This is a genomic window from Homoserinibacter sp. YIM 151385, from assembly GCF_027912415.1.
In the GTDB taxonomy this organism is placed as follows: domain Bacteria; phylum Actinomycetota; class Actinomycetes; order Actinomycetales; family Microbacteriaceae; genus Schumannella.
This window is the reverse complement of sequence record NZ_CP115175.1, coordinates 1074208-1129519: the sequence shown is the minus strand read 5'-3', so window position 1 is coordinate 1129519 and position 55312 is coordinate 1074208. Positions and strand designations below refer to the sequence as shown.

The 55312-nt window shown below is 74.0% G+C and carries 54 protein-coding genes and 3 tRNA genes (2 of these 57 running past the window's edge); 31 read left to right on the top strand and 26 right to left on the bottom strand.

The window, feature by feature from the left end:
• Window positions 1-645 carry the 3' end of a D-alanyl-D-alanine carboxypeptidase family protein gene (locus OF852_RS05450; RefSeq protein ID WP_271120788.1) on the top strand. It extends 978 nt beyond the left edge of the window, so 645 of the gene's 1623 nt are visible here — the last part of the coding sequence; its start codon lies beyond the left edge, outside the window; the stop codon is at window positions 643-645.
• A 20-nt stretch (window positions 646-665) separates the two neighbouring features.
• Here the strand turns inward: OF852_RS05450 and OF852_RS05445 are convergent.
• Window positions 666-739, bottom strand: a tRNA-Gly gene (locus tag OF852_RS05445).
• 308 nt (window positions 740-1047) lie between these two features.
• On the opposite strand from OF852_RS05445, the gene OF852_RS05440 reads away from it, so the two are divergent.
• From OF852_RS05440 to OF852_RS05430, 3 genes are all read left to right on the top strand, one after another.
• Window positions 1048-1122 (top strand) — tRNA-Pro (locus OF852_RS05440).
• A gap of 66 nt (window positions 1123-1188) precedes the next feature.
• Window positions 1189-2556 carry a trigger factor gene (tig, locus tag OF852_RS05435; protein WP_271120787.1) on the top strand — a complete coding sequence of 456 codons (1368 nt, stop codon included), beginning with the start codon at window positions 1189-1191 and terminating at the stop codon, window positions 2554-2556.
• A gap of 11 nt (window positions 2557-2567) precedes the next feature.
• Complete coding sequence (locus tag OF852_RS05430; RefSeq protein WP_271120786.1) at window positions 2568-3092, top strand: DUF1697 domain-containing protein; 525 nt, start codon at window positions 2568-2570, stop codon at window positions 3090-3092.
• A 30-nt stretch (window positions 3093-3122) separates the two neighbouring features.
• Here OF852_RS05430 and OF852_RS05425 read toward each other — a convergent pair whose 3' ends face one another.
• Window positions 3123-3584, bottom strand: a complete 462-nt coding sequence (locus tag OF852_RS05425) for a hypothetical protein (RefSeq protein WP_271120785.1) — start codon at window positions 3582-3584, stop codon at window positions 3123-3125.
• Between the two features lie 117 nt (window positions 3585-3701).
• Between OF852_RS05425 and OF852_RS05420 the strand changes: the two genes are divergently transcribed.
• Both OF852_RS05420 and OF852_RS05415 read left to right on the top strand, forming a co-directional pair.
• On the top strand, window positions 3702-4289 hold the full coding sequence (locus OF852_RS05420; RefSeq protein ID WP_271120784.1) for an ATP-dependent Clp protease proteolytic subunit: 588 nt from the start codon (window positions 3702-3704) through the stop codon (window positions 4287-4289).
• A gap of 30 nt (window positions 4290-4319) precedes the next feature.
• Window positions 4320-5000, top strand: coding sequence for an ATP-dependent Clp protease proteolytic subunit (locus OF852_RS05415; RefSeq protein ID WP_271120783.1), 681 nt, complete (start codon window positions 4320-4322; stop codon window positions 4998-5000).
• Window positions 5001-5060: 60 nt separating this feature from the next.
• Here OF852_RS05415 and OF852_RS05410 read toward each other — a convergent pair whose 3' ends face one another.
• From OF852_RS05410 to OF852_RS05400, 3 genes are all read right to left on the bottom strand, one after another.
• Window positions 5061-5705 carry a copper resistance CopC family protein gene (locus OF852_RS05410; RefSeq protein ID WP_271120782.1) on the bottom strand — a complete coding sequence of 215 codons (645 nt, stop codon included), beginning with the start codon at window positions 5703-5705 and terminating at the stop codon, window positions 5061-5063.
• Window positions 5702-6442, bottom strand: a complete 741-nt coding sequence (locus OF852_RS05405) for a YcnI family copper-binding membrane protein (protein WP_271120781.1) — start codon at window positions 6440-6442, stop codon at window positions 5702-5704. Before OF852_RS05405 ends, OF852_RS05410 begins: the two co-directional genes overlap by 4 nt.
• 88 nt (window positions 6443-6530) lie before the next feature.
• Entirely contained in the window at window positions 6531-7130 is a 600-nt protein-coding gene (locus OF852_RS05400) for a hypothetical protein (protein ID WP_271120780.1), read from the bottom strand.
• Between the two features lie 144 nt (window positions 7131-7274).
• On the opposite strand from OF852_RS05400, the gene clpX reads away from it, so the two are divergent.
• Window positions 7275-8552, top strand: coding sequence for an ATP-dependent Clp protease ATP-binding subunit ClpX (gene clpX / locus OF852_RS05395; RefSeq protein WP_271120779.1), 1278 nt, complete (start codon window positions 7275-7277; stop codon window positions 8550-8552).
• On the opposite strand, the gene OF852_RS05390 is transcribed toward clpX, so the two are convergent.
• The 7 genes from OF852_RS05390 to OF852_RS05360 form a co-directional block, all read right to left on the bottom strand.
• Entirely contained in the window at window positions 8549-9304 is a 756-nt protein-coding gene (locus OF852_RS05390) for an ABC transporter ATP-binding protein (RefSeq protein ID WP_271120778.1), read from the bottom strand. The genes clpX and OF852_RS05390 overlap by 4 nt on opposite strands.
• Complete coding sequence (locus OF852_RS05385; RefSeq protein ID WP_271120777.1) at window positions 9301-10197, bottom strand: ABC transporter ATP-binding protein; 897 nt, start codon at window positions 10195-10197, stop codon at window positions 9301-9303. Before OF852_RS05385 ends, OF852_RS05390 begins: the two co-directional genes overlap by 4 nt.
• On the bottom strand, window positions 10194-12869 hold the full coding sequence (locus OF852_RS05380; protein ID WP_271120776.1) for an FtsX-like permease family protein: 2676 nt from the start codon (window positions 12867-12869) through the stop codon (window positions 10194-10196). Before OF852_RS05380 ends, OF852_RS05385 begins: the two co-directional genes overlap by 4 nt.
• A complete protein-coding gene (locus OF852_RS05375) occupies window positions 12866-15934 on the bottom strand; it encodes a hypothetical protein (protein WP_271120775.1) in 3069 nt (1022 codons plus the stop codon). The genes OF852_RS05380 and OF852_RS05375 overlap by 4 nt, the downstream gene beginning before the upstream one ends.
• Window positions 15935-15965: 31 nt before the next feature.
• Window positions 15966-16898: a DMT family transporter gene (locus OF852_RS05370; RefSeq protein WP_271120774.1), complete on the bottom strand. Its 933-nt coding sequence runs from the start codon at window positions 16896-16898 to the stop codon at window positions 15966-15968.
• The gene (locus OF852_RS05365) at window positions 16895-17905 is read right to left on the bottom strand and encodes a 1-aminocyclopropane-1-carboxylate deaminase (RefSeq protein ID WP_271120773.1); all 1011 of its coding nucleotides are present in this window, start codon (window positions 17903-17905) and stop codon (window positions 16895-16897) included. The genes OF852_RS05370 and OF852_RS05365 overlap by 4 nt, the downstream gene beginning before the upstream one ends.
• A 108-nt stretch (window positions 17906-18013) precedes the next feature.
• A complete protein-coding gene (locus OF852_RS05360) occupies window positions 18014-18679 on the bottom strand; it encodes a GntR family transcriptional regulator (protein WP_271120772.1) in 666 nt (221 codons plus the stop codon).
• 93 nt (window positions 18680-18772) lie between these two features.
• On the opposite strand from OF852_RS05360, the gene OF852_RS05355 reads away from it, so the two are divergent.
• A complete protein-coding gene (locus tag OF852_RS05355) occupies window positions 18773-19783 on the top strand; it encodes an LLM class flavin-dependent oxidoreductase (protein WP_271120771.1) in 1011 nt (336 codons plus the stop codon).
• A 4-nt stretch (window positions 19784-19787) separates the two neighbouring features.
• On the opposite strand, the gene OF852_RS05350 is transcribed toward OF852_RS05355, so the two are convergent.
• A complete protein-coding gene (locus OF852_RS05350; RefSeq protein ID WP_271120770.1) occupies window positions 19788-21812 on the bottom strand; it encodes a M3 family metallopeptidase in 2025 nt (674 codons plus the stop codon).
• Between the two features lie 107 nt (window positions 21813-21919).
• Here OF852_RS05350 and OF852_RS05345 point away from each other — a divergent pair, with 107 nt between their 5' ends.
• On the top strand, window positions 21920-22549 hold the full coding sequence (locus OF852_RS05345) for a winged helix-turn-helix domain-containing protein (RefSeq protein WP_271120769.1): 630 nt from the start codon (window positions 21920-21922) through the stop codon (window positions 22547-22549).
• Window positions 22550-22631: 82 nt separating this feature from the next.
• Entirely contained in the window at window positions 22632-22871 is a 240-nt protein-coding gene (locus OF852_RS05340) for a hypothetical protein (protein WP_271120768.1), read from the top strand.
• 123 nt (window positions 22872-22994) lie between these two features.
• Here OF852_RS05340 and OF852_RS05335 read toward each other — a convergent pair whose 3' ends face one another.
• The 3 genes from OF852_RS05335 to valS are packed head-to-tail and all read right to left on the bottom strand — an operon-like array spanning window position 22995 to window position 26400.
• Window positions 22995-23231: a hypothetical protein gene (locus tag OF852_RS05335; RefSeq protein ID WP_271120767.1), complete on the bottom strand. Its 237-nt coding sequence runs from the start codon at window positions 23229-23231 to the stop codon at window positions 22995-22997.
• Window positions 23231-23815 (bottom strand): hypothetical protein, encoded by a 585-nt coding sequence (locus OF852_RS05330; RefSeq protein ID WP_271120766.1) that lies wholly within the window; start codon window positions 23813-23815, stop codon window positions 23231-23233. Before OF852_RS05330 ends, OF852_RS05335 begins: the two co-directional genes overlap by 1 nt.
• The gene (gene valS, locus OF852_RS05325; RefSeq protein WP_271120765.1) at window positions 23812-26400 is read right to left on the bottom strand and encodes a valine--tRNA ligase; all 2589 of its coding nucleotides are present in this window, start codon (window positions 26398-26400) and stop codon (window positions 23812-23814) included. Before valS ends, OF852_RS05330 begins: the two co-directional genes overlap by 4 nt.
• 664 nt (window positions 26401-27064) lie before the next feature.
• On the opposite strand from valS, the gene OF852_RS05320 reads away from it, so the two are divergent.
• Window positions 27065-27892, top strand: a complete 828-nt coding sequence (locus OF852_RS05320) for a DUF1206 domain-containing protein (protein WP_271120764.1) — start codon at window positions 27065-27067, stop codon at window positions 27890-27892.
• 16 nt (window positions 27893-27908) lie between these two features.
• On the opposite strand, the gene OF852_RS05315 is transcribed toward OF852_RS05320, so the two are convergent.
• Together OF852_RS05315 and OF852_RS05310 are read right to left on the bottom strand one after the other, a co-directional pair.
• On the bottom strand, window positions 27909-28529 hold the full coding sequence (locus OF852_RS05315; RefSeq protein ID WP_271120763.1) for a hypothetical protein: 621 nt from the start codon (window positions 28527-28529) through the stop codon (window positions 27909-27911).
• Between the two features lie 10 nt (window positions 28530-28539).
• Entirely contained in the window at window positions 28540-29865 is a 1326-nt protein-coding gene (locus tag OF852_RS05310) for an MFS transporter (protein ID WP_271120762.1), read from the bottom strand.
• 159 nt (window positions 29866-30024) lie between these two features.
• Between OF852_RS05310 and OF852_RS05305 the strand changes: the two genes are divergently transcribed.
• Together OF852_RS05305 and OF852_RS05300 are read left to right on the top strand one after the other, a co-directional pair.
• Entirely contained in the window at window positions 30025-31509 is a 1485-nt protein-coding gene (locus OF852_RS05305) for a sensor histidine kinase (RefSeq protein WP_271120761.1), read from the top strand.
• Window positions 31506-32162, top strand: a complete 657-nt coding sequence (locus tag OF852_RS05300) for a response regulator transcription factor (protein WP_271120760.1) — start codon at window positions 31506-31508, stop codon at window positions 32160-32162. The genes OF852_RS05305 and OF852_RS05300 overlap by 4 nt, the downstream gene beginning before the upstream one ends.
• 121 nt (window positions 32163-32283) lie before the next feature.
• Here the strand turns inward: OF852_RS05300 and OF852_RS05295 are convergent, their stop codons facing one another.
• The 3 genes from OF852_RS05295 to OF852_RS05285 form a co-directional block, all read right to left on the bottom strand.
• The gene (locus OF852_RS05295) at window positions 32284-32682 is read right to left on the bottom strand and encodes a hypothetical protein (RefSeq protein ID WP_271120759.1); all 399 of its coding nucleotides are present in this window, start codon (window positions 32680-32682) and stop codon (window positions 32284-32286) included.
• A 230-nt stretch (window positions 32683-32912) separates the two neighbouring features.
• Entirely contained in the window at window positions 32913-34127 is a 1215-nt protein-coding gene (locus tag OF852_RS05290) for a phosphotransferase (protein WP_271120758.1), read from the bottom strand.
• The gene (locus OF852_RS05285) at window positions 34075-34392 is read right to left on the bottom strand and encodes a hypothetical protein (RefSeq protein WP_271120757.1); all 318 of its coding nucleotides are present in this window, start codon (window positions 34390-34392) and stop codon (window positions 34075-34077) included. Before OF852_RS05285 ends, OF852_RS05290 begins: the two co-directional genes overlap by 53 nt.
• 285 nt (window positions 34393-34677) lie before the next feature.
• On the opposite strand from OF852_RS05285, the gene ileS reads away from it, so the two are divergent.
• Genes ileS through ndk form a run of 4 tightly spaced genes read left to right on the top strand, consistent with a single transcriptional unit; the run spans window position 34678 to window position 40188 of the window.
• The gene (gene ileS / locus OF852_RS05280) at window positions 34678-37917 is read left to right on the top strand and encodes an isoleucine--tRNA ligase (protein WP_271120756.1); all 3240 of its coding nucleotides are present in this window, start codon (window positions 34678-34680) and stop codon (window positions 37915-37917) included.
• Window positions 37914-39272 carry a bifunctional folylpolyglutamate synthase/dihydrofolate synthase gene (locus tag OF852_RS05275; RefSeq protein WP_271120755.1) on the top strand — a complete coding sequence of 453 codons (1359 nt, stop codon included), beginning with the start codon at window positions 37914-37916 and terminating at the stop codon, window positions 39270-39272. The genes ileS and OF852_RS05275 overlap by 4 nt, the downstream gene beginning before the upstream one ends.
• The gene (locus tag OF852_RS05270) at window positions 39269-39736 is read left to right on the top strand and encodes a DUF4233 domain-containing protein (RefSeq protein WP_271120754.1); all 468 of its coding nucleotides are present in this window, start codon (window positions 39269-39271) and stop codon (window positions 39734-39736) included. The genes OF852_RS05275 and OF852_RS05270 overlap by 4 nt, the downstream gene beginning before the upstream one ends.
• A gap of 35 nt (window positions 39737-39771) precedes the next feature.
• Window positions 39772-40188, top strand: coding sequence for a nucleoside-diphosphate kinase (gene ndk / locus OF852_RS05265; RefSeq protein ID WP_271120753.1), 417 nt, complete (start codon window positions 39772-39774; stop codon window positions 40186-40188).
• 314 nt (window positions 40189-40502) lie between these two features.
• Here the strand turns inward: ndk and OF852_RS05260 are convergent, their stop codons facing one another.
• Together OF852_RS05260 and OF852_RS05255 are read right to left on the bottom strand one after the other, a co-directional pair.
• Window positions 40503-41318, bottom strand: a complete 816-nt coding sequence (locus tag OF852_RS05260) for a DsbA family protein (RefSeq protein WP_271120752.1) — start codon at window positions 41316-41318, stop codon at window positions 40503-40505.
• A gap of 62 nt (window positions 41319-41380) precedes the next feature.
• Window positions 41381-41974, bottom strand: a complete 594-nt coding sequence (locus tag OF852_RS05255) for a vitamin K epoxide reductase family protein (protein ID WP_271120751.1) — start codon at window positions 41972-41974, stop codon at window positions 41381-41383.
• Window positions 41975-42287: 313 nt separating this feature from the next.
• Between OF852_RS05255 and OF852_RS05250 the strand changes: the two genes are divergently transcribed.
• Window positions 42288-44951, top strand: a complete 2664-nt coding sequence (locus tag OF852_RS05250; protein WP_271120750.1) for an Rne/Rng family ribonuclease — start codon at window positions 42288-42290, stop codon at window positions 44949-44951.
• Window positions 44952-44987: 36 nt separating this feature from the next.
• Here OF852_RS05250 and OF852_RS05245 read toward each other — a convergent pair whose 3' ends face one another.
• On the bottom strand, window positions 44988-45281 hold the full coding sequence (locus OF852_RS05245) for a DUF4287 domain-containing protein (RefSeq protein WP_271120749.1): 294 nt from the start codon (window positions 45279-45281) through the stop codon (window positions 44988-44990).
• Window positions 45282-45307: 26 nt separating this feature from the next.
• Window positions 45308-45592, bottom strand: a complete 285-nt coding sequence (locus OF852_RS05240; RefSeq protein ID WP_271121118.1) for a DUF4031 domain-containing protein — start codon at window positions 45590-45592, stop codon at window positions 45308-45310.
• Between the two features lie 109 nt (window positions 45593-45701).
• On the opposite strand from OF852_RS05240, the gene OF852_RS05235 reads away from it, so the two are divergent.
• The 11 genes from OF852_RS05235 to OF852_RS05185 all read left to right on the top strand — a co-directional run bounded on the left by OF852_RS05235 (window position 45702) and on the right by OF852_RS05185 (window position 54388).
• A complete protein-coding gene (locus OF852_RS05235) occupies window positions 45702-46286 on the top strand; it encodes a hypothetical protein (protein ID WP_271120748.1) in 585 nt (194 codons plus the stop codon).
• A gap of 114 nt (window positions 46287-46400) precedes the next feature.
• Window positions 46401-46709, top strand: a complete 309-nt coding sequence (gene rplU / locus OF852_RS05230; RefSeq protein WP_271120747.1) for a 50S ribosomal protein L21 — start codon at window positions 46401-46403, stop codon at window positions 46707-46709.
• Window positions 46710-46718: 9 nt separating this feature from the next.
• A complete protein-coding gene (gene rpmA / locus OF852_RS05225; protein WP_271120746.1) occupies window positions 46719-46970 on the top strand; it encodes a 50S ribosomal protein L27 in 252 nt (83 codons plus the stop codon).
• Between the two features lie 76 nt (window positions 46971-47046).
• Window positions 47047-48570 carry a GTPase ObgE gene (obgE, locus tag OF852_RS05220; RefSeq protein ID WP_271120745.1) on the top strand — a complete coding sequence of 508 codons (1524 nt, stop codon included), beginning with the start codon at window positions 47047-47049 and terminating at the stop codon, window positions 48568-48570.
• The gene (proB, locus tag OF852_RS05215) at window positions 48567-49352 is read left to right on the top strand and encodes a glutamate 5-kinase (protein WP_271120744.1); all 786 of its coding nucleotides are present in this window, start codon (window positions 48567-48569) and stop codon (window positions 49350-49352) included. The genes obgE and proB overlap by 4 nt, the downstream gene beginning before the upstream one ends.
• 42 nt (window positions 49353-49394) lie before the next feature.
• The gene (locus OF852_RS05210; protein WP_271120743.1) at window positions 49395-50672 is read left to right on the top strand and encodes a glutamate-5-semialdehyde dehydrogenase; all 1278 of its coding nucleotides are present in this window, start codon (window positions 49395-49397) and stop codon (window positions 50670-50672) included.
• 41 nt (window positions 50673-50713) lie between these two features.
• Window positions 50714-50914, top strand: coding sequence for a hypothetical protein (locus OF852_RS05205; RefSeq protein WP_271120742.1), 201 nt, complete (start codon window positions 50714-50716; stop codon window positions 50912-50914).
• 49 nt (window positions 50915-50963) lie between these two features.
• Window positions 50964-51527 carry a nicotinate-nucleotide adenylyltransferase gene (nadD, locus tag OF852_RS05200; RefSeq protein ID WP_271120741.1) on the top strand — a complete coding sequence of 188 codons (564 nt, stop codon included), beginning with the start codon at window positions 50964-50966 and terminating at the stop codon, window positions 51525-51527.
• Complete coding sequence (locus tag OF852_RS05195; RefSeq protein ID WP_271120740.1) at window positions 51524-53554, top strand: hypothetical protein; 2031 nt, start codon at window positions 51524-51526, stop codon at window positions 53552-53554. Before nadD ends, OF852_RS05195 begins: the two co-directional genes overlap by 4 nt.
• Window positions 53555-53584: 30 nt before the next feature.
• On the top strand, window positions 53585-53965 hold the full coding sequence (gene rsfS / locus OF852_RS05190; protein ID WP_271120739.1) for a ribosome silencing factor: 381 nt from the start codon (window positions 53585-53587) through the stop codon (window positions 53963-53965).
• Window positions 53966-54040: 75 nt separating this feature from the next.
• Window positions 54041-54388: a TFIIB-type zinc ribbon-containing protein gene (locus OF852_RS05185; RefSeq protein WP_271120738.1), complete on the top strand. Its 348-nt coding sequence runs from the start codon at window positions 54041-54043 to the stop codon at window positions 54386-54388.
• A 9-nt stretch (window positions 54389-54397) separates the two neighbouring features.
• Here the strand turns inward: OF852_RS05185 and OF852_RS05180 are convergent, their stop codons facing one another.
• A complete protein-coding gene (locus OF852_RS05180) occupies window positions 54398-54955 on the bottom strand; it encodes an antibiotic biosynthesis monooxygenase (protein ID WP_271120737.1) in 558 nt (185 codons plus the stop codon).
• A 99-nt stretch (window positions 54956-55054) separates the two neighbouring features.
• Between OF852_RS05180 and OF852_RS05175 the strand changes: the two genes are divergently transcribed.
• A tRNA-Ala gene (locus OF852_RS05175) sits at window positions 55055-55130 on the top strand.
• A gap of 98 nt (window positions 55131-55228) precedes the next feature.
• Window positions 55229-55312, top strand: the beginning of a protein-coding gene (locus OF852_RS05170) for a squalene cyclase (protein ID WP_271120736.1). Its footprint extends 933 nt past the window's final position; only the first 84 of its 1017 coding nucleotides appear in the window; it begins with the start codon at window positions 55229-55231; its stop codon lies off the right edge, out of view.

Here is a 55312-nt window from a genome sequence, read left to right as displayed (position 1 = left end):
CTCGGCACGCCCGGCGTCATCCGCGGACTCGTCGGGTCGCTCGAGGCGTGCCGCAGCATCCGCGACGCCTCGAGCAGCTGGCTCCTCGTCAACAAGCGCAACCGCCTCTCGCCCGCGTCGTATGTGCCGAGCGGGCTCCGCGTCCCCTCGATCGCATCCAACGGCGGTCAGCGGCTGCGGTCGGGTGCGGCGACCGCGCTCGAGCGGCTCGTCGCGTCGGCGAAGGCGCAGGGGGCCGGGCGCATCGGACTCGCGAGCGGCTACCGCTCATATGCGACCCAGAAGGCGCTCTACGCCCGCTACGTCCGCGAGCGCGGGCAGGCCTGGGCCGACAGCCAGTCGGCGCGCGCCGGCCACAGCGAGCACCAGACGGGCCTCGCCGCCGACCTCGTGGCCTGCGGGTCCGGCGGCTGCGGCTCGATCTACGGCTTCGGCGGCACGGCGCAGGGCCGATGGGTCGCGAAGAACGCCTGGCGCCACGGCTTCATCGTCCGCTACGAGGCGGGTCGCATCTCCACCACCGGCTACACGGCGGAACCCTGGCACCTGCGCTACGTCGGGCCGGAGCTCGCCGCGGACTACCGCGCGGGCGGGTTCCACACGCTCGAGGACTACCTCGGGGCGAAGCGGGCGCCGCGGTACTGAGCGCGGCGAGCGGGAGGTCGTGGAGGGGATGACGGGAATCGAACCCGCGTAATCAGTTTGGAAGACTGAGGCTCTACCATTGAGCTACATCCCCGCGATGCGCGGCGCAGAGCGCCGGAACCGCGGATCACTCTACTGCACCTCGCGTGTGGGCCCGGCCCCCGCATCCCGTGCGTGCCGCACGCGCTCAGGCGGCCTCGACCGTGCCCGAACAGCCTCGAGTGCCCCCGCAGGTCCGGGCGCGCTCGAGGCTGTTCGGGCACTCTCGGAGGGCGAACAGCCGCGGAGCCCGGCTGCAGCCGCGTGCGGCTAGACTTGCCGGGGCCGTTTTCGGGCGCACGCGCGCGGATGCGAGCCGGCCCGCGGCGGCGGGTGCGAGATCGCGAGATCGGGCACCGCCGACGGGGCGTAGCTCAGCTTGGCTAGAGCACCCGCTTTGGGAGCGGGAGGCCGCAGGTTCGAATCCTGTCGCCCCGACGAGATCCCAGCACGCAGACCGCAGACCCGCACCACGCACGACCACGACTCAGGAGACACCCCCTTATGGTCCAGACGACCGTCGAGAAGCTCAGCCCGACCCGGGTCAAGCTCAACATCTCGGTGACGCCCGAGGAGCTCAAGCCGTCGATCACGCACGCGTACGAGCACATCGCGGAGCAGGTGACGATCCCGGGCTTCCGCAAGGGCAAGGTGCCGCCGCCCATCATCGACCAGCGCGTCGGCCGCGCCGAGGTCCTCAACCACGCCGTGAGCGAGAGCCTCGACCGCTTCTACCGCGCCGCCGCGCAGGAGAACGAGGTCCGCGCCGTGGGCCGCCCCGAGGCCGACATCGCCAAGTGGCCGGACGAGAAGACCTTCGAGGGCGACCTCGAGATCGTCGTCGAGGTGGACGTCCGCCCCGAGTTCGACCTCCCTGCCTACGAGGGCCTCAAGCTCGAGGTCACGACGGCCGAGGTGAGCGACGAGGAGGTCGCGACCGAGCTCGAGAACCTCCGCGGCCGCTTCGGCACGCTCGTCACCGTCGACCGCCCCGCGAAGACCGGCGACTTCCTCCAGATCGACCTCACCGCCGAGATCGCGGGCAACACCGTCGACACCGCCTCGAACATCTCCTACGAGCTCGGCTCGGGCGAGCTCATCGACGGCATCGACGAGGCGCTCGAGACGCTCACCGCCGGCGAGTCGACGAACTTCTCCTCGAAGCTGCTCGGCGGCGACCACGAGGGCGAGGACGCGCAGATCGCCGTCACCGTCAACGCCGTGAAGGAGCGCGAGCTCCCCGAGGCCGACGACGACTTCGCCCAGATCGCGAGCCAGTTCGACACGCTCGACGAGCTCAAGGCCGACCTCCGCACGCAGCTCGGCACCTCGAAGGTCTTCGGCCAGGGCGCCGAGGCGCGCGACAAGATCGTCGACACGCTCCTCGAGCAGGTCGAGATCCCCGTCCCCGCGAAGCTCGTCGAGGACGAGGTGCACCGCCACCTCGAGCAGGAGAACCGCCTCGAGGACGACGAGCACCGCGCCGAGGTCACCGAGTCGAGCGAGAAGACCTTCCGCTCGCAGGTCCTCCTCGACGCGATCGCCGAGAAGGAGGAGATCAAGGTCTCCCAGAACGAGCTCACCACCTACCTCGTGCAGGGCGCCGCCCAGTACGGCATGGAGCCGGGCCAGTTCATCCAGGCGCTCGACCAGAACGGCCAGATCCCGGCGATGGTCGCCGAGGTCGCCCGCTCGAAGGTCCTCGCGACCATCCTGTCGAAGGCGGAGATCGTCGACGGCGAGGGCGCGGCGGTCGACGTCGAGGCCTTCACCTCCGGCATCCTCGGCGACGGCTCGGACGACTCCGAGACGATCGACATCACCGACCGCCCCTCCGCGGACGACGACGAGCACGCCGGCCACAACCACTGACGCGTGATCGCATGACCCGCTTCGCCGTGCTGCTGCGCGGCGTCAACGTCGGCGGGGTCGCCATGAAGATGGCCGACCTCGCCGACGTCCTGCGTTCACGCGGGTACGGCGACGTGCGCACGGTCCTCGCCTCCGGCAACGTCCTCCTCGATGCGGACGCGGATGCGGATGCCGTGAAGGTCGACATCGAGCGCGCCCTGGGCGAGCGCTTCGGCTACGAGGCCTGGGTGCATGTGCTCGAGCTCGACCGGCTGCGCGAGCTCGTCGAGTCCTACCCCTTCGAGCGCGGCCGGGACGGCCACCACGACTACGCGGTCGTCGTCGTCGACGAGGCGACCCGCGCGGAGCTCCTGGCGCTCCTGCCGGAGCTCGACCCGACGCTCGAGCGCGCGGTCGCCGGGGACGGCGTCATCTACTGGACGGTCGAGAAGGGGCGGACCCTCGACAGCCTGCTCGGCGCGGCCCAGGGCCGGGCGAAGTACAAGCGCTGGCTCACGACGCGCAACCTCAACACCCTCGACCGGCTGCTGGGCTGAGCCGGGCGGCGAGCGCGCGCATCCATCCCCTCAGCCGTGCACGCCCGAGGCGGCCTCGCGGGGCGGCGCGGGGCGCCGCAGCGCGAGCACCCCGATCGCCACCAGGCACGCGATGATGCCGACCAGGCCCTGGAAGAGCGCCCGCCCCGTCAGCGCGGGCTCCACCGCGCCGATGCCGCCGACGCCGAAGGCGAACCAGGCGCCGGAGAGCGCCAGCAGCGCCGTGCACCACGCCTGCGCGAGCCCGAGCATGCGCTCGCGCTCGCCGCGGCGCAGCCAGCCGACCCGGATGAGGCGGCGCACGGCCAGCATCCCGAGCAGGACGACCGCGGCGATGCCGAGGGCCTGCGTCCGCATCGAGCCCGCTGCGGCATCCCCGCCGAGCAGCTCGGCGTCCGTCCAGAAGGCGGCGGCGACCGCCGCGAGCGGCACGGCGGGGACGAGCACGTCGAAGAGCAGCGTCGCCCCGCGGCGGAACCGCACCCACCTCATGGCCCCACGCTACGCCGTGCGGCGCGACGCCCGATCTGCCCACGGCGAACAGGCCGGATCGGCTCGCGGCGCTTCGCTAGATTCGAGGGCGAACCGACAAGAACGGGAGCTCCTCACATGGCAGAACCGGCATTCACGCCGAGCGTCTTCGACCGCCTCCTCAAGGACCGCATCATCTGGCTCGGCTCCGAGGTGCGCGACGACAACGCGAACGAGATCGCGGCCAAGCTGCTGCTGCTCGCCGCCGAGGACCCCGAGAAGGACATCTACCTCTACATCAACTCGCCGGGCGGCTCGATCACCGCCGGCATGGCGATCTACGACACGATGCAGTTCGTGCCGAACGACATCGTCACCGTCGGCATCGGCATGGCCGCCTCGATGGGGCAGCTGCTGCTCACGGCCGGCACGAAGGGCAAGCGGTACATCACGCCGAACGCCCGCGTGCTGCTGCACCAGCCGCACGGCGGCTTCGGGGGCACCTCCTCCGACATCCAGACCCAGGCGGCGCTCATCCTCGACATGAAGAAGCGCCTCGCCGAGATCACCGCCGACCAGACCGGCAAGTCGGTCGAGCAGGTCAACGCCGACGGCGACCGGGACCGCTGGTTCACGGCCGAGGAGGCCCTCGAGTACGGCTTCGTCGACCACATCCGCGAGTCGGCGGCCGACGTCGTCGGCGGCGGCGGCACGAGCGAGCAGTAGCGAGAGAAGACAGGACAAGGACACCGAATCATGGAGACCCCCACCTTCCAGTCCGCCGGCGGCTTCGCCTCCGGTGCCGGGATGATGCCGTCGTCGCGCTACATCCTGCCCAGCTTCGAGGAGCGCACGGCCTACGGCTTCAAGCGCCAGGACCCGTACGCGAAGCTCTTCGAGGATCGCGTCATCTTCCTCGGCGTGCAGGTCGACGACGCCTCGGCGGACGACATCATGGCCCAGCTCCTCGTGCTCGAGAGCATGGACCCGGACCGCGACATCATCCTGTACATCAACTCGCCCGGCGGCTCCTTCACCGCCATGACCGCGATCTACGACACGATGCAGTACATCCGCCCGCAGGTCATGACGGTCGTGCTCGGCCAGGCGGCCTCCGCGGCGGCGGTGCTCGCGGCCGCGGGCACGCCGGGCAAGCGCCTCGCCCTGCCGAACGCCCGGATCCTCATCCACCAGCCGGCGACGGGGGATGCCGGCCGCGGCCAGGCCTCCGACATCGAGATCCAGGCGCGAGAGGTGCTGCGCATGCGCACCTGGCTCGAGCAGACGCTCTCCGACCACTCGAAGAAGTCGGTCGCCGAGGTGAACGAGGACATCGAGCGCGACAAGATCCTCTCCGCCGCCGAGGCGCTCGAGTACGGGCTCATCGACCAGGTGCTCACGAGCCGCAAGAACACCCCGGCCGCGCTCGTCAAGTAGCGCGGGCGGCACGAGCGAGGCCCCGGGGAGCGATCCCCGGGGCCTCGTCCGTTCCTGCCGCTACCCGGCGGGCGGCGCCGGCTTCCGCCGGCTGAGCACCAGCAGCGTGACGCCGGCGGCCACGAGGACCGCGAGCACGGCGCCGCCGATCCAGAGGATGTCGCCGAGCGCGACGTCCGGGCTCCCGTCGGCCTCGCCGGCATCCCCCGACTCCCCGCCGGAGCCCTCATCGGCGCCGGGCGCCTCGCCGCCGGCGGTGCCGCCGCAGTCGGGTGCCGTGGGAGAGCCCTCCGAGGGCGTCCACTCGCCGTCGGGCTGGAAGGCGAAGGCGTACTCGCCGCTCACCGTGTGGCCGTCGGCGGAGACGAACTGGTACAGCAGCTCGTAGTCCCCCGCCTCGCCGAGCGCGGCCGGGGTCGACATGCCCGTGCCCTGGACGGCGATGCAGCCGTCGCCGTAGTACGAGCCCTCCGCGTCCCGGATCTGGATCGCGAATCCCGCACCCGTGCCGCTGACATCGAGCAGGCCCTCGTTCGTCGTGATCGCGAAGCGCTCGGGCAGCTCGGTGAGGGTGCCGTCCTCCGCCGGGGTCGACTCGACGATGTAGTTGTGCGCCTGCGCGGCCCCTGCGGGGAGGAGCACCGACGCCGCGACGAGCGCCGCCGCGGCGACGGCGGCACCCGGACGGCCGAGCCGGGGGGTCACGAGCGCGCCGAGCGGCGGCTCGCCACCGCGACGACGATGCCGACGGCGCCGATCGCGAGGCCCGCGATGCCGAGCACACGGGCGAGCACGTCCTCGCCCCCCGTCGCGGAGGCGGCCGAGGCGTCGTCGCGGCCGTCCTCCTGCTCCTCCTCGGAGGCGGCTCCGTGTCCGTGGCCGGCGCCCTCCGCTGCGGCCGTGACGGCGAGCGTCGGCGCGGGCGCGTCGGCCTCGGGGTCGGCGTCGGCCCAGTCGGTCTCGCCGACCGTGCAGGTCTGGAGCGCCGGGAAGGCGAGCGTCTCGCCCTCGGCGTCGGCCGGGAGCTGGAGGCTCAGCGCGAAGGTCGTGCGGTAGCCGTCCTCGAGCGGGGTGTCGGCGGTGTACACGACCTGCGAGACGCGCTCCGTGGCGGTCTCGCCGTGCGCATCCTCGCTCGGCTCCTCGACGGGCGCCATCACCTTCTCGATCTGCCAGCCGGGCGTGATCGTCGGCGTCACGGCCGCGATCGGCTCGGGGATCGTGATCGCGACCGACTCGGTCGGCGAGCCCTCGCAGCCGTGTCCGACCGAGAAGGTGAGGACGGCGTAGGAGCCGGCGGCGGTCGTGTCGGGCGTGACGGTCACGTGCGCGCTCGCGGCGAGCGGTGCGCCGAGGGCGAGCCCGGTGCCGAGCGCGATCGCGCCCGCGCCGAGGAGGGCCGGCCGGATGCGGGCGGGGCGGGAGTTCTGGGTGCGGTTCATGGGGTTCCTTGCGTTCTGGCGCGCGTGCGCGCACGGGTTCTCGGCCGCGATCGCGGCTCGACCGCCGACGGTGGGGCGGCCGGTGGTGTCAGGAGAACGCGAGGAGGGGAGGACCGCGCCGCCGCAGCGCCGTCGCGCGCTCGAGTCGGCGCGGGCCGGCCGGCGCGGGGGAGGCGGCTGCCGCGGCCGGGCGGGCCGGGAGCGCGGGTGTCACGAGGCCGAGCGGCAGGAGCGTGCGTGCCAGGAGGCGACCGGCGGTGACGAGGAGCGCCCAGGCGCCCGCCTCGGCGTGGCGGAGGAGGAGCGCGCTCGCGACGGCCGCGACCGCGTGGGCCGTCCACATCCCGAGCGCCGCGGACTCCCGCCCGTCGCCGACGCCGAGCACGTCGATCGCGACGAGGTGGTGGTGGCCGTGCATCGTGGTGCCGATCGCGGCCGAGGTGCCGAGGAGCACGAAGACGAGGTGGAAGGCGACCTGGCTCACGCCGACGAGGGCGAGCATCCGCCACCAGGAGGGGCGGCGGGCGGTGAGCGCGGTGCCGAGCAGGACGCCGAAGACGAGCCCGGCGCCGATCGCGAGGGCCGACGGGGCCTCGCCGCCGGCGGCCTGATGCGAGAGCGCCGCCGCGAGGACGGAGGTGCCGCCCGCGAGCGTGCCGCGCACGAGGCGGGCGGCGCGGGTCTGCATGCCGCCGAGTCTACGGCGAGCCGGCGAGGCGGGGCGACGCCCGGCGGGGCCCGGCGACGCGGCACGACACGTCATCCCCTCCGGTGCCGCGCCGTGTCGCGGGTTCGGGTTAGGCTCGTCGCACACGTTGGGGAGGAGACCCGCATGGCTCGCATCGGTGAGAGCGCCGACCTGCTCAAGTGCTCCTTCTGCGGAAAGAGCCAGAAGCAGGTCCAGCAGCTCATCGCAGGTCCCGGCGTCTACATCTGCGACGAGTGCGTCGAGCTCTGCAACGAGATCATCGAGGAGCGCCTCGCGGAGGCGGGCGAGGAGGCCTCGAGCGAGTTCGAGCTCCCGAAGCCGAAGGAGATCTTCTCCTTCCTCGAGGAGTACGTCATCGGCCAGGAGCCCGCGAAGCGCGCGCTCTCCGTCGCCGTCTACAACCACTACAAGCGCATCCGCGCGCGCCAGACGATCACCTCCGCGGATGCCGTCATCGACGACATCGAGATCGCGAAGAGCAACATCCTCCTCATCGGGCCGACCGGCTGCGGCAAGACCTACCTCGCCCAGACCCTCGCGAAGCGGCTCAACGTGCCCTTCGCGGTCGCGGATGCGACGGCGCTCACCGAGGCCGGCTACGTCGGCGAGGACGTCGAGAACATCCTCCTCAAGCTCATCCAGGCCGCCGACTACGACGTGAAGCGCGCCGAGACCGGCATCATCTACATCGACGAGGTCGACAAGATCGCCCGCAAGGCCGAGAACCCGTCGATCACGCGCGACGTGTCGGGGGAGGGCGTCCAGCAGGCGCTCCTCAAGATCCTCGAGGGCACGGTCGCCTCGGTGCCGCCGCAGGGCGGGCGCAAGCACCCGCACCAGGAGTTCATCCAGATCGACACGACGAACGTGCTGTTCATCGTCGCGGGCGCCTTCGCGGGCCTCGAGGAGATCATCTCCGCGCGCGTCGGCACGCGCGGCATCGGCTTCGGCGCCCCGCTCCAGTCGAAGCGCGACGAGGCGGAGCTCTACAGCGAGGTCCTGCCGGAGGATCTGCACAAGTTCGGACTCATCCCCGAGTTCATCGGCCGCCTCCCCGTCGTGACGACGGTCTCGCCGCTCGACCAGCACGCGCTCATGGAGATCCTCACCGAGCCGAAGAACGCGCTCGTGAAGCAGTACCAGCGCATGTTCGAGCTCGACGGCGTCGAGCTCGAGTTCGAGCAGGGCGCGCTCGAGGCGATCGCCGATCTGGCGCGGGTCCGGCAGACCGGCGCTCGCGGGCTTCGCGCCATCCTCGAGGAGGTGCTCGGGCCGATCATGTTCGAGGTGCCCTCGAGCGAGGAGGTCGCTCGCGTCGTCGTCACGCGCGAGGCCGTCATCGAGAACGCGGCTCCCACGATCGTGCCGCACGAGCCGGCGCGTCGCGAGAAGAGCGCCTAGCCCGCCGTCGACCTGGACGGCGCCGCGTCCTCGGCGCCCGAGCCGTCCGTCGGGCTCGCGGCACGATGCCGTCCTCGGGGCGGCGCGATCCGACCGTCGCGCAGCTGCAGCACGCGGTCGGCGCGCTCGTCGAGCGAGGGGTCGTGCGTCGACACGACGACCGAGACGCCCTCCTCTCGGACGAGCCGGACGATCACGTCCATGACCGATGCGGCGGTGCGGCTGTCGAGCTGCCCGGTCGGCTCGTCGGCGATGATGAGCTCCGGTCGGGCCGCGAGCGCCCGGGCGATCCCGACCCGCTGCTGCTGTCCGCCGGACAGCTCGCCGGGGCGCTGCGCCGCGTGGCCGCCCAGCCCGACCAGGCCGAGCAGCTCCGCGACCCGGGCCTCTCGCTCCGGCGTCGGCGTGTCGAGCAGGCGGAGCGGGATGCCGACGTTCTCCGCGGCCGTGAGGTGGGGCAGCAGGCCGAAGGACTGGAACACGAAGCCGATCCGGGTGCGCCGGAGCTCGAGCAGCCGGTCCTCGTGGGCCGCCGCGAGGTCCTCCTCGTCGAGGACCACTCGACCGCGATCCGGCCGGTCGAGTCCGCCGAGCAGGTTGAGCAGGGTCGTCTTGCCGGAGCCGGAGGGCCCGCGCACGATGAGGAGCTCGCCCCGGCCGAGCTCGAGGTCCACCTCCTGCACGGCGGGCACGGCCGCGTCGCCCGTGCCGAAGGTGCGCGAGACCCGCTCGCATTGCAGCAGCGCGCTCATGCGCCGGCCTCCTCGTCGTCGGCGTGCTCGGGGAGCACGCGCACATGGTCCTCCTGCAGCTCGAGTCGCACCCGGTCGCGCAACGAGAGCGCGGCCAGGTACTCGGGCGGCAGCTGCAGGCGGCCGACGCGGTCGAGGACCGCGACCTCCCGCGCGACGTGCTCCTCCCCGCCGTCGCTCGTGCGACGGGTCGAGCGGAGCACCTCGCTGCTCGTCCGGCCGTCGCGGATCTGCACCGTGCGCCGCACGTGGGAGGCGACGCCGGGATCGTGGGTGACGACGAGCACGGTCGCCCCGAGTCGCTCGTTGACGTCCCGCAGCGCTTCGAGCACCGCCTCGGACGAGGCCTCGTCGAGCTCGCCGGTCGGCTCGTCGGCGAGCAGCACAGCGGGGACGTTGGCGAGCGCCGCGGCGATGGCGGCGCGCTGGCGCTGGCCGCCGGAGAGCTGCTGGGGGCGGCGGTCGGCGAGCTCGCCGATCTCGAGGGCGGCGAGCAGCTCGGCCGTGCGCGTCGGCCGCTCCCGCCGCGCGGTGCCGCCGATCGCGAGGACCGCGGCGACGTTCTCGGCGACGCTGAGGTACGGGAGGAGGTTGCGCGAGGTCTCCTGCCAGACGTAGCCGACGGAGCGGCGGCGGTAGCGCGTGCGCTCGGAGCCGCGCATCGCGAGGAGGTCGTGGCCGTCGACGGTCGCGGAGCCGGCCGTCGGCGTGTCGAGCCCGGAGAGGATGCCGAGGAGCGTCGACTTGCCGGAGCCGGAGGCGCCCACCACCGCGGTCAGCTCGCCGCGCCGCACCTCGAGGTCGAGTCCCTGGAGCGCCTGCACCTCGACCCCCTCGGCGGAGAAGATCCGCACGAGGTCGCGGCAGTCGATGAGGGGCGTGTCGGCGGTCATGTGTCCGCTCCGATCTTGAGGCTGGCGGCGGGGTCGAGTCGGCGGGCGGCGAGGAGGGCGAGCGCGGCCGCGAGCGCTGCGGCGGCGCCGACCGCGACGGCGGCGAGGAGGACGAAGGGCACCGGGATCTGGAGCGGGACGCTCGAGACGGCGCCGGTCGCGGGCGCCAGGTCGACGACGGCGACGACGATGGCGGGCACCGAGATCCCCGCGAGCACGCCGCCGAGGAGCCCCGCGGCGACGGGCGGCGCGAGCTCCCAGAGCAGCAGTGCGTCGAGCCGTCGGCGCCCGATGCCGAGCAGGCGGAGGATGCCGGCCGTGCGGCTGCGGGCGCGGCTCGCGGCGACCGCGGAGATCACGACGGCGAGCATCGCGAGCAGCCCGGAGACGAGCGCCCCGCCGAGGAGGGCCGCGGCGAGTGCGCCCGTCGTCGGCCGGTCGAGGGCGGTCGCGATCGCGGTGTCGCGGTCTGCGATCCGGATCGGGGCCGACACCCCGCGGGTCTCGCGGACGGCCGCCGCGACCCGCGCGGCGAGGGCGGCCGTGCCGAGGTCGGGCTCGGCGCCGATGAGCAGCTCCTCGGCGACGACGGGCGTCCCCCGGAGCTCGACCGCCGCATCCGCGTCGAGGAGCGCCCAGGATCGCGCGACACCGGGCAGCGTGGACCGCGCGACGCCGGCGACCGGGACCGCGGTGCCGTCGACGCGCAGCTCGGGGTCGCGGAACCGCTCCGCGAGGGCGGGCGACAGCATCAGCGCGGACCGGCCGGGCCCGGTCTCGGGGATGCCGAGCTCGGGGCGGAGGACCCGCAGCGCGGAGAAGGAGACGACGGCGACCTGGACACGCACCTCGCTGCGCGCGTCCGCGATCTCGACGCCGCCCGCGACGGCGAGGGGCGCGACGGCCCGCACGCCCTCGACGGCCGCCACCGCCTCCTCGAGCTCGGCGTCGACGGTCGCGCTGAGGCGCACGTCGGCCCCCGTCTCCTCGACGGCGGCGCGCTCGAGCCCGCCCGTCAGCGTCGCCGACAGGCACAGCGAGGCGACCGCGGCGGAGACGCCGAGCAGAACGGGAAGCGCCGTGGCGAGTCCGCCGCCGCCGTGCGCCGCGCCGGCCGCGCCGATGAGCAGGACCGGTCCGCGCGCGGTGCGCCCTCGGGCGAGGGCGAGGGCGAGGCGCGATGCGAGCGGGAGGAGTCGGAGGACGAGGATGCCGATCGCGAGCGCGACGAGGAGCGGCGCCGCCGCGAGCAGCGGGTCGGGCCCGCCGCCGTCGGCGTAGCCGCGTCGGAGCAGAAGCGCGATCGCGAGGGCGGCGGCCGCGGCGACGGCGAGTTCGAGACGGCGCAGCCACCGGCCTCGGGTCGAGCGCTCCGGCGAGACGCGCGCCCGGTCCGACGCCCGGACGGGCACGAGCGCGGTCGCGAGCACCGCGGCCGCGAGCAGCGCGGGCAGGACGGCGCCGACCGGGCCGGGGTCCTCGCGCGACAGCACGGCCGCGGCGCCGACGCCGAGCGCCGTCGCGGGGACGACCGCGACGAGCAGGGCGATGAGCTGCACGGCGGCCGGACGCAGCGCCCCCGCGCCCCGCGCTCGCAGCAGCTCCGCGGTCGGCGCCCGGCCGCGCGCGACGGCGTGCGCGCCGAGCGCGAGCACGGCGAGTGCCGCGCCCATCGGCACCGCGGTGAGCAGCGCGAGCAGCGCGGCCGCGGTCTCCAGCCGATCCCGCGCGCCGAGCACGAGGACGTCGAGCCCGGTCTGGATGTCGAGGTACTGGCCGGCGGGCAGCGGGCGTCCCGCCGCCCCGAGCTGGCGGAGCTGCGACAGCAGCGCGTCCGCATCGGCGAAGGCGAGGTCGCGTCCCTCCACCGGGAACCAGATCCGCAGCTCGGCGTTCTGGAACTCCGCACCGAGCCCCGCCGCGGTCGCGGGGGCGATGAGCGCGTCGGCGCCGGGAACGGTCCGCCCGCTTGCGGCACTCGGCTCGTCGGCGGCGAGCAGCTGCGGGAACCGGATCCAGTGGGGATCGCCGGGGTCGGCCGCCTCGAGGACGCCGACGACGAGCAGCGGGGCGACCGGACTGTCGAAGCGCGAGCCGACGCGCGCCCCGACCCGCTCGGCCGCCTCGGCGCCGAGCGCGATCTCGAGCGGCGGCCGCGCGTCCGCCGGCGTCTCGTCCTCCGCGTCGCCCGACCACGGCTCCGGCATGCGACCCTCGAGCACGCTCGTGCGCTCGGGCGCCTCCAGGTCGACGAGCAGCGTGAGCAGGGCTCCCGTGCCGGAGTCCCCCTTCGGCAGCGCGGCGATCGGCGGCACGCGCACCGTCCAGTCGGGGGCCTCGAGCGCCGGGCCGAGCGGGCGCTCCAGGGTGCTCGCGGTCTCCTCGATGCCGTCCCGGACCTCGCCGAACAGGGTCTCCTCGCTCGGCGCCTCGCCCCCGGCGCTCGGGTACCCGAACGCGGAGACGCCGGTCACGCCCGAGCGCAGCGGCGAGGCGGCGTCGAGCTCGGCGGCGAGCTCCGCGTCCCCGAGGCCCGCCATGAGCCGCGGCGCGAGCGCGCCGCCGAGGGAGAGCAGCGCGATGAGCGCCGCGAGCAGGAGGGTGGCGCCGGGCCGGTCCGCGAGGAGCCGGAGCAGGAGGCCGACCGTGCCGGAGCGGGACCGGGCGCTCATCCGCTCGCCTCCGCGCGCGGGCGTCGGCTCGGGAGGACGACGACCGCGGCGAGTCCGGCCACGAGCAGGAGCAGGCCGACGCCGAGCGGCGCCGGGGCGACCGCGAGCGCGGCCGTCGCGGCCTCGGCGGGCTCGGGCACGGCCGCGCCGGCGACGGGCCCGACGGTGATGAGGGCGGTGAGCGCGCCGCTCGCGAGCCCGAGCAGCACCCCGGCGCCGAGCGCCGACCCGAGCTCGGCGCGTCGCAGCGTCGCGAGCTGGCGCCCGGAGGTGCCGAGCTGCCGCAGCAGCCGCTCCTCGTCTCGGCGCGCGCCCCGCCCCGCCGCCGCGGTCGTCGCCACGGCGGCGACGGCGAGCAGCCCGGCGCCCGCGGCCCCCGCCCAGAGCGCGGTCGCGGCGGTCTGGAGCATCGCGCGCGCGGGATCCCGCCCGAGCAGCTGGATGCGGGACCCGCCCGGCAGCGCCGCCGCGATCTGCTCGGCGCTCGCCGCGAGCTCGGGCCCGCCGAGCCACCAGGCGTCGGCGCCCGGCGGGTCGACCGGCGCCCGGCGCTGCAGCGCGAGCAGCACGCCGCGGTCGACGAGCGCCGCGCGATCGCGATCGGCGCCCGGGATGGCGGGGAGCACGGCCGCGACCTCGGCCGCGAGGTCCGGCCTCGCGGGGTCGAGCGCGAGCCGGATCGTCGAGCCGACGTCGAAGCCGAGCTCTGACGCGGCGGCCGTGTCGATCGCGATCGGGACCCGGATCGCGTCGCCGCCGGGGCCGAGCACCGGCATGAGCCGGACGGTCTCGGCGGCGGGATCGAGGGCCAGACCCAGCCGGGGGTCCTCGGCCTCCGCCGGCTCGGCGGGGATGCGCGGCGCGGAGCTCGTCCAGCCCTCGGGCAGGTCGAGGGGCTCCCCGTCGGCGGTGGCCGCGCGGATCGCGACGGCAGGCGCCGGGAGCGGCTCGGCGGCCGGTGCGAGGGAGAGCTCGAGGGCGACGAGCCGGGTGCCCGCGGTCGCGGGTGCCGGCTCGGCGTCGGCGCGCACCGCATCCCCGTCGTCCGTTCTGCTCAGGGCGGCCTCGAGTCGCTGCTCGACGCCGAGACGGTCCTCGATGACGAGCGTCGCGGAGCGGATCCCGGTGTCGCGCGGCGCGAGCTCGACGGAGATCGCGGTCGCCCCCGCGGGGAGCTCGACCGCGGGGAGCTCGGCGTCGATCGCGGAGGCCGCGGCGTCGAGGTCGAGGATGCCGTCGCCGTCGACGGCGAGCTCGCGCAGCGCCGCGGGGCTCGCGCCGAGGAGCCCGATCGGCTCGGTGCCGGCGGTGGTGGTGCCGGTGCTCACCGGGGCGGCCTCGAGGCCGGCCGCGCGGGCGAGCGCCGGGATGTCCTGCGCGAGGGGGGCGCCCCCGGGACCCGAGACGCGGAGCTCCGCACCTGCGCGCAGCTCCCGGGTCGTCGTGAAGGCGCCGTCCCAGGTCCCCTGGTAGACCCCGGCGAGCAGCAGCTGGCCGGCGGCGAGGGCCGCGAGCGCGACCGGCACGGCGGGTGCGGCGGGGCGCCGGGCGAGGCTCCACCCCAGCAGCGGCCCGCCGACGCTGCGTCGTCGGGCGAGTCGGCGCTGCGCCAGCCGTGCGGCGAGCTCGACGAGGCGCAGCCCGCCGAGCACCGCGGCGAGCAGGACCGCCGGCGGCGCGATCGCGGCGACGGGGTCGACGGTGCGCGCCCCGTCTGACTGGGGGATGAGGGGCGTCCCGTAGAGCCGCAGCTGCCAGGCGGCGAGCACCGCGACGGCGGTCGCGACGACGAGCACGGCGAGGGCGGCGCGACGGGCACGGCGGGAATCGGGCCGCGCCCGCGAGACGATCGCGAGCGCGGCAGGCCGGGATGCGGTGATGGCCGCGGCGGCACCGGCCGCGACCGCGAGGGCGGCGGGCACGAGCAGCCAGGCGGGCGCCGGGATCCCCGTCGACGCCCCGGCCCCGGCGCCGCCCCCGGCGAGGCCGAGCGCGCCGACCGCGAGCGGCGCGATGGCCGTGCCGACCGCGCCCCCGAGCAGGGCCGCCAGCAGGGCCTCGAGCCCCGCCCGGCACGCGATCCGCGCCCGGGTCGTGCCGCGCGCGAAGCGGAGGCGCGCGTCAGGCGCGCCGGCGGCGGCGATGAGGCGCGCCAGCTGGATCGCCGCCACCGCGCCGATCGCCCCGGTCACGAGGAGCGCGAGCGGCTGCGCGGCGCGCAGCGACTCGGCGCGGGCGAGGATCTCGTTCGCGGTGCGCGGGAGACGGCCGTCGCGGCTGAGGTCGGCGGTGTCGATCCGGCCGTCGCGGCGGAGCTGCGCCGGCAGGTCGCGCCAGCCCGCGAGCGCCGTCTCGAGCTGCGCGAGGTCGATGCGGTCGGCGCGCGGCGACACGATCCAGGCCGCCCGCGAGTCGAGCCCGAGGTCGACGAGCCGGTCCTCGTCGACCACGACGGGGCCGATCTCGGCTCCGTCCGCGCCGGTCTGCAGGAGCGCGTCCGCATCCCATCTCGGCTGCCCCTCCGCGGACAGCCGCCAGGTGCCGGAGACGGTCGCGGTGCTCGGCCCCAGGGCGACCGCCTGCCCGGCGCGGATGCCGATCGCCGCCGCGGCATCCGCCTGCAGGCTCACCTCGCCGGCCGTCGCCGGCCAGTCGCCCTCCTCGAGCTCGGCGTGCTTGCGGAGGCCGCCGGGGCTCTGCACCACCACCCGGACCGGGTCCGCGGATGCGGCGCCGGCCGCGTCGAGCGGCACGAGCTCCGCGCGCACGGCCCCCGCCACGCGCCGCTCGATCAGGAACGCGCGACCGCCGTCGCCCAGTGCCCGCGCGAGGAGCGCCCGCATCGCGGCGTCCTGGCCGTCAGGGTCCGCGGCGTCGCGGTCGACCTCCACGCGCATCACGAGGTCGACGCCGCTGCGCGCCCGCAGCTCCGCACGCGCGCCCTCGTCCGCCGCGGCCGACTGCCAGGCCGCGAGGCCCAGCGCGAGCGCCGACTCCAGCGCCACCACGATCGCGAGTCCCGCGAGCAGCCACGCGCGCGCACCCAGGCGTCGGATCGTGATCACGGCCACCCCTCGTCGTCGAGCTGAGAGGAGGCTACTCCTCGGCCGCCGACGCGGGGCGCGGCTCGCCCGCCGCCCCCGACCGGCCGCCGGCGGGCCAGCTCGCGAGCGCGACCCCGCCGAGCACGAGCACGCCGCCGAGCACCTCGCCCGGCCCGACCCGCGCGCCCAGCGCGAGACTGATCGCGACCGTGAAGACGGTGATGAGGTTCAGCGCGACGCCCGCCGTCGCCGCCGGGATGGTGCGCAGCGCCGTGTTCCACAGCAGGTAGGAGCCCACCGATGGCAGGACGCCGATGACGGCGACCGCCCACATCCCCTCGGCGGTCGCGGGCAGGCGGAATCCGCCGAACAGCGCGAGCGGGGCGGCCAGGCCGATCGTGAGCACGGCCTGCGCCGCGGTCGCCGTGATCGGCGGCACATCCTGCAGCCGACGCCCGAGGATGGTGTACGCCGTCCAGACGGCGATCGCGAGGAGCATGAGCAGGTCGCCCGGGTTGAGGCTCCGGCCGAGGACGGCCGCGAGCTCGCCCTTCGTCACGACGAGCAGCACCCCGACAAGCCCGATCCCGAGGCCGGCGAGCGTCCGCGGCCGAAGCCGCTGCCGGAGCAGCAGCGCCGCCACGAGCGCGATGAGCGCCGGGTTGAGCGCGTTGATGAGCGAGGCGCTCACGGGCGTCGTGAACTGCAGCGCGAAGTAGAGCGCCAGGTTGTAGCCGAGCATGCCGAGCGCCGCCAGCCCGAGGAGCGCGGGCCAGCGGCGCAGCACGGTGCGGGAGTCGGGCCGTTCGATCGCCCGCGCCAGCAGGACGAGCGGCGCGACGGCGATGAGCCAGCGCAGGAGCGTCAGCGAGACCGGGTCGATCTCGCCGAGCACTCCCGCGCCGACCACGTAGTTGACCGCCCAGAACAGCGTCGCGGCGACGAGGCACGCGATCGCGACGCCGACCCGGGGGCGGGAGGTCACGAGGTGAAGAGCGCGCTGTACGCGTTGAGGGCGGGCTGCCCGCCGAGGTGGGCGTAGAGCACGTTCGAGTCCTTCGGGATGTCGCCGCCGCCGACGAGCTCGATGAGGCCCGCCATCGACTTGCCCTCGTAGACGGGGTCGATGATGACGCCCTCGAGGGAGCCGGTGAGCTTCATGGCCTCGATCGTGGACTCGACGGGGATGCCGTACAGCTCGCCCGCCCAGCCCTCGAGCACGGTGATCTCGTCCTCGCGCAGCTCGCGGCCGACCTCGATCAGCTCGGCGGTGCGCCGGGCGATGCGGGCCACCTGCTCGCGGGTCTCGTCGATCTTCGCGCTCGCGTCGATGCCGATCACCCGGCGCGGGCGGTCCTGGGCCGCGAAGCCCGCGATCATGCCCGCGTGCGTGGAGCCGGTCACCGAGCAGACGACGACGGTGTCGAAGAAGACGCCGAGCTCGCGCTCCTGCTGCTCGACCTCCATCGCCCAGTTCGCGAAGCCGAGTCCGCCGAGGCGGTGGTCGGACGCGCCCGCGGGGATGCCGTAGGGCACGCCGCCGCGGTCGCGGACATCCTGGAGGGCCCGCTCCCAGCTCGACTTGAAGCCGATGCCGAACCCGGCGGGGTCGAGGCGGACCTCGGCGCCCATGATGCGCGAGAGCAGGATGTTGCCGACGCGGTCGCCCACGCTGTCCGGCCAGTCGACCCACTTCTCCTGCACGAGGAGCGCCTTCATGCCGATGCGGGCGGCGACGGCGGCGACCTGGCGGGTGTGGTTCGACTGGTAGCCGCCGATGGAGACGAGCGTGTCGGCGCCGGATGCGATCGCATCGGGCACGAGGTATTCGAGCTTGCGGGTCTTGTTGCCGCCGTAGGCGAGGCCGGAGTTCACGTCCTCCCGCTTCGCCCAGATGCGTGCGCCGCCGAGGTGGGCGCTCAGGCGGTCGAGCGGGTGGATGGGGCTCGGCCCGAAGGTGAGCGGGTAGCGGGGGAAGTCGGCGAGGGCCATGTGGTCTCCTGGGTCGTGTCGGGGTGGAGTGTGCTGGGTACTCCCGACAGACATGTCTGCTGAGCGGAGGACGGCCTCGCGAGACCGTCCGAGCCGCCGGAGACATGTCTATCGCGAGGGGTGGGGGAGGTGGGCGCGGAGGGTGCTCCAGTTGGCGGCGCTCGCGGCGGCGGTGGCCTCGGCGTCGCCCGCGGCGCAGGCGGCGAGGATCCGCGCGTGCTGCTCCACGGACTCCCGCCCGGCGAGCGAGGCGAAGCGGAGGCGCTCGACGCGGCGCAGCTGGGGCTCGAGCTGCTCGAGCTGGCGGGCGAGCAGGGGGTTGCCGGAGGTCGCCACGAGGATGCCGTGGAAGGCGTCGTCGGCGGCGAGGGCGGCATCCGCGTCGCCCGCCTGGAGCGCGACGGCGAAGCGCGCATTGGCCGCCTCGAGCCGGGCGAGGTCGCCCCCACCGAGTCGGGGGACGGCGAGGCGGGCGGCGAGCGCGTGGAGGGCGGCGGCGAGCTCCTCGGCGTGGCGGATGGCGGTCGGGTCGAGCGGGGCGACGACGGTCTCGCGTCCGGCGCGGGCGACGACGAGCCCGTCGCGCTGGAGCTCGAGGAGCGCCTCGCGGATGGGGGTGCGGCTCACGCCGAGCCAGCGCTCGAGCTCGGCGTCGCGGAGGCGCTCGCCGGGGGCGAGGGTGCCGTCGACGATCGCCTCGCGGATGCGGGCGCGCGTCGTCTCGCGGAGGGAGGTGCGCTCGATGAGGGGTGCGTCCGTCTGCGGAACCGGCATGCAATATATTGCACACCACAAGTCGCGATCAGCGCAAGCCACGGCATGCGCCGTCCGGGAAATGCGCGGGCATCGGATGCGGTTGGAGCCAGGGTGAACGCACCTCGCTCCGTCCTCGACCTCGCCCCCGTCCGCAGCGGCTCCGACCACGCCGAGGCGCTCGCCGACACGATCGCGGTCGCGCAGGCCGCCGACCGGCTCGGCTACGAGCGCTTCTGGGTCGCTGAGCACCACGGCATGCCGATGATCGCGAGCTCGAGCCCCGCCGTCCTCATCGGCGCGATCGCGGCCGCGACCGAGCGCATCCGCGTCGGCTCCGGCGGGGTGATGCTCCCCAACCACAGCTCGCTCGTCGTCGCCGAGCAGTTCGGCACCCTCGTCGCACTCCACGGCGAGCGCATCGACCTCGGACTCGGCCGTGCGGCGGGCACCGACCCCGTCGTGTCGGCGGCCATCCGCCGCGGCCTGGCGGAGACAGTCGACGACTTCCCGCAGCAGGTCATCGAGCTCCTCGCCCACTTCGGCACGATCCCCGCGCTCGAGTCGGGGGAGGGCTCCCGCATCCTCGCCCTCCCCGGGCTCGGCGACGCGCCGCAGCTGTGGCTGCTCGGCTCGAGCGACTTCAGCGCCCGTCTCGCCGGGATGATGGGGCTGCCGTTCGCCTTCGCGCACCACTTCGCGGGCGGCGCCATGACGGAGGCGGCGATGCGCCTCTACCGCGAGGCCTTCACGCCCTCGGTCGTGCTCCGCGAGCCGCGCTCGGCTATCGCCGTCGCGACGGCCGTCGCCGAGACGCCCGAGGAGGCGCGGCGCATCGCGCTCCCGCAGTCGCTCACGATGCTGAAGATGCGCAGCGGGCAGCCGCTCGGCCGCATCCCCACGGTCGAGGAGGCCGAGGCCTACCCGTGGACGGACGCGGAGGCGGCATGGGTGGATCAGCGCCTCGCGCTCCAGGCGGTCGGCACGGTCGAGCACGTGGAGGCGCGCCTCGCGGAGCTCCTCGCGCAGACAGCCGCCGACGAGGTCATCCTCGCACCGCAGGGCGCCGACCGCGCGAGCCGCATCGCCGCCCTCGAGGCGCTGGCGACGCCGGCCGCCGGATAGCGGCTCAGTCGAGCCCGCGCCGCGCGAGGAGCGGCTCGATGCGGGCATCGCGGCCGCGGAAGTCGCGGTACGCCTCGAGCGGGTCCTTCGAGCCCCCGACCCCGAGGAGTCGCTGCCGGAAGCGGTCGCCGTTCTCGCGGGTGAGCCCGCCGTGCTCGCGGAACCACTCGACCGTGTCGGCGTCGAGCACCTCGCTCCAGATGTACGAGTAGTAGCCGGCGTCGTAGCCGCCCGCGAAGGTGTGCGCGAAATACGTGGAGGAGTAGCGGGTCGGCACGGCCGGGTCGTCGAGCCCCGCCTCGGCGAGGGCCGCCGCCTCGAAGGCCGCGACATCCTGGACTGCGGCCGCCGCCTCCTCGTCGAGCCGGTGCCAGGCCTGATCGAGGATCGCGGCCGCGAGGTACTCGCTCGTGCCGAAGCCCTCGCCGAACTGCTCGGCCTCGTGCAGGCGCTCGACGATCGCGGGATCGAGGGGTTCGCCGGTCTCGTGGTGGCGGGCGTAGTGCTCCAGGACCTCGGGCCACAGCATCCACATCTCGTTCACCTGGCTCGGGAACTCGACGAAGTCGCGGAAGACGTTCGTGCCCGCGGCGCTCGGGTAGTCGACGCGCGCGAAGAGGCCGTGGAGGGCGTGGCCGAACTCGTGGAAGAGCGTCGTCACCTCGTCGAGCGTGAGCAGGGTGGGGGATCCGGCGGCGGGCTTGGGCACGTTGAGGTTGTTGACGACGACGGCCGGGTCGCCCGTGAGCGCGCTCTGCGAGCTGAGGTCGTTCATCCAGGCCCCGCCGCGCTTCGCATCGCGCGTGTAGAGGTCCAGGAGGTAGAGGCCGACGGGCGTGCCGTCCTCGTCGTGCACCTCGAAGACCCGGACGTCGGGGTGGTAGCCGACGAGGTCGAGCCGCTCCGTGAAGGTGACGCCGTAGAGGAGGGTCGCGGCGTGGAAGACGCCGTCGCGGAGGACCCGCTCGGCCTCGAACCAGGGGCGGAGCGCGGCGGCGTCGAGCTCGTAGCGCGCCGCGCGGTCGCGCTCGGCGGCGAGCGCCCAGTCGTGTGCCTCGACGGGGTGGCCCTCGAGCGCCTCGAGGGAGGCCTTCTCGGCGCGCGCGTTGCGGGCGGCCGCCGGGGCCAGCCGGCCGAGCATGTCGGCGACGGCCTCCGGCGTGCGGGCGGTCTGGTCCGCGGTGACGAAGGCGGCGTGGCTGTCGAAGCCGAGGAGTCGCGCGCGCTCGGCGCGGAGGCGCACGATCTCGAGGAGCACGGGCCGGTTGTCGTGCTCGCCGTCGCGGGAGCCGCGGGCGCGGGAGGCCGACATGATGCGCGCACGGACCTCGCGATCCTCGAGGGAGGCCAGCCAGGGGTGGCCGGTCGGCAGCACGAGCGTGACGAGCCAGCCCTCGAGCCCGCGCTCGGCGGCGGCGCCCGCGGCCGCGGAGCGCTCGCCCTCGCCGAGGCCCGCGAGCTCGGCCTCGTCCGAGATGTGCACCGCGAGCTCGTTCGTGCTCGCGAGCAGCTGCTTCTCAAAGCGCGTGGTGAGCGTCGACAGGCGCTGGTTGATCTCGCGCAGGCGCGCCTTGCGCTCTTCGTCGAGCCCCGCGCCCGCGAGCGTCATCTGGGTGTGGTGCCGCTCGAGCAGATAGCGCTGCTGGGGGCTCAGCTCGAGCTGCTCGCGCTGCTGCCAGAGCGCGTCGACGCGCCGGTAGAGCTCGGGGTCGAGTCGGATGGCGTCCTGGTGGGCGGCGAGGCGGGGCGCGAACTCGGCCTCGAGCTCGGCGATGCGGTCGTTCGAGTCGGCCGAGCTGAGGTTGAAGAAGACCCGGAGCGCGCGGCCGAGCAGCCGGCCGCTGCGCTCGAGTGCCTCGACCGTGTTCTCGAAGGTCGGCAGCTCGCGCCGGCGCGTGATGCTGCGGACCTCGGCGAGCTGCTCCTCGAGGCCCTGCTCGATCGCGGGGCCGTAGTGCTCCTCGCGGATGTCGGCGAAGGGCGGGAGGCCGTAGGGAAGCGTGCTGTCCTCGAGGAGCGGATTCGTCATCCCGCCAGCCTAGGGATGTCGCGCGCACGATGCAGAGATCTCGTTGCAAAGACTCAATTGCAAAGAGAGTCTTGCAAAGGAGTCTTTGCACGCGTATCGTGGCGGTCATGGACGACGAGACGCAGGGCATCCCCGAGGAGCGCATCCTCGGCGTCGAGGACCTCAAAGGCCTCGCGCACCCGCTGCGCGTCGCGATCTACGAGCGCGTCAGCGCCTACGGGCAGGCGACCGCGAGCGGTCTCGCCGAGACGCTCGGCGAGTCGAGCGGCGCCACGAGCTACCACCTCCGCCAGCTCGCGAAACACGGCTTCGTGCGCGAGGTCGAGGGGCGGGGCACCGGCCGCGAGCGCTGGTGGGAGCGGGTGCCCGGGAGCATCTCGGTGCGCGCCGCCCAGTTCGCGCCCGGCAGCGCGGGGCGCCTCGCGACCGAGATGGTCGCGCGCGAGTTCGAGCGCACCCGGGCGCGGCTGCTCGAGGACTTCACGCAGCGCGGCCTCGAGGTGCTCGGCGTCGACTGGATCGAGGCCTCGGCCCTCACCACCTCGAACCTGCGCCTCACCCTCGAGGAGGCGGCGGAGCTCAACCGCGAGCTCGAGGAGCTCTTCATGTCGGTGGTCGACCGCTACCGCCGCCCGAGGCCGGCGCCCGGCGCACGGCCTGTCCAGGTCCACCTGAACCTGTTCCCCATCGTCGACGGCGAGCCCGCTCCCGAGGACGAGCCCGGAGCCGCCTCATGAGGCGCGCGGGCACCCTGGAAGGCCGTCCCCGGATGTCGGTGGCCGGCGAGAGGATCGATGCACGACGAGATGAGGTGAGACGATGACCGCCGCAGCCATGCCGAGCCGGACGATGACCGCCGGCCGCGCCACCCAGGGCCGCTCCACGGAGGGGATCTGGCGCCTGACCGAGCGGCTCGGGCTGAGCCTCGTGGCGTGGTCGCGAGCCCGCGCCGAGGCGCGCGCGACCAGCCACGAGCGGCAGATGCGCGCCATCGCGACCGAGGCCGCGCTGGACCGCCGAGCGCGGGCCCTCGCGGGCGAGCTGCCGCCGCTGCGCTGAGCGCGGCCGCACCGGATCCGCATGCCACGCGGAACGGAGCCCGGGACGATCCCTGCTGATCGTCCCGGGCTCTGCGCTTCGCCACTCGCTGCTCGAGGAGCGCGACGAGCGCGGCGGAGGGCGCTAGTCCTCCTGCGTCACGCGCGCCTCGCCCGAGGCGGGATCGACGCGGATCGTCGTGCCGTCGTCGAGCTGGGCGACGGGCCGGCCCTCGAGCCAGGTGAGCGTCCAGCGCCAGGCGGCGGCATCCACGCCCTCCTCGGCGAGCTCGAGCTCGACTCCCGCGATCGCCCCGCGCACCTCGGCGGGCAGGCTCGCGGGCGGCTCGGCGCCGACCGCCCATCGCGTTCCGAGCTGCATCAGTCGTCCGATCCGGGGTCGGGAGCCGTGCTCGGCTCCGGTGTCGTCTCGAGCACGCGCTCGCGCTCCGCGTTCTCATAGGCGGCCTGCGCCGCCTCGGTCGGCTTCGCGCACGCGTCGTGCGGCGCTCGCACCGGCACGATCTCCTCGCCGAGGTCGAGCCACAGGATCAGCGGATCCGGGAGCTCGAGCGTGCACGCGCCGGAGGTCGGCTCCGCATCCATCGTGCCGTAGACCTCGAGCAGCTCCGCGGGGTCGACGACGTGGTCGACCGTCTCGCGCGGGCGCTCCGCGCCGCCGCCGGTCTGCAGGATCGGGTCGGCGGCGCAGATGTAGACGGCCTCGACGCCGTCCACCGGCCCGTCGAGCGGGCCGGCGCCGACCGCGGGGCAGTACTCGAGCACGGCCGGGTCGGTGAGCGGGACGATGGGCCGCGCATCTCCGCCCGAGGAGACCGGTCCCTGCTCGGGCGTGGAGCCGGGGCTGGGCGCCCCCGCGGGCGCGCCGGTGCAGGCGGCGAGCGCGAGCGCCATGGCGGCCGTCGCGACCCCCGCGACGGCGACCCGGCGCCCGCCGCGGATCACTCCGCGACCTCCGCGAGCACGACATCCCGCACGGCGACCTCGTCGGCCGTCTCGAGCACGAGCGCCTCGATGCGCCCGACGGCGCGCAGGTCGTCGACCGCACCCGACAGCAGCGCGGGGCCGGCGAGGACGGCCGAGGCGACGGGCGTCTTCTGGCTGGCCTTCGCATCCGACTTCGCCCGGCGGATGCCGATGAGGGCGGCGCTCACGGCGGGCAGGAGCCCCGTGGGGCCCGCCGTGCCGTGCTCGCCGAGCTCCTCGACGCTCGGCCAGGCGGCGCGGTGGATGCTGCCCTCGTGGGTCCAGGACCACACCTCCTCCGTGGCGAAGGGGATGACGGGGGCGAGAAGGCGCAGGACCACGTCGACCGCCGTGCGGAGCGTCGTCACGGCGCTCGCCTGTGCGGCCCCGGTGCCGGTGTAGGCGCGCTCCTTGACGAGCTCGAGGTAGTCGTCGCAGAAGGTCCAGAAGAACTGCTCGGCGGTCTCGAGCGCCCGCGCGTGGTCGAACTGCTCATAGGCCTGCGTCGCCGTGCGCACGACGCCGGCGAGCTCGGCGAGGAGCTCGCGGTCGAGCGGCTCGGAGACCGCCGCGGCTCCTGCGTCGTAGGGGAAGGAGTAGACGAACTTCGCCGCGTTGAGCACCTTGATCGCGAGGCGCCGGCCGATCTTGATCTGCTTCGGGTTCTGCGGGTCGAAGGCCGCGTCCGTGCCGAGTCGGCTCGAGGCCGCCCAGTAGCGCACCGCATCCGAGCCGTGCTCCTCGAGGAGGCCGGCGGGCGTCACGACGTTGCCCTTCGACTTCGACATCTTCTTGCGGTCGGGGTCGACGATGAAGCCCGAGATGCCGGCGTTCCGCCACGGGATCGAGCCGTGCTCGAGCTGAGCCCGGAGCACCGTCGAGAAGAGCCAGGTGCGGATGATGTCCTGGCCCTGCGAACGGAGGTCGTAGGGGAAGACGAGGTCGAAGAGCGCGTCGTCGCGGCCCCAGCCGGCCGCGATCTGCGGGGTGAGGGAGCTCGTCGCCCAGGTGTCCATGATGTCGAGCTCGCCGATGAAGCCGCCGGGGACGCCGCGCTGCGACTCCTCGTAGCCGGGCGCCGCATCCGAGGACGGGTCGACGGGGAGCTCGGCCTCGTCGGGCACGATCGGGCTGCCCTGCACGGGATTCCCGTCCGCGTCGAGCGGGTACCAGACGGGGATCGGCACGCCGAAGAAGCGCTGACGCGAGATGAGCCAGTCGCCCGTCAGGCCGCCGACCCAGTTGTCGTAGCGGACCCGCATGAAGTCGGGGTGGAAGTCGATGTCGCGCCCCGCCTGGAGCAGGCGCTCGCGCAGCGCCTCGTCGCGGGCGCCGTTCGAGATGTACCACTGGCGGGTCGACACGATCTCGAGCGGACGGTCGCCCTTCTCGAAGAACTTGACCGGGTGCTGGATCCGCTTCACCTCGCCGACCAGGTCGCCGGACTCCCCGAGGAGCTCGACGATGCGGGCCTTCGCGCTGAAGACGGTCTTGCCGGCGAGCTCGGCATAGGCGGCGCGGCCGGCGTCCGAGAAGAGGGAGGCGGCGGGCGCCTCGCTCACGAGACGGCCGTCGAAGCCGATGATGGCGCGGTTGTCGAGGCCCAGCTCGCGCCACCAGACCACATCCGTCGTGTCGCCGAAGGTGCAGACCATGGCGATGCCCGATCCCTTGTCCTGCTGGGCGAGGTGGTGGGCGAGCACCGGCACCTCGACGCCGAAGAGCGGCGTCGTGACGGTGGTGCCGAAGAGGTGCCGGTAGCGCTCGTCGTCGGGATGCGCGACGAGGGCCACGCAGGCGGGGAGGAGCTCGGGGCGGGTCGTCTGGATGTCGACCGTCGTGCCGTCGGGCCGGTGGAAGGCGACGCCGTGGTAGGCGGCCGGCTGCTCGCGGTCCTCCAGCTCGGCCTGCGCGACCGCCGTCCGGAAGGTGACATCCCAGAGCGTCGGGGCATCGGCCTGGTACGCCTCGCCGCGCGCGAGGTTGCGGAGGAAGGCGCGCTGGGCGGCGCGCTGCGCGTCGTCGCCGATGGTGCGGTAGGTGAGCGACCAGTCGACGCTGAGGCCGAGCGTGCGCCAGAGCTCCTCGAACTGGAGCTCGTCCTCGGCGGTGAGCCGCTCGCAGAGCTCGATGAAGTTGCGGCGCGAGATGGGCTGCTGGTCGGCGGCCTTCGTGCTCTTGCCGTCGCCGCCCTCGAAGGGCGGGCTGAAGTCGGGGTCGTAGGGGAGCGTCGGGTCGCAGCGCACGCCGTAGTAGTTCTGGACGCGGCGCTCGGTGGGCAGGCCGTTGTCGTCCCAGCCCATGGGGTAGAAGAGGTGCTTGCCGCGCATGCGCTGGTAGCGGGCGGCGAGATCCATATGGGTGTAGCTGAAGACGTGCCCGATGTGGAGCGAGCCGGAGGCGGTCGGCGGCGGGGTGTCGATCGCGAATACCTGCTCCGAGCCCGCCGCGGCGGCGGCCTCGCGATCGAACCGGTAGGTGCCGTCCTCCGCCCAGCGCGACTCCCAGACCGCTTCGAGGCCTTCGAGGGCGGGCTTCTCGGGGATCTCGCGGCTGGGCGACATGGCTCTCCTGCTCGGTATGGGCGGCACCGTGTCGATGGTGAGGTGCCTGATTCGCGTGCCTCGATCGTACCCGCCGGGGCCGCCGCGATCCCGCTCGGCGGCTGACGCATCCTCAGCTCCCCGCGGCGGAAAGCTAACACGTGGTCGGCGTTCGCGACCGGCTTTGTCGGGAATCACCGAAACCTCTGCGACATCCGAGGAGTCCGCCCTCGGAACGGGGCGCGCGAGGTGGGATCGTCAACACGCCGGTCTCCGACTTCGGGTTCGGCCCGCCCCGGGGCCCGGCGATCGAGCGCACGTACCGTGCCGCCTCCGGCGGCTGACGGGAGCTCGTGCGAGCCTGCTGATCCGCTCGCACGGCGCGAGGCGCCCGGCCATCCCGGCCGGGCGCCTCGTTGCGCCGCCGCGCGCGCCCAACCTCCCGACACCCTCTGCCACCTCCCGCCACCTCCTGCCACCTTCCGAAATGCAGGACGGGGCGCGGCTGCCCGCTGACCCGCTCGCGCGAGAACGGCGCCGTCACCGTTTCCGTCCTGCATTTCGGAATGGCGGCGGGGGGCCGGCGCGGCCACCGCGCCGACTGCGGCTCGGGTCCGGCGAGGTCCGGCTGGGTGCCCGCCGGGTGACCGGCGGCGCGCGGGGTGCCCGCGCCTAGCCTGGATGCATGACGAGTGACGCGCCCCGATCCGCCGCCCGCCGCATCCAGCAGACCCCCGGCTTCCGCACCGCCGCCCGGGTCGGCTACGCCGTCAACGGGCTGCTGAACCTCCTGATCGGCGTGCTCGCGATCAGCGTCGCGGTCGCGGGCGCCTCGAGCGGCAGCGCCGACCAGCAGGGGGCGCTCAGCTCGCTCGCCTCCGCCCCCGGCGGCGTGCTGCTCATCTGGGTCATCGCGGTCGGCACCGCGGCGCTCGGCCTCTGGCAGATCGCGGGGGGCGTGCTCGCGACGGGCGAGGACGCGAAGGAGCGCTGGGCGACGCGGCTCAAGGAGATCGGCAAGGGCGTCGCGTACCTGGCGATCTCGGGGATCGCGATCGGCACGGCGATCGGAGGCGGCTCCGGCGGCTCGGGCGGCTCGGGCGGCGGCTCGGAGGAGAGCCTCACCGCGACCCTCCTGGCGACGCCCGGCGGCGTGGTGCTCGTCGTGGCGGTCGGTCTCGGCGCGCTCGGCGTCGGCGGCTACATGGTCGCGAAGGGCGCGCGCCGGAAGTTCCTCGAGGACATCACGCAGCCCGGCGGCACGGCGGGCAGGGTGGCGCTCGTCACCGGCATCATCGGCTACGTCGCCCGCGGCGTCGCGATCGGGGCGATCGGCGTCCTCTTCATCGCCGCGGGGCTCACGGCCGACCCGGAGCGGGCGGGCGGGCTGGACGATGGGCTCGCCGCCGTCGCGGAGCTGCCGTTCGGGCAGGTGCTGCTCGTCGGCATCGGGGTCGGCTTCATCGCCTACGGCGTCTACTGCGGGGTCCGCGCGCGCTACGCGAAGCTCTGATCCGGGCGGCCGCCGACTACGGTGTGCGCCGCACGACCTCGACCGTGCGGTGCGCCACGCGACCGGCGGCGTCCTCGACCGTCAGCGTCACCCGGATCGCGGCGGCGGCGCACTGATAGCTCAGCTCGCGCGTCCCGCCGCTGCCGGGCAGACCCTCGAGGGTCGGCAGGGTCTTCGCGTCGTCGACGCCGAGGCCGAGATACGCCCGCTCGGCGGCCGGGCTCGACCAGCGGATGTCGAGCGGCACCGCGTCCCGCGTGTTCGGGCACTCGGCCGTCGCCGGCACGCTGAGGCTCCGGATCGCGGGCGCGTCCGCGTCGCCGCGATCGACGCCGATCGCGGGGGCGTCGCCCGGGGCGCCCTCCGACCCGCCGGGGCCGTCGCCCGCATCCCCCTCGCCATCGACGGGACCCGGGGAGGCCGTCCCCTCGCCCGGCAGGTCGCCCGAGGCCTGGTCGCCGACCGGCTCGGGGGAGGCGACGGGCTGCTGGCGGCCGAGCTCCGGCCCGGGATCGTGCCCGTCGGCGAGGACCACGGCGGCCGTGACGCCGCCCGCCGCGAGCGCGAGTGCGCAGATCGAGCCGAGGATGACGCGCGTGCGCATGGGGGAGAGCCGCGACGGCTGCGTCTCGTCCATGCGGTGCCTCTCAGAGCCGGTCGAGCGGCACCCGGGTGCGCGCGGCCGCGAGGGCCGCGACGGCGGTGAGCGCCGACATCGTGACGAGCACGATACCGGGGTGCCACCAGGCGAATCCGCTCGCCTGGCCGAGCAGCAGCGTCAGGGCGGGCACGAAGCCCGTCAGAACGGCGGCGATGCTGTACGAGAAGGACAGGGCGGAGTAGCGGTACCGGCCCGCGAACTGGTCGCTCATGAGGCCGCCGAGCGCGGCCCAGCTCATGGTCGGGAGGATGCCGCCGACGATCATCGTGCCGACCAGGATCGGGAAGGTGGCGAACTGGAGCAGGAAGTACATCGGGAACGCGATGAGGGCCGTGCCGATCGCGCCCCACATGACGACGCGCGCGGAGCCGATGCGCATCGCGAGCCGCCCGAAGAGCGGGATCGTGACGAGCTGGAGGAGGCCGCCAATCGTCGTGGCGAGGAGCAGGTCGCTGTAGGCGAACTTGAGCACGGTCGCGCCGTAGTTCACCGTGTAGGTGTTCATGAGCGAGTAGGAGCCGATGCCGAGGAGCGCCGCGCCGATCGCGATGACGACCTGGCCGGGCTGACTGCGCAGCACGTCCGCGAGCGGGAGGCGGTCGCGCTTGCCCTCCGCGACGAGCTTCGCGAAGACCGGCGTCTCGTCGATCCGGCTCCGGAGGTACAGCGAGACGAGCAGCAGCGGGATCGCCGTGAAGAACGGGATGCGCCAGGCCCACTCTGCCAGGGCCGCGTTCCCGAGTGTCGCGGCGAGCACGATGAAGAGCACGGCCGAGAGGATCGAGCCGACCGGCGAGCCGAGCTGGGGGAGTGCGGCGTACAGCGCGCGACGGCGCTCGCCCGCGTGCTCGGTCGCGACGACGATCGAGCCGCCCCATTCGCCGCCCAGCGAGAAGCCCTGCGCGAGTCGCAGCACGATGAGCAGGACCGCGCCGAGCCATCCTGCGGTCTCGTAGCCGGGCAGGACGCCGATGAGGCCCGTCGCGACGCCCATGATCGCGATCGTGATGAGGAGGGTGCGGCGGCGGCCGATGCGGTCGCCGAGGTGGCCGAAGACGATGGCGCCGACGGGGCGGATGATGAAGCCGATCGCGATCGTGAGGAAGGCCGCGAGCGTCTTGCCGACATCGCCGAGCGGGTCGAAGAACAGCGGCCCCACGAAGAACGCCGCGAAGTACGCGAAGATGTAGAAGTCGTACGACTCGAGGGCGGTGCCGACGAAGGACGCCCACACGACGCGGCGCGCGGCGCGCGGGTCGACCGGCTCCTGGCGGCTCTCGGCGGTCTGCTCGGACGGGGCGGCGGTGCTCATGGCGGCTCCTGGGGATCTCGGCTCGCGGCTCGCGACGCCGAGAGACAACCCTAGGGCGAGCCCGGCCATTCCCCGCGAAGATGACGGCGCGAGGCGGAGCCGGTGAGAGTCCTCTCATGCTCGCCGGGGCATGACATCGGCCTTCGCCATACTGGGATCATGGTCCTCCGGTCGGTGCGCGCGCGCATCCTCGCGTCGATCATCGCCGTCGCGACGCTCGGCCTCGGGCTCGCCGGCGCGACGGCCTACCTCGTGCAGCGCGAGCGCATCGTCGAGGGGGTCGAGCAGCGGCTCCTCGACCGCGTCGAGACGGCCCGCGCGGTCGTGACGGGCGAGACGGATGCCGTGGCGGGCGAGAACACCGTGCCCGCGGCCCCGGACCCCTCCGGCTACTCCTCGACCCGGGAGGCGCTGCGCGGGGTGCTCGAGCGGATCGTCCCCGGCGAGCACGAGAGCGCGGTCGGGCTGCTCGACGGCCGGGCCGCCTTCATCCCGGGCGTCGCCGTCGACTTCCACCTCGAGGACTCGCCCGCGCTCGTCGAGCGGGTGGTGCGCGAGACCTCGGACGGCAGCGTGCGCATCGGCACCGCCGTCGAGCCGGGGCTCGGACTGCGCTACATCGCCGTGCCGATCGAGGTCGCGGGCGACCCGCAGCTCGGCACCTATCTCGTCGCCTTCGACCTCGACGGCGAGCTCGCCGACCTGGATGCCGCCTTCGGCACCTACGCCCTCGTCGCGCTCGGCGCGGTCGCCGCGATCGGGCTCGTCGGGTGGTTCGTCGCGGGACGGGCGCTCGGCCCCGTCCGCCGCCTGCGCGAGACGGCATCCCGCATCACCGTGAGCGACCTCTCGGAGCGGATCCCGGTCGGCGCGCGCGACGAGGTCGGCGAGCTCACCGCGACCGTCAACGGCATGCTCGACCGCCTCGAGTCCTCGATCTCGAGCCAGCGGCAGCTGCTCGACGACGTGCGGCACGAGCTCAAGACCCCGATCACGATCGTCCGCGGCCACCTCGAGCTCCTCGATCCCGCCGACGTGGAGGACGTGCGGCAGACCCGCGAGCTCTCGATCGGCGAGCTCGACCGCATGGCCGACCTCGTCGACCGCATCGAGCTCCTCGCGCAGGTGCCGCACGACGTGCCGCGCCTCGAGCGGGCGGAGGTCGCCGAGCTCACCCGGCAGGTGCACGCCATGGTCCGCGTCATCCCCGGGCACGAGTGGTCGCTCGCGGCCGAGTCCGATGTCGTGACCCGGCTCGACCCGCAGCGGATCACGCAGGCCTGGTTGCAGCTCGCCGACAACGCCGCGAAGTACTCGCCCGAGGGGGCGCCGATCCGCATCGGCAGCTCGCGGCGCGACGGCGCCGTCGAGCTGTGGGTCGAGGACGAGGGGGAGGGCATCCCCGCGGACGCCGAGGCGCGCATCTTCGAGCGATTCGGGCGCGCGGACGCCGGCCGCGGCGTCCAGGGCTCCGGCCTCGGCCTCCCCATCGTCCGCGCGATCGCGGAGGCGCACGGCGGGAGGGTGTCGCTCCAGAGCTCCTCCGCGGGGTCGCGCTTCGCGATCGTCCTGCCCATCGTCGGCCGCGACGAGCAGCCGACCCAGCCCCTCGAGGGGCTGCCCGTCCGAGAGGGGCGCCCGTGAGCCGCATCCTGGTCGCCGAGGACGAGCCCGGCATCGCCCGCTTCGTCGAGAAGGGCCTGCGTGCCGCCGGCTACGAGGTCGTCGCCGTCGGCACCGGAACGGAGGCGCTCGAGGTCATCCGCGGCGGCACGGTCGACCTCGTGCTGCTCGATGTCGGGCTGCCGGGCCTCGACGGCTTCTCGGTGCTCAGGCGGGCGCGCGGGGAGGGCGCCGAGGTGCCGATCATCATGCTCACCGCTCGCACGGCGACCGCCGACACGGTCGCCGGCCTCGACGGCGGCGCCAACGACTACATCCCGAAGCCCTTCAAGTTCGACGAGCTGCTCGCCCGCGTGCGCACCAGGATCCGGGATTCGGTCGGGGCTGCGGCGGGCGGGCTCGCCCGCGGGGACCTCGGCCTCGACCTCCGCACCCGCCGCGCGAGCGTCGCGGGCCGGGAGGTGGAGCTCTCGGCGCGCGAGTTCGCGCTCGCCGAGGAGTTCCTGCGGCACCCGGATCAGGTGCTCAGCCGAGAGCAGCTGCTGAGCCGGGTCTGGGGCGTGGACTTCGATCCCGGCAGCAACGTCGTCGACGTGTACGTGCGGTACCTCCGCGGGAAGCTCGGCGCCGACCGCATCGAGACCGTGCGGGGCATGGGCTACCGCCTGGTCTGAGCGGCGGCCGCTCCGCCGACGCTCGCTCGTCGAGGAGCGCGAGGCGAAGGGAGGCGGGCACAGAGGAGCGGCCCCGCCGGATGGCGGGGCCGCTCGGGGTGCTGCTCGGAGGGCCCGGGGGTCAGTCCGCGGAGACCGGGCTGGCGGGGCTGATCGGCGAGACGGGGCTCTGCGGCGACTGCGGGGACTGCGGGGACACCGGCGAGGCCGGCGTCTGCGGCGAGGCGGGCGACACGGGCGAGGCGGCCGTCTGCGGGCTGTTCGGGGTGTTCGGCGTGTTCGCGGTCTGCGCCGAGGGGGTCGCGGCCGGCGTCGCGACGTCGGTCGGGGCGATCGTGGTGGAGGTCGCGGCGCTGGGGATGCGGTCGCCGTTCGGGCTCTCCGTGATCGCGGCGACGCCCGCGTCATCGCTCGAGTTCTGGGCGCCGAAGGCGTTGGCCGCCGAGATGGCGCCGAAGCCGGTGAGCCCGAGGCCGAGGGTCGAGGCCGCGCCGACGACGACCCACTTCCTGTTCTTCATCATCTGCTCGTTCCTTCTGTCTCGTCGGAGGCCGTGTGCCCCGCTGACGAGATCCAGATTCCCGAGACCGCGTGAGATGCCGAGGAGGAGCGCGTGAGAGACGTCTCATCTTCCACACGGCATCCCCCCACCCCGTTCTGCAGGAGATGGTCCCGTCGACGAGGGGCGGAAGCCGTTCCGGACGGGGATCTCCTGCAGAACGGAAGGCGGGGCGCGCGCCGGGGCTCGGGCTAGGGCAGGCCGAGCACGCGCTCGGCGACGGCGACGGCGCGCTGCGGCGTGAGGACGCCGGTGAGCGCGTGGCCGAGCAGGTGCGTCGCGGCGATCGCGGCGACGCGCTCGCCTCGTGCGCGGTCGGCGGTCGAGCGCCAGCGCAGGCGGGCGCGCCGGGCGAGGTCGTCGGCGGCCTCGGAGCGGGCCGGGTCTCCCGCGGTCGCGGCGTGCGCCTTCGTCGCCACGAGATGCGCCCAGAGCGCCGCGGCGTCGTCGGCGGGGTCGCCGGCGCCCGCGGTGTCGATGTCGATGACGCCGACGACGCGGCTCGGATCCTCGGGATCGACGAAGAGCTGGCCGAGGTGCAGGTCGCCGTGGATCGTGGCGCGGCGGAGCTCGGAGCCGAGCGCCCGGGAGACCTCGGCGCCGATGACCTGCAGCCGCGGCTCGAGCTCGGGCGCGAGCGAGCGGACGCGGCGGAGGTACCAGTCGATGCGCCGTGCAAGCGAGCCGCGGGCCTCGCCGTCGCTCGGCACCTGGGCGATCTGCTCGCGCAGCTCGTCGATCGAGTCGAGGAGGCGCTCCGGGTCGGCGAGCCCGAGGGCGCTCGCCGCGGGCATGCCGGGCTGCTCGGCGATCGCGACGACGCCCTCCTGGGACCAGCCCTCGGCGGGCGGCACGGCGACGCCGGCGGCTCGCCAGGCGGCATGGCGCTCGTGGATGCGGCGGGCCGCCTCCGGCGCGACGACCTTGAGGTAGTACGCACCGCTCGGCGACGAGACCTTCACGACGGCGCGCTTGCCGGGGCGGTAGGCGGTCACGTCGAGGTGGACGTCGCCGTCGACGGGCGCGCCCGTCAGCCGCTCGAGGAGTCCGCGCGCCCGCTGCGGCACGACGGCGTCGGCGAGGGCGGGCAGGTTGGGGTCGTTCGGGTAGACCCAGACGGCGCGCTCGTCGCCGGTCTCGTCCTGGAGGCGGATGACGCCCTCCCGATCGATGCCGGGCGGGGTCGTCTCGACGTACACGACGCGGTCGACCTCCTGGCCGTGCTCGTCGGCCAGGCGGATGCTGTACCCGGTGACGAAGCCGTTCGGCCCCGCCTCGCTCTGCAGTCGGCGCGCGGCGACGAGCCGGAGTCCGCTCGAGTCCGCGACGGCGCGGAGCAGGTCGTCGTCGACCTCAGTCGTCATCGCCGTCCTCGTCGTCGTCGTCATCGTCGTCGTCGTCGTCATGGTCGTCGTCGAGGTCGTCGGGCGGGGTGGGGGTCACGACGCTCGGACCCGTGGGCGTCGGCGTGGGCGTCGGCGACGCCGTGCGCGTGGGGCTCGGCGCCGGCGTGCTCGGCTCGGGTGCCGGCGTCGCGAGCACGATCGGGGCGACGTCGACGCGCTCGCCGGGCACGTCGCCCGGGGCGAGGGCCATGGCGGCCGCGACGCCGCCGCCCGCGAGCAGCACGGTGCCGAGCACCGCGCCGCCGATCATCGCCGCTCGCCTCATGGCTCCATCCTGCCCTGTCCCGATGCCGCATCCCCGCAATCGGGATGCTCTCTCATCTCGCACGCCGGTACACTCGGGGGAAGACGACGTCGATCCGGCCATCACCGGGGAGTCCTCGGAAGAACGGGCGGAGGCCGGCGCGAGCCGGGCGAGGCCCTGGTAGACCCGAGCGGGGAGCCCGTCACAGCCGGAACGAAGCGGTCGGCGCGAGCCGGCAAGCGAGGTGGTACCGCGGCGCAAGTCGTCCTCGTGCACGAGCCGAGCACGAACCCACCAGGAGCCTTCATGGTCTACCCCCGCAACCTCTCCGACGCCGCCGACGACGCGCGCGCCATCCCGCCGAGCCCGCGGTTCCCGGAGATCGAGCGCGGCATCCTCGCCTTCTGGAAGGGCGACGACACCTTCCAGGCCTCGATCGACCGGCGCGAGGGATGCGAGGAGTGGGTCTTCTACGACGGCCCGCCCTTCGCGAACGGCCTGCCCCACTACGGGCACCTGCTCACCGGCTACGCGAAGGACGTCTTCCCGCGCTTCCAGACGATGCGCGGCAAGCAGGTGCACCGTCGCTTCGGCTGGGACACGCACGGCCTCCCCGCCGAGCTCGAGGCGATGCGCCAGCTCGGCATCACCGAGAAGTCCGAGATCGAGGCGATGGGGATCGGCGCCTTCAACGCGAAGGCGCGCGAGTCGGTGCTGCGCTACACCGGCGAGTGGCAGGAGTACGTCACGCGCATGGCGCGCTGGGTCGACTTCGAGAACGACTACAAGACGCTCGACACCGGCTTCATGGAGAGCGTGCTGTGGGCGTTCAAGCAGCTCCACGACAAGGGCCTCGCCTACGAGGGCTACCGCGTGCTGCCGTACTGCTGGCGCGACGAGACCCCGCTCTCGAACCACGAGCTCCGCATGGACGACGACGTCTACAAGATGCGGCAGGACCAGTCGGTCACGGTGTCCTTCCCGCTCACGGGCGCGAAGGCGGAGGCGCTCGGCCTGACCGCCGTGAAGGCGCTCGCCTGGACGACGACCCCGTGGACGCTCCCCACGAACGCCGCCCTCGCGGTGGGGCCCGCGATCGCCTACGCCGTCATCCAGAGCGGCCCGCGCGGTGCGGGCGACGGCGCGATCGAGGGGGAGACGCGCTACCTCCTCGCGGCCGACACGGTCGGCGCCTACGCGAAGGAGCTCGGCTACGAGGATGCCGCTCAGGCGGTCGCCGCGATCGAGCGCACCGTGCCGGGCGCGGAGCTCGGCGGCGTGACCTACGACCGGCTCTGGGACTTCTACGCCGACGATGGGCACGGCAATCAGCACGCCTGGCAGATCCTCGTGGCCGACTACGTCGAGACCGGGGAGGGCACCGGCATCGTCCACCAGGCGCCCGCCTACGGCGAGGACGACCAGATCGTCTGCGCCGCGGCCGGCATCCCCACGATCCTCTCCCTCGACGACGGCGGCCGCTTCACCTCCGCCGTCCCGCTCGTCGCGGGGATGCTGTGGTCGGATGCGAACAAGCCGCTCACCCAGGCGCTCAAGGCCGACGGCCGGCTGCTCGTGCAGAAGAGCTACGAGCACAGCTACCCGCACTGCTGGCGCTGCCGGAACCCGCTCATCTACAAGGCGGTGTCGAGCTGGTTCGTGCGCGTGCCGGAGTTCCGCGACCGCATGGGCGAGCTCAACCAGCGGATCACCTGGGTGCCCGAGAACGTCAAGGACGGGCAGTTCGGCAAGTGGGTCGCGAACTCGCGCGACTGGTCGATCTCGCGCAACCGCTTCTGGGGTTCCCCGATCCCGGTCTGGAAGAGCGACGACCCCGAGCACCCGCGCGTCGACGTCTACGGCTCGCTCGAGCAGCTCGAGCGCGACTTCGGGCGCCTCCCGATCGACGAGCACGGCGAGCCGAACCTGCACCGGCCCTACATCGACGAGCTGACGCGCCCCAACCCCGACGACCCCTCGGGGCGGTCGACGATGCGCCGCATCGAGGACGTCTTCGACGTCTGGTTCGACTCTGGCTCGATGCCGTTCGCGCAGGTGCACTACCCCTTCGAGAACCAGGCGTGGTTCGAGGAGCACAGCCCCGCCGACTTCATCGTCGAGTACATCGGGCAGACCCGCGGCTGGTTCTACACGATGCACGTGCTCTCGACGGCGCTCTTCGACCGGCCGGCCTTCTCGAACGTCATCAGCCACGGGATCGTCCTCGGCTCCGACGGCCAGAAGATGTCGAAGAGCCTGCGCAACTACCCGGACGTCTCGGAGGTCTTCGACCGCGACGGCGCGGATGCCATGCGCTGGTTCCTCATGTCGTCGAACGTGATCCGCGGCGGCAACCTGGTCGTGACGGAGGAGGGCATCCGGCAGGGTGTGCGCGAGCTGCTGCTGCCGCTGTGGTCGACCTACTACTTCTTCACCCTCTACGCGAACAGCGCGGGGGTCGAGGCGGAGCGCGCGGTCTCCTCGACGCACGTGCTCGACCGCTACCTCCTCGCGAAGACCCGGCAGCTCGTCGAGGACGTGACGCGCGACCTCGAGGCGCTCGACAGCCCCTTCGCCGCGGGCCGACTCCGCGAGTTCGCCGACGTCCTCACGAACTGGTACGTCCGCCGCAGCCGCGACCGCTTCTGGGACGGCTCGGACCGCGCGGCCTTCGACACGCTGTTCACGGTCCTCGAGACGGTGTGCCGCGTCGCCGCCCCCATGGCGCCCCTCGTGACGGAGGAGATCTGGCGCGGCCTCACGGGCGGGCGCAGCGTCCACCTCGAGGACTGGCCGGATGCGGCGGAGCTCCCGGCGGACGACGCGCTCGTCGCGGCGATGGACCGGGTGCGCGAGATCGCGTCCTCGGGGCTCGGCGTGCGGAAGGCGCGCGGGCTCCGCGTCCGCCTGCCGCTCGCGGGCCTCACGATCGTCGCCGAGGACGCGGCCTCCCTGCGGGACTTCGCCGACATCCTCCGCGACGAGCTCAACGTGAAGCGGGTCGACCTCGAGGCGCCCGCCGCCGACAGCCTCGAGCGCTTCGGGCTCTCGCAGCGACTCGGCGTCAACGCGCGAGTCCTCGGGCCGCGCCTCGGCAAGGACGTGCAGCGCGTCATCCAGGCCGCCAAGGCGGGGGACTGGGCGGCATCGGGATCCGGCGTCGTCGTGGGCGGGATCGAGCTCGCCGAGGGCGAGTTCGAGCTCGTCCTCGAGGCCGCCGACGACTCGGCCGCGGTCGCGTTCCTGCCGGGCGGCGGCTTCGTCGTCCTCGACGCCGCGCTCACGCCCGAGCTCGAGGCGGAGGGGCTCGCCCGGGATGTCGTGCGCGCCGTCCAGCAGGCCCGCAAGGACGCCGACCTCGAGGTCTCGGACCGCATCTCGCTCCGCATCGAGGGGGACGCCGCGGCGCTCGCCGCGATCGCCGCCCACGCGGAGCTCATCCAGGGGGAGACCCTCAGCGTCTCGCTCGAGACCGGGGAGCGCGCCGACGGCGCTTCGCCCGTCGGCGAGGGCTCCCGCGTCACGATCACGGTGGAGCGCGCATGAGCGACGAGCAGGACGGATTCCGCGAGGCCGCCGAGGCCGTCTACCAGGAGCTGCTGGCGCGCGTCGGCGAGGCGCAGCCCGAGCCCCGCCTCGACGCGACCCGGCGCGCCGTCGAGCTGCTCGGCGACCCGCACCGCTCGGCGCCGGTCATCCAGATCGCGGGCACGAACGGCAAGACCTCCACGAGCCGGATGATCGCCTCGCTGCTGCGCGCCGCCGGGCTCCGCCCCGGCCTCCTCACGAGCCCGCACCTGCAGCGCGTGACCGAGCGCATCGTCATCGACGGCGAGCCGATCAGCGACGAGGCCTTCGCGGCCGCGGGGGAGGACGTCCGGCCCTATCTGCTCATGGTCGACGCCGAGCTCACCGCGAACGGCGAGCCGCCGCTCACCTTCTTCGAGGCGCTCACCGTCCTCGCCTTCGCGGCCTTCGCCGACGCGCCCGTGGATGTCATGGTGCTCGAGGTGGGACTCGGCGGCGAGTGGGACTGCACGAACGTCGCCGATGCGCAGGTCGCCGTCTTCACGCCCATCGCACTCGACCACATGGACCGTCTCGGCGCGACCATCGAGCTCATCGCCCGCACGAAGTCCGGCATCATCAAGCCCGCCTCCTCGGTCGTCACGGCGAATCAGCGGATCGAGGCGCTCGACGAGCTCCGGGCGGCCGCCGCGCAGGACGAGGCGTCGATCGCGATCGAGCGCAGCGACTTCGCGGTCGAGTCCTCGGCGATGGCGGTCGGCGGACAGCTGCTCGACCTCCGCGGCATCGCGGGGCGCTACGAGGGCGTCTTCCTGCCGCTCTACGGCGACCACCAGGCGCAGAACGCGGCCGTCGCCGTCGCCGCGGTCGAGACCTTCCTCGGGGAGGGCACACGCGCCCTCGACCTCGACGTCGTCGTGCAGGGGCTCGCCGAGGCGGATTCGCCCGGCCGACTCCAGCTCGTCGGCGTCGAGCCGAGCGTCTTCGTGGATGCCGCCCACAATCCGCACGGCGCCGCCTCCCTCGCGGCGGCCATGCAGGAGTACTTCGACTTCGCGGAGATCGCGCTCGTGCTCGGCGTGCTGCGCGACAAGGACGCGCACGGCATCGTCCGGGAGCTCGCGCCGATCGCGGCACGCATCCACGCCACGCGCTCGGAGTCGGAGCGCGCGATCGGCGAGGAGGAGCTCGCCGAGATCGCGGGCGCCGTCGCGGGGCCCGATGCCGTCGTGACCTTCGCCCGCGCGGAGGACGCACTCGACGAGGCGCGAGCCTGGGCGGCCGCCGAGCCGCGGCGCGCGGTCGTCGTGACCGGCTCCATCACCCTCGTCGGCGAGGCGATCGCGCTCGCCGAGGCGGGGGGCTGGAAGTGAGCGGGGCGGCGACGGAGGGCGTGGAGCCGGACGGCGTGGAGCCGGACGGCGTCGAGCCGGAGGGCGCGGAGCCGGACGCGACCGCCGGGCAGCCCGCGCCGACGCGCCGCCCGCGCCGCCAGCGCAGCGTCACCGAGACGCTGTGCTCGATCGCGCTCGGCCTCGAGGCCGCCGTGCTGTTCTTCGTCGCGCTCGTGATGTTCGGGCTCAAGCTCCTCGACCCCGCGCTCGCCCTCGGCGGCGGGCTCGGCGCGATCGTGCTCGTGAGCGTCGTCGCCGGCCTCCAGCGCTACCGCTGGGGGCAGTGGCTCGGCTGGGCCGTGCAGCTCGGCCTCATCCTCCTCGGGCTCCTGCTGCCCGTCATGTTCCTCGTCGGCGCCCTCTTCGCGGCGTTCTGGGCCTACTGCGCGATCCGCGGCGGCCAGATCGACCGCATGAAGGCCGCCGCCGCATCCGCCTCCTGACCGACCGAACCCCCGCCGAATCCCGGAAGGACCCCATGAACATCGAAGAGACCCTCGTCCTCGTCAAGCCCGACGGCGTCGCCCGCAGCCTGACCGGCGAGATCCTGCGCCGCATCGAGGCGAAGGGCTACCAGCTCGTCGACATCCGGCTGGTGCAGGCCGACCGCGCCCTGCTCGCCGAGCACTACGCCGAGCACGAGGGCAAGCCCTTCTACGAGCCGCTCGTCGAGTTCATGGAGTCCGGCCCCGTGGTCGCGATCCGCGTGACCGGCAACCGCGTCATCGAGGGCTTCCGCTCGCTCGCGGGCACCACCGACCCGACGACGGCCGCGCCGGGCACGATCCGCGGCGACCTCGGCCGCGACTGGGGCCTCAAGGTGCAGCAGAACCTCGTGCACGGCTCCGACTCGCCCGAGTCGGCCGCGCGCGAGCTCGCCCTCTGGTTCGCCTGACCCACCACGCGCAAGAGACATGTCTCTCGGCGCGAGGACGGCGGCATCCCACCGTCCTCGCGCCGTTTCGCATGTCTGCGGCGTCGGCTCGGCCGCGGCAGGCCTGCCCGCCTGCGAGCGCGGCCGTCCTCGGCGCGCCCGACGGGCGCCACGGGGTCGCCGTCGCATCTGCAATAGACATGTCTGCGTCGCGTGGGACAGGCCGGTATGGCCGTCTGTCTGGCAACAGACGTGTCTCTTGCAGATGCGAGGCAGGTGCGGGGGCGGGATGCGGGGGCGCGGATGCGACGGGTGCGAGCGCGCCGGCCCGCGGGTCAGCCGACCTGCGCCGCGACGAAGTCCATGAAGTCGCCGTCCGCCTGCGCGTTCCAGGTGGTGCCGTTCACGACGAGCGTCGGCGTGCCCTGGATCTCGGCGCGCTCTGTCGCGGCCGCCACCCAGTCCTCGAAGCCCTCGCTGTCGATGCACTCCATGACATCCGGATCGTCGACGCCGCCCGCCTGCACGAGCTCCTTGATGCCGCCGTTCGTGAGGCCCGTCGTGCCCTCCGAGGGCTGGTTCTGGAACATCTGCTCCTGCACGTCGAGGAAGGACTCCGGCGCGTACTGCGAGACGCAGGCGGCGGCGTTCGCTGCGCGGCTCGAGTAGCGGCTGCCGGCGTAGGCGTTGTCGAGGATCGCGACCGGGTGGACCTCGAGGGTCGCCCCGCCGCTCGCCACGAGATCCGCGATCGGGCCGGCGTAGGCCTCCTCGAAGCTCTTGCAGGCGGGGCACGCCCAGTCGACGTAGCTGACGATGTTCGCGATGCCGTCCTGCGGCTCGGTCGCGGTCGGCTCGCCGTCCTCGGGGATCGCGTCCGTCGCGACGGGCACGACCTCGCCCGCGTCGCCCTGGAACAGGATGCCGTCGCTCGCCATGTTCTCGGGGCCGCCGGGGAAGCTGACCTTGGGGATCGAGTTCACGATCACGAGGGCGACGACGACGCCGATCGCGAGGAGCGCGAGCGTCACGCCGGCCGGCACGGCGATGCGGAGGGCGCGCTCGCGTCGCCGGGCCTTCTCGCGCGAGATCCTGGCCGCCTCGCGGGCGGCCTCGCGGCGCTGGTTCTTGGAGAGCTTGTCCTCGGGCACCCGCCGAGGCTATGGCGATCCGCTGTCCGTACCCTGTGCGGACGCTGAGCCGAGAAGCCGGGTCAGCTCAGCGAGCCGATCACGTCGAGCCGGAGCTGCGCGAGCAGCGCGATCACGAGGTAGGCGGCGATGGTGAGCGGCACGACGTAGGGCGAGAGCGCGCGGCCCAGTCGGCGCCCGCCGCCGAGGTGCCCGCTCGAGAGGTTCCAGACCAGGGTCGAGATGAACATCGGGATCGTGGCCGACCAGACGACCATGCACCACGGGCAGAGCGTGCCGAGCACGTAGATGCTCTGGCTGATGAGCCAGATCACGAAGACGAGGGCGCCGGTGAGGCCGAGCTGGAACGCGATCCAGAACCAGCGGGCGAAGCGCGCGCCGGCGAGGAGTCCCGCGCCGACGACGATCGGCGCGACGAAGCCGGCCACGCCGAGCACCGGGTTGGGGAAGCCGAAGACGGCCCCCTGCCACGAGCCGAGGTTCTTGCCGCACTGCACGAGCACGCTGATGTCGCAGCTCAGCGCCGCGTCGGGATCCGCGAGGACGACGAACTTCTCGAGCGCGAGCGCGACGGAGGCGATCCAGCCGATCAGGCCGAGGACGACGAGGGCCGAGGCGAGCAGCCAGGGGGTGCGGTTCCGGGTGCCGTCGGCCATGGACCGGATTATGTCACGGGGCGGGAGACGCGGACCTGTGCGGCCATGCGATACTCTGACGCAGTCGGTCGAGCACCGCTCGACATGACGACCGAGAAGGCTTTTCCGGGCACTACCGGACCGCGAGTGCGACCCCGCACCGCGTCGGACAGCCAGTTCCGAGTGTGGTGAGAGCACGCGATCGATCAGAGCCGATGCCGCGCATCGTGCCGATCGAGACCACAGGATTTCGGCGGACCCGCCATGAAGCGGACCGCCGGCGAGAGTACCCGGAGGATGGCGCGGCCGCCCCCGGACGAGGAGCGCACCAGCGATGGTGGAAGAGAAGAAGCCCGGCCGACGAGGCATCCTCGGCGGCCGTCGACGCAAGGCGGCCGAGCAGGCGGCGCAGCAGGCCGCGGCGCAGCAGGATGCGGCCCAGCAGGATGCGGCCCAGCGGGATGCGGCCCCGGCCCCCGAGACCGAGGCGACTCGTGGCGAGGCCGAGCAGGTCGCGGCCCCCGCGGCCGCCGAGCTCGCCGAGCGGATCGCGCAGCCGGTGCCCCCGGTCGCGCCCGAGCCGTCGTCGGTGCCGACGGCGCCGGCCGAGCAGCCGGCCGCCGAGCAGCCCGCTGCCGAGCACCCCGCCGAGGGGCCATCCGTCGCCGGAGAGCCCGCCGCGGCGCAGCCCGCCGATGTGCAGCCCGCGGCCGACGCACCTGCCGCCGAGACCGACCCCGAGCCGCCGCTCGTCGCGACCTCGCCGCGCCACCTCCTGTTCCGCGCCCCCGACCTCCCGACCTGGACGCCGCCGGCCCGCGAGGCCCGCACCCCGCAGGAGCGGGGCGGTGCCGCCCCGCAGTCGGCGCAGGCCGGCTCGCAGCCCGCGGGCGAGGAGGACGGGCAGAGCCGCCGCCGCACCCGCCGTCGCGGCGAGCGCGAGGAGGGCGCCGCCGAGCAGGGCGGCCGCCAGCGCCAGCGCCAGGCGCCCGAGCCCATCTCGGAGCCGCAGAAGATCAAGGGCTCGACCCGCCTCGAGGCGAAGAAGCAGCGCCGTCGCGACGGCCGCGACGCCGGCCGCCGCCGCCCCGTGATCACGGAGGCCGAGTTCCTCGCCCGCCGCGAGAGCGTCGACCGTCAGATGGTGGTCCGCGAGAAGTCGGGCCGCATCCAGATCGCCGTCCTCGAGGACGGCGTGCTCGTCGAGCACTACGTCGCCCGATCCTCCGAGTCGAGCCTCATCGGCAACGTGTACCTCGGCCGCGTCCAGAACGTGCTCCCGAGCATGGAGGCCGCCTTCGTCGACATCGGCCGCGGCCGCAACGCCGTCCTCTACTCGGGCGAGGTCGACTGGGATGCCGTCCAGCAGGACCCGGAGAAGAAGAACCAGCCGCGTCGCATCGAGCTCGCGCTCAAGCCCGGCGACCGCGTCCTCGTGCAGGTGACGAAGGATCCCGTCGGCCACAAGGGCGCGCGCCTCACGAGCCAGGTGAGCCTCCCCGGCCGCTACCTCGTCTACGTGCCGAACGGCTCCATGAACGGCATCAGCCGCAAGCTCCCGGACACGGAGCGCGCGCGCCTCAAGAAGATCCTCAAGGAGGTCCTCCCGGACGACGCGGGCGTCATCGTGCGCACCGCCGCCGAGGGGGCGACGGAGGAGCAGCTCACGCTCGATGTGCAGCGCCTCACGAGCCAGTGGGCGGAGATCGCCCGCGCGCAGGAGATCGGCAACGCGCCGGCCCTGCTGCACTCGGAGCCCGACCTCCTCATCAAGATCGTGCGCGACGTCTTCAACGAGGACTTCCACAAGCTCGTGGTGGCGGGCGACGAGGTCGAGGGCACGATCCGCCGCTACCTCACCTCGGTGGCCCCGGACCTCCTCGACCGCCTCGAGTCCTTCTCGGGCGAGCGGGATGCCTTCGACGCCTTCCGCGTGACGGAGCAGATCGAGAAGGCGCTCGACCGCAAGGTCTGGCTGCCCTCCGGCGGCTCGCTCATCATCGACCGCACCGAGGCGATGACGGTCGTCGACGTCAACACGGGGAAGTTCGTCGGCTCCGGCGGCAACCTCGAGGAGACGGTCACGAAGAACAACCTCGAGGCCGCGGAGGAGGTCGTGCGCCAGCTGCGCCTGCGCGACATCGGCGGCATCATCGTCGTCGACTTCATCGACATGGTCCTCGAGTCGAACCGCGACCTCGTGCTGCGCCGCCTCGTCGAGTGCCTGAGCCGCGACCGGACGAAGCACCAGGTCGCGGAGGTCACGAGCCTCGGCCTCATCCAGATGACGCGCAAGAAGCTCGGGCTCGGGCTCCTCGAGTCCTTCAGCGAGACCTGCGAGGTCTGCGCGGGCCGCGGCCTGATCGTCCACCACGACCCGGTCTCGAAGCACCGCCCGCAGCAGCAGGGCGGCGGGAACGGCGGCGAGGGCGGCGGACGGCGTCGCGGCGGCCGCGGCAACGGCAACGGCGGCGGGAACGGCGGCTCGAACGGCCAGCCCTCGCAGCCGACGACGCAGGGCGCAGGATCCAACGGCACGCACGCGATCACGGAGGATGTGCGCAACGCGCTCGCCCAGATCGCGAAGAGCACGGTGCCGCACGTCCCCGAGGGGGAGGGCGCCGAGCCCGCGGCCGGTGCCGAGGGCGGGTCCGCCGCCGAGGCGACCGCGACAGCCTCGACGTCGGAGGCGGAGACCGGCTCCGGCGCGGGGGCGCAGGCTCCGGCCGCGGCCGAGCCGCCGGCGACCGTCGAGCGCGCCGCCGAGGCGGCCGCGGAGGCCGCGGTCGACATCCTCGACCTCTCCTCGGCGAAGAAGGCGAAGGGCCGCCAGCGCCGGATCAGCACGCACGACGCCGAGCTCATCCTGGACTCCGTGCTCGAGGCGCTGCCCGAGCCGAAGGAGGCGGGGGCCGGACGTCAGCGCCGCTCGCGCCGCGCCTCGACCTCGGGTGCCGTCATCACGCCCGGCGCCGAGCCGGGGGCCGGCGAGCGGTAGGGCTCCCGCGGAAGCGCGAGACGCGGTCCGGAGCCCTCAGGCGCCGGGCCGCGTCGCCTTCCCGTCGAGCCACAGCTCGTCGGACTCGTCGCGGTGGGCGCCGTCCGTGCCGACGTGCTTCGAGTCGATCCGCGGCCCCTTCTGGATGACGTGGACCATGGCCATGCCGTGGCCGCGCCCCAGCCCGTAGTCGTCCTTGAGCCATTCGAGGATCGCGCCCGCCTTGACGCCGGGCTCGGCGAGGCCGCGCTCGCGGGCGAGCTCGAGGAGCTGTCGCGGCGTGAGCCCGGTCTTGGTCTCGACGGCGTCGAGGTAGGCCTGGAAGGACATGGGCGCTCCGATCTCTCGCTCGGAATCTACTCCCCGGCGCCCGCGGCGCGCGCCCCCTTCTCGCGCTGCGTGACACGGAGGCCCGCGGCCTGCAGCCGTCGCAGCAGCTCGCGCCCCGTGACGGGCTGCGCGCCGAGCGCGACGAGCTCGTCCCAGCGCTCCTGCGGCACGTCGTAGTGGTCGTGATCGAAGGCGCGGCGGGGGATGCCGGCGCGGCCCGCGAAGTCGTGCAGCTCCTCGAGGCGCTCGTCCGTCACGAGGTGCGCCCACAGCGTGCCGTGGGCGGGCCAGACGGGCTCGTCGATGAGGATCACAGTGCCCCCATCATGGACCCGTGCGGCGCCCGCGCGCTCGCGCCGCCCTCCCCTCGCTAGGCTCGAGCCGCCGGTCGATCATGGTCCGGCGGGACGGGGCACGGGCATGGCGGAGCGATCCGAGGGGATGCGGCCGCAGGTCGCGCGGACGCTCGACCGGCGCGGCGCGATGCCGGCGCTCGTCGCCTCGTCGGCGGTGTTCGCCGCGATGCTCCTGCAGAACGTGCTGCACGCGGCCCTCGCGACCGCGAACGCGGCGGGGATCGGCGGCGTGACGGGCGCGGGTGCGCTGGGGCCCATCTGGCAGGCGCAGCTCGCGGAATCCTTCACGGGCGCCCTGCCGTTCGCGCTCGGCATCTTCGCGGTCCTCTGGCAGATCGCCCCGATCGGCCCGGAGCTGCGGCTCGCCCAGGTCGTGACCCGCGCACTCCTCGCGGCCGCGATCGGGATGCTCGTGCAGGCGGCGCTCGCCGTGCTGCTCGCCATCCTCGGTGCCGCGACGGGCTTCCCGGGGCTCTTCCTGGAGGCCTTCGGCGGCGTCTCGACGGCGATCCTCGACGGCGTGATCGGCGCCCTCCACGACCTCGTCGCCCACGCCGCGACGGTCGTGCTCGCGGCGGTCCTGCTGTGGGGCTGGCTGCAGCGGCATCCCCGCGGGGACGGGGCAGCGGGGACGCTCGACGAGGTTTGACCGAGGGGCGCCTCGTCGCGTACTCTTGACCTTCGGTGTGCGCTGGGCTGAGCCCGCGTCTCGCACCGATGACTTCCCGAGGTCGTTCCGGCCTCCCAACGTAAGGACAATCCCGTGGTTTACGCAGTTGTGCGCGCCGGCGGTCGGCAGGAGAAGGTCGAGGTCGGCACGATCGTCGTCCTGGACCGCATCCAGGCTGACGAGAACGGCAAGATCGAGCTCGCCCCGGTGCTCCACGTCGACGGTGAGAAGATCACGCACGACGCGAAGGCCCTCGCGAAGATCAAGGTGACGGCGGAGGTCCTGAACGACCTGCGCGGCCCGAAGATCACGATCCAGAAGTTCAAGAACAAGACCGGGTACAAGAAGCGCCAGGGCCACCGCTCGGAGCTCACCCGCGTCAAGATCACCGGCATCAAGTAGGGGCTGACAATGGCACACAAGAAGGGCGCGTCCTCGACCCGCAACGGTCGCGACTCGAACGCGCAGTACCTCGGCGTCAAGCGCTTCGGCGGCCAGGTCGTCAAGGCCGGCGAGATCATCGTCCGCCAGCGCGGCACCCACTTCCACCCCGGCGCGAACGTGGGCCGCGGCGGCGACGACACGCTCTTCGCGCTCGCGGCCGGCTCGGTCGAGTTCGGCAAGAAGGGCGGCCGCAAGGTCGTCAACATCGTCAGCGCCTGACGCGCGACGAGCAGTTCTCCGGCAAGGGCGGGCCTCGGCCCGCCCTTGCCGTCTTTCATGAGCAGGGGATGATCGCATGGCGACCTTCGTCGACCGGGTGACGCTGCACCTCCGAGCCGGCCACGGCGGCAACGGCTGCGTCTCGGTGCGCCGCGAGAAGTTCAAGCCGCTCGCCGGCCCCGACGGCGGCAACGGCGGGCACGGCGGCGACATCGTCCTCGTCGCCGACCCGCAGGTGACGACCCTCCTCAGCTACCACCGCGGCCCCCACCGCACCGCCGGCAACGGCGGGCCCGGCATGGGCGACCACCGAGCGGGTTACCAGGGCGAGGAGCTCGTGCTCCCGGTGCCGGTCGGCACGGTCGTCTCGAGCCCCGAGGGCGAGCAGCTCGTCGACCTCGACGAGCCGGGGATGCGCTTCGTCGTCGCACCCGCCGGCCAGGGCGGTCTCGGCAACGCCGCGCTCTCGACGACGAAGCGCAAGGCGCCCGGCTTCGCGCTGCTCGGCACCTCCGGCTGGGAGGGCGACGCGGTCCTCGAGCTCAAGACGGTCGCGGACGTCGCGCTCGTCGGCTTCCCGAGCGCCGGCAAGTCCAGCCTCATCGCCGCCCTCTCGGCGGCGAAGCCGAAGATCGCCGACTACCCCTTCACGACGCTCCACCCGAACCTCGGCGTCGTCGAGTCGGGAGAGGTGCGGTACACGATCGCGGACGTGCCCGGCCTCATCGAGGGCGCGAGCGAGGGCAAGGGCCTCGGCCTCGAGTTCCTCCGCCACGTCGAGCGCTGCGCCGCGCTCCTCCACGTGCTCGACTGCGCGACGCTGGAGCCCGGCCGCGACCCGCTCAGCGACCTCGACACGATCCTCCGCGAGCTCGAGGCCTATCCGGTCCCCGAGGGCCAGGTGCCGCTCGTCGAGCGCCCGCAGCTCGTCGCGCTCAACAAGGTCGACGTGCCGGAGGCGCGCGAGCTCGCCGACTTCGTGCGCGGCGACCTCGAGGCGCGCGGCTACCGCGTCTTCGAGATCTCCGCCGTCGCGCGCCAGGGGCTGCGCGAGCTCAACTTCGCGCTCGCCGAGCTCGTCCGCGAGGCGCGCGTCGCGCAGGCCGCGGTCGCCGAGCACAAGCCGCGCATCGTGATCCGCCCGCGCGCGGTCGACGCGGCCGAGTTCGAGATCCGGGTCGAGGGCGGCGAGGAGCCGCTGTACCGGGTGCTCGGCGAGAAGCCGCAGCGCTGGGTCGAGCAGACCGACTTCCAGAACGACGAGGCCGTCGGCTACCTCGCCGACCGGCTCGCGAAGCTCGGCGTCGAGGAGGGGCTCTTCCAGCACGGCGCGGTCCCGGGCTCCGCGGTCGTCATCGGGCCGGGTGCGGGCATGGTCTTCGACTGGGAGCCGACGCTCACCTCCGCCGCCGAGCTCATCACGAGCCCCCGCGGCACCGACGCGCGCCTGGATGACAATCGCCGCCTCACGCGCAACGAGCGCCGCGACGCCTACTTCGAGCGCATGGATGCGAAGACGGAGGCCCGGGACGAGCTCGCGCGCGAGCGCAAGGCCGGCCTGTGGCGCGACGACTACCCGGACGACGAGGACGAGGCGTGAGCGGACTCCGCGAGGCCGTCGTCGGCGCGCGCCGCATCGTCGTGAAGGTGGGCTCCTCGTCGATCAGCGGCGAGAACGCCGGCCAGATCGACCCGCTCGTGGACGCGCTGTCCGCGGCGCACGCGCGCGGCGCCGAGGTCGTGCTCGTCTCGTCCGGCGCGATCGCGACGGGGATGCCGCACCTGCGGCTGGACGCGCGCCCCACCGACCTCGCGACGCAGCAGGCGGCCGCGGCGGTCGGGCAGAACGTCCTCATCTACCGGTACCAGAACTCGCTCGCCCGCTACGACATCGTCGCGGGGCAGGTGCTGCTCACGGCGGGCGACCTCGAGAACCCGACGCACCGCTCGAACGCCCAGCGCGCCATGGAGCGCCTGCTCGGGCTCCGCATCCTGCCGATCGTCAACGAGAACGACACGGTCGCGACGCACGAGATCCGCTTCGGCGACAACGACCGCCTGGCCGCGCTCGTCTCCGAGCTGGTGCAGGCCGACCTCCTCGTGCTCCTCAGCGACGTCGATGCGCTCTACACGCGCCCGCCGCAGGAGCCCGGCGCCGAGCGGATCGACCGCGTGCCGGTCGACGACGACCTCTCGGGCGTCGAGCTCGGCGACATCGGCGCGGCCGGCGTCGGCACGGGCGGAGCGGGCACGAAGATCGCGGCCGCGAAGCACGCCGCGAAGGCCGGCATCCCGGTGCTCCTCGCCTCGACGGGGAACGTCCGCGAGGCGCTCGCGGGGGAGGCCACCGGCACCTGGTTCGAGGAGCGCCCCCGGGCCTGAGCCGGTGCGTCGGGCGAGCGCGCCGCTGGTACGATCGCCGGCATGACCGACCAGTCCGTGCAGTCCTCGACCGAGACGCGGATCGCCGAGCGGCTCGAGGCCGCGCGTGTCGCCGCCCGGGTGCTCGCGACCCGCTCGACGCTCGAGAAGGACGCCGCCCTCGAGGCGATCGCGCTCGCCATCGAGGCGGGCGCCGAGCGCATCGTCCCGGCGAACGAGCTCGACCTCGCGAACGGCCGCGAGAACGGCATCGCGACGGGCCTGCTCGACCGGCTGCGCCTCGACGAGCCGCGCCTGCGCGGGCTCGCCGCCGCCGTGCGGGATGTGATCGCGCTGCCCGATCCGGTGGGGGGTGTCGTGCGCGGCTCGACCCTGCCGAACGGCCTCCGCCTCAGCCAGGTCCGCGTCCCCCTCGGCGTCGTCGGCGCCATCTACGAGGCGCGCCCCAACGTGACGATCGACATCGCCGCGCTCGCCCTCAAGAGCGGCAACGTCGTCCTCCTCCGCGGCGGCTCCGCGGCGGAGCACACGAATCGCGTGCTCGTCGAGCTGCTCCAGGAGGCCGTCGCCTCCGTCGGCCTCCCCGCGGCGGCCGTGCAGACGGTCGACGAGTTCGGCCGTGAGGGCGCGAGGGCGCTCATGCGGGCGCGCGGCTTCGTCGACGTCCTCGTGCCGCGGGGGAGCGCGCAGCTCATCCGCACGGTCGTCGAGGAGTCGACGGTCCCGGTGATCGAGACGGGGGCCGGGGTCGTCCACATGCTCCTCGACGCCTCCGTCGACACCGCGATGGCGGTCGAGCTCGCCGTCAACGCCAAGACCCACCGACCGAGCGCCTGCAACGCCCTCGAGACGCTGCTCGTGCACCGGGCGGCCGCCGACCGCCTCCTGCCGCCCGTCCTCGAGGCGCTCGCCGCCGCCGGCGTGACGGTGCACGGCGATGCCGCCGTCCGCGCCGTCCGGCCGGATGCGCTGGAAGCCACCGAGGAGGACTGGGCCGCCGAGTACCTGAGCCTGGATCTCGCGGTCCGCGTCGTCGACGACCTCGACGACGCGCTCGACCACATCCGTCGCTACTCGACGCGTCACACGGAGTCGATCGTGACCGCCGATCTCGCGAGCGCGGAGCGCTTCCTGCGCGAGGTCGACTCGGCCGCCGTCATGGTCAACGCCTCGACCCGCTTCACCGACGGCGGGCAGTTCGGCTTCGGCGCCGAGGTCGGGATCTCGACCCAGAAGCTGCACGCCCGCGGCCCCATGGGCCTGCCGGAGCTCACGAGCACGAAGTGGCTCGTGCGCGGCGACGGCCAGATCCGGGCCTGAAGAGCCGATAGACTCGCAGGCGGAACACCGGAGAGGACGTCATGTCGCTGCTGTACACGCTCGTCGCCGAGACCCATCACGAGGAGCTCGCGCCGATCATCATGCCGCCGATCGCCTTCGCGATCGTCGCGGCCGTGGTCTTCATCGGCCTCGCGCTCGTGACCTTCAGCTACCGGGATGTGGCGAACCGCCACAGCGACAAGGTCGGGGACGCGCCGGAGGGCGGCCACGGCCACCACTGAGCCGCTCGGCGCCCCGGCGTCGGCGCCGCGCCGACCTCGGATCGGCGTCATGGGCGGCACCTTCGATCCGATCCACCACGGGCACCTCGTCGCGGCGAGCGAGGTGCAGCAGAGCATGGACCTCGACGAGGTCGTGTTCGTCCCGACCGGCCAGCCCTGGATGAAGCAGGATGTCTCGCCGGCCGAGCACCGCTACCTCATGACCGTCATCGCGACGGCCTCGAACCCGCGCTTCACGGTGAGCCGCGTCGACATCGACCGGGGCGGCCCCACCTACACGATCGACACCCTCCGCGACCTGCGGGAGCAGCGTCCCGATGCCGAGCTCTTCTTCATCTCGGGCGCGGATGCGGTGGCGCAGATCGTGCAGTGGAAGGACAAGGACGAGCTCTGGGATCTCGCGCACTTCGTGGCGGTCTCCCGCCCGGGTCACAGGCTGAGCATTCGCGGATTGCCGGAGCACGGCGTAAGCTCCTTGGAAGTACCCGCGCTGGCCATCTCGTCGACGGACTGCAGGGCGCGTGTGGATCGGGGCCACCCGGTCTGGTATCTGGTCCCCGACGGTGTTGTTCAGTACATCTCCAAGCATCATCTCTATCGGAGTGAGACATGACGACATACTCGGACCCGCCGCGATCGCGGCGCGCAGCCCGGCAGGGCGAGCAGGAGGAGCGCCAGCCGACGCCGCCTCCCTTCGCCGCCGCGGCAGGCTCCGCGTCTGCCGCGCCGAGCGCACCGGCTCCCCGCGATGCCACGCACATCGCCGCCGAGCCGCTGATCTACCAGACGCAGTCGCGTCGCCCGGTGCCGGAGTACGACGGACCGAGCTTCCGCGCCCGCCGCACGCCTGAGGGCGGTGAGGAGGGCGACCTCCCGACGACCCAGGCGGTGCCGACGACCGACGCTCCCGCCTACCGCATGCGCGACTACGCGCCGGAGCGCCGCCAGGCGCCCAGCTGGGCGCCGCAGTACCGCGCGCCCGAGGAGGGCGAGGCGAGCCAGCTCGAGTACCGCACGCAGGGTCGCGAGCAGGTCGCCGCGGCCGTGTCGTCCGCCGCGCAGGCGCCCGAGCAGCCCGTCGCGCCGGCCCCGGAGGCCGCAGCGCCGTCCGACGGAGTCGTGCCGACCGCCGCGGCGCCCGCTCCCGGCGAGCCCGCCGTGCCGGCGCCCGCGTCACCCGAGCGCACCATGACCCGTCGTGAGCTGCGCGCGCTGCGCGAGGCGCAGGAGGCCGCCGCCGCGGCTGCGGCCGGTGCCGCGACGGCGTCGCCCGACACGGCGCTGCCGGGTGCCCCGGCTCCCGTCGCGCCGGAGCGGGCCGAGGTCGCGGAGCCCGCGGTGGAAGCGGCGCCCTGGTTGAGCGCCCCGCCGCCCACCCTGGCGCCGGCCTCCGCGCCGGCACCCGCCCAGGCCGAGTCGGATGGCCGGGCCGAGGCGGAGCCGGATGCCGCCGAGCAGAACGCCCCGGCACTCGAGGCCGAGCTCGGCTTCGACGCCCCGTCGGCGCCGCCGGTCGACGAGCGCGAGACGCCCTCGGCCCCCGAGCCCGCGGTCGCCCCGTTCGCGGAGCCCGTCGCCCTCGTCGAGCCGGGCGAGGAGCCGAAGCGCGACGTCGCCTCGGTGTTCGACGCCCTCTTCACCCCGCCGTCGGAGCGCGACGTCGTCGACGCGCCGCCCCCGGGCCGCGACCCGCTCGAGTTCCTCGACGCCGCGCCCGCCGCCGCTCCGGCACCGGCCGGCCCGCGTGCCGACCTGCCCGCGCCCGCCGAGGCGGAGCCCGAGGCGGAGCAGGTGCCGGTCGAGTCGCTCTTCGAGACCGGCCCCGTCACCTCGCAGCCCGCGTGGCCCGCGCCGGGCTCCGCCCCCGCATCCTCGGCGCCCGCGCCGTCGGCCCCGGCCGCGCCCTCGGTGCCGTCGGCCGCCGCGCCGTCGGCCGCCGCGCCCTCGGCCGCGTCGCCGGCGGGGATGCCCGCGCCGAGCGGCGCCCCCGTCTCGATCCCGGCCCCGCCCATCGAGGTCGTCGTCGAGCCCGTGCAGGAGCCGGAGCCCATCGTCGAGGAGCCCGCCGCCCCGGCGGACGCCCCCGAGCCGACCGAGATCCGCATCGACCTCGACGCGCCGATCGCGGACGAGCCGCCCGCGCCGGTCGCGGGCGCCGCGCCGGATCGCCCCGTCAACCACTGGTCGAACCAGCAGATGGACGAGGAGGAGGGCGGCATCGCCCGCAGCGTGCTCGGCGGCCACGGCGTCGTCACCACGAACGCGCTCGTGCTCTCCGACATCCCGCAGCCGGACTTCACCGCCTCGCTCACCCCGAGCGGCACCGGCGAGATCGTCGTCACCGGCTCGATCGACCTGCCCGCGAGCCTCGCGTCCACGGGCGCACACCCGACCCAGCTCGACGAGGCGAAGCTCGACCACGAGCTCGACCCCGGCGACCAGCAGGTGGCCTCCGTCGACTCCCAGCCGGTCCGCGCCATCCGCGCGGTCAGCACCCACACCTCGACGCGCGGCGTCATCGCGCAGACGAAGCCCCGCGGCAACCGCGCCCTCACGATCCTCATCGTGGCGGCGGCGGGCATGGCGGTCGTCGTCGGCACGCTGCTCGTGGTCGGGCTCATCACCGGCTCGCTCGGCTAGCGTGCCCGCCATCCACCACCGAAGGATCACGTGACCGCATCCGACCGCGCCCGCGAGCTCGTGCGCGCCGCCGCCCGCGCCGCCGACGACAAGCAGGCCCAGGACCTCGTCGCGCTCGACGTCTCGGGGCCGCTCCCGCTCACCGACGTCTTCCTCCTCGCGAGCGGGCGCAACGAGCGCAACGTCTCCGCGATCGCGGAGGGCGTCGAGGAGGCGCTCCACGAGCTCGGCATGAAGGCGCTCCGTCGCGAGGGCCGCGCGGAGGGCCGCTGGGTGCTGCTCGACTTCGGCGAAATCGTCGTCCACGTCTTCCACGAGGAGGACCGGATGTACTACTCGCTGGAGCGCCTCTGGAAGGACTGCCCCGTGATCCCGCTCGAGCTGCCGGAGCCGCAGGCGCCGGCCGAGTAGTCCGGCATCCCGCCGTTCGGTGCACTCGATGCAGGATCAGGGCGGGCGCGCAGGTGGGACTGCGACGCTTCCCTCATGAAGTGCCCGACGGATAGCGCCACCCTCGTCATGAGCGAGCGGAACGGCATCGAGATCGACTACTGCCCCGAGTGCCGGGGCGTCTGGCTGGATCGCGGCGAGCTCGACAAGATCATCGAGCGCGCCGGCTCCATGGGCGCCGCTCCCGCGGCCCCCGCCGCTCCCGCGCAGCCGGTGCAGCCGGTGCATCCGCAGACGGCGATGCCGCCGCAGGCGGTCGGCCGCCCGTACTACGGCTCGCCCGACTCGGCGCCCTACCCGCCGCAGTACGGCCAGCGGGGCTACGGCTCCGGTCAGCAGCCGTATCGCAAGAAGAAGAACTGGCTCGGCGAGCTCTTCGACTGATCGGGCGGCTCAGCGCCCGCGGAGCAGCCAGGGCCGCAGCGCCCGCGTCACGAGCGGCAGCGCGAGGTAGGTCATGATCGGCGTCACGAGGACGACGAGCAGGAGCACCCGCAGCCCGAGGGGCCAGTCGCCCGCGAAGAGGCCGAGCAGGGCGTTGCCGCCGACGCTGAGCGGGTAGAAGACGAGGAAGATCGCGACCATCTGCTTCCACCGCGGCGGTGCCGGCGGCGCAGGGCGCACGACCTCCACGCTCGCCGGCTCGTCGAACCAGCCCTCGATGCCGGTGCGGCGCTCCTCGTGCTCGCCCTCGACGAGGCCTGTCGCGGTCGAGATCCACCAGGCGCGCTCGGGGGAGCGCTGCCAGCCGTCGAGGCTCGCGGCATCCTCGAACCGGAACAGCATGTGCCACTCGCGGCCGTCCGGCTCCGACTTCACCCAGCCCGAGCCGAGATAGCCGGGGCTCGCGGCGAGCAGATCCTGACCCGCCCGCGCCCACGCGGCGACCTCCTTCGCGCGACCCGGGTCGACGGTGCGGGTGATGGAGATCGTGACGGGCTGGGTGGTCATGGCACCATCCTGCCGGGTGGCGGGGCCGCCGGACGCCACCCGGTTCGGCGAGGGCGCGAGAGTGTTGTATTCTGGTCCAGTTGCCCCGAACGGGGCCACGGGCCTGTGGCGCAGTTGGTAGCGCACCTGCATGGCATGCAGGGGGTCAGGGGTTCGAATCCCCTCAGGTCCACCATCAGAGCCCCGCTCGCCGCTTCCACCGGCAGGCGGGGCTCTGGTCTTGTCGAGGCAGACCCCTCGCCGTCGTCGGCGGTCCGGAGTAGCGTGCCGGGCATGAGCCTGGATGCGACGACCCTCGACTGGCTGCTGGACTCCGACCCGGCGATCCGCTGGCAGGTCGAGCGCGACCTGCAGGGT

Coding starts and splice junctions, on each gene's coding strand:
- OF852_RS05185 (WP_271120738.1), top strand. CDS start 54,041: ATGAAGTGCCCGACGGATAGCGCCACCCTCGTCATGAGCGAGCGGAAC.
- OF852_RS05335 (WP_271120767.1), bottom strand. CDS start 23,231: ATGCAGCTCGGAACGCGATGGGCGGTCGGCGCCGAGCCGCCCGCGAGC.
- OF852_RS05305 (WP_271120761.1), top strand. CDS start 30,025: ATGGTCCTCCGGTCGGTGCGCGCGCGCATCCTCGCGTCGATCATCGCC.
- tig (WP_271120787.1), top strand. CDS start 1,189: ATGGTCCAGACGACCGTCGAGAAGCTCAGCCCGACCCGGGTCAAGCTC.
- OF852_RS05295 (WP_271120759.1), bottom strand. CDS start 32,682: ATGAAGAACAGGAAGTGGGTCGTCGTCGGCGCGGCCTCGACCCTCGGC.
- OF852_RS05405 (WP_271120781.1), bottom strand. CDS start 6,442: ATGAACCGCACCCAGAACTCCCGCCCCGCCCGCATCCGGCCGGCCCTC.
- rpmA (WP_271120746.1), top strand. CDS start 46,719: ATGGCACACAAGAAGGGCGCGTCCTCGACCCGCAACGGTCGCGACTCG.
- OF852_RS05235 (WP_271120748.1), top strand. CDS start 45,702: ATGGCGGAGCGATCCGAGGGGATGCGGCCGCAGGTCGCGCGGACGCTC.
- OF852_RS05205 (WP_271120742.1), top strand. CDS start 50,714: ATGTCGCTGCTGTACACGCTCGTCGCCGAGACCCATCACGAGGAGCTC.
- OF852_RS05350 (WP_271120770.1), bottom strand. CDS start 21,812: ATGACGAATCCGCTCCTCGAGGACAGCACGCTTCCCTACGGCCTCCCG.
- OF852_RS05320 (WP_271120764.1), top strand. CDS start 27,065: ATGACGAGTGACGCGCCCCGATCCGCCGCCCGCCGCATCCAGCAGACC.
- OF852_RS05365 (WP_271120773.1), bottom strand. CDS start 17,905: ATGGCCCTCGCCGACTTCCCCCGCTACCCGCTCACCTTCGGGCCGAGC.
- OF852_RS05415 (WP_271120783.1), top strand. CDS start 4,320: ATGGAGACCCCCACCTTCCAGTCCGCCGGCGGCTTCGCCTCCGGTGCC.
- OF852_RS05340 (WP_271120768.1), top strand. CDS start 22,632: ATGACCGCCGCAGCCATGCCGAGCCGGACGATGACCGCCGGCCGCGCC.
- OF852_RS05180 (WP_271120737.1), bottom strand. CDS start 54,955: ATGACCACCCAGCCCGTCACGATCTCCATCACCCGCACCGTCGACCCG.
- OF852_RS05210 (WP_271120743.1), top strand. CDS start 49,395: ATGACCGACCAGTCCGTGCAGTCCTCGACCGAGACGCGGATCGCCGAG.
- OF852_RS05315 (WP_271120763.1), bottom strand. CDS start 28,529: ATGGACGAGACGCAGCCGTCGCGGCTCTCCCCCATGCGCACGCGCGTC.
- OF852_RS05380 (WP_271120776.1), bottom strand. CDS start 12,869: ATGAGCGCCCGGTCCCGCTCCGGCACGGTCGGCCTCCTGCTCCGGCTC.
- OF852_RS05360 (WP_271120772.1), bottom strand. CDS start 18,679: ATGCCGGTTCCGCAGACGGACGCACCCCTCATCGAGCGCACCTCCCTC.
- clpX (WP_271120779.1), top strand. CDS start 7,275: ATGGCTCGCATCGGTGAGAGCGCCGACCTGCTCAAGTGCTCCTTCTGC.
- OF852_RS05275 (WP_271120755.1), top strand. CDS start 37,914: ATGAGCGACGAGCAGGACGGATTCCGCGAGGCCGCCGAGGCCGTCTAC.
- OF852_RS05430 (WP_271120786.1), top strand. CDS start 2,568: ATGACCCGCTTCGCCGTGCTGCTGCGCGGCGTCAACGTCGGCGGGGTC.
- valS (WP_271120765.1), bottom strand. CDS start 26,400: ATGTCGCCCAGCCGCGAGATCCCCGAGAAGCCCGCCCTCGAAGGCCTC.
- OF852_RS05400 (WP_271120780.1), bottom strand. CDS start 7,130: ATGCAGACCCGCGCCGCCCGCCTCGTGCGCGGCACGCTCGCGGGCGGC.
- ndk (WP_271120753.1), top strand. CDS start 39,772: ATGAACATCGAAGAGACCCTCGTCCTCGTCAAGCCCGACGGCGTCGCC.
- OF852_RS05195 (WP_271120740.1), top strand. CDS start 51,524: ATGACGACATACTCGGACCCGCCGCGATCGCGGCGCGCAGCCCGGCAG.
- OF852_RS05385 (WP_271120777.1), bottom strand. CDS start 10,197: ATGACCGCCGACACGCCCCTCATCGACTGCCGCGACCTCGTGCGGATC.
- OF852_RS05245 (WP_271120749.1), bottom strand. CDS start 45,281: ATGTCCTTCCAGGCCTACCTCGACGCCGTCGAGACCAAGACCGGGCTC.
- OF852_RS05345 (WP_271120769.1), top strand. CDS start 21,920: ATGGACGACGAGACGCAGGGCATCCCCGAGGAGCGCATCCTCGGCGTC.
- nadD (WP_271120741.1), top strand. CDS start 50,964: ATGGGCGGCACCTTCGATCCGATCCACCACGGGCACCTCGTCGCGGCG.
- obgE (WP_271120745.1), top strand. CDS start 47,047: ATGGCGACCTTCGTCGACCGGGTGACGCTGCACCTCCGAGCCGGCCAC.
- OF852_RS05425 (WP_271120785.1), bottom strand. CDS start 3,584: ATGAGGTGGGTGCGGTTCCGCCGCGGGGCGACGCTGCTCTTCGACGTG.
- OF852_RS05290 (WP_271120758.1), bottom strand. CDS start 34,127: ATGACGACGACGACGACGATGACGACGACGACGAGGACGGCGATGACG.
- OF852_RS05285 (WP_271120757.1), bottom strand. CDS start 34,392: ATGAGGCGAGCGGCGATGATCGGCGGCGCGGTGCTCGGCACCGTGCTG.
- OF852_RS05390 (WP_271120778.1), bottom strand. CDS start 9,304: ATGAGCGCGCTGCTGCAATGCGAGCGGGTCTCGCGCACCTTCGGCACG.
- ileS (WP_271120756.1), top strand. CDS start 34,678: ATGGTCTACCCCCGCAACCTCTCCGACGCCGCCGACGACGCGCGCGCC.
- OF852_RS05310 (WP_271120762.1), bottom strand. CDS start 29,865: ATGAGCACCGCCGCCCCGTCCGAGCAGACCGCCGAGAGCCGCCAGGAG.
- OF852_RS05255 (WP_271120751.1), bottom strand. CDS start 41,974: ATGGCCGACGGCACCCGGAACCGCACCCCCTGGCTGCTCGCCTCGGCC.
- OF852_RS05250 (WP_271120750.1), top strand. CDS start 42,288: ATGGTGGAAGAGAAGAAGCCCGGCCGACGAGGCATCCTCGGCGGCCGT.
- OF852_RS05420 (WP_271120784.1), top strand. CDS start 3,702: ATGGCAGAACCGGCATTCACGCCGAGCGTCTTCGACCGCCTCCTCAAG.